Annotated in this window: 49 protein-coding genes and 1 pseudogene; 23 read left to right on the forward strand and 27 right to left on the reverse strand. The window is 61.6% G+C overall.

Annotation, left to right across the window (positions count from 1 at the left end):
• Positions 1-115 precede the first annotated feature (115 nt).
• A complete protein-coding gene (locus WH299_RS23600) occupies positions 116-6340 on the reverse strand; it encodes an amino acid adenylation domain-containing protein (RefSeq protein WP_339551434.1) in 6225 nt (2074 codons plus the stop codon).
• Positions 6341-6830: 490 nt separating this feature from the next.
• Here WH299_RS23600 and WH299_RS23605 point away from each other — a divergent pair, with 490 nt between their 5' ends.
• Both WH299_RS23605 and adeC read left to right on the forward strand, forming a co-directional pair.
• Complete coding sequence (locus WH299_RS23605) at positions 6831-7622, forward strand: helix-turn-helix transcriptional regulator (RefSeq protein ID WP_123476084.1); 792 nt, start codon at positions 6831-6833, stop codon at positions 7620-7622.
• Entirely contained in the window at positions 7622-9073 is a 1452-nt protein-coding gene (gene adeC, locus WH299_RS23610) for an AdeC/AdeK/OprM family multidrug efflux complex outer membrane factor (RefSeq protein WP_339551436.1), read from the forward strand. The genes WH299_RS23605 and adeC overlap by 1 nt, the downstream gene beginning before the upstream one ends.
• Here the strand turns inward: adeC and hpaA are convergent.
• Positions 9000-9860: a 4-hydroxyphenylacetate catabolism regulatory protein HpaA gene (hpaA, locus tag WH299_RS23615; protein WP_123476086.1), complete on the reverse strand. Its 861-nt coding sequence runs from the start codon at positions 9858-9860 to the stop codon at positions 9000-9002. The two genes, adeC and hpaA, sit on opposite strands and share 74 nt — an antisense overlap.
• A 127-nt stretch (positions 9861-9987) precedes the next feature.
• Between hpaA and WH299_RS23620 the strand changes: the two genes are divergently transcribed.
• The 8 genes from WH299_RS23620 (at position 9988) to hpaI (ending at position 17289) form a co-directional block, all read left to right on the forward strand.
• A complete protein-coding gene (locus WH299_RS23620; protein ID WP_339551437.1) occupies positions 9988-10653 on the forward strand; it encodes a fumarylacetoacetate hydrolase family protein in 666 nt (221 codons plus the stop codon).
• A complete protein-coding gene (locus WH299_RS23625; RefSeq protein WP_122727755.1) occupies positions 10650-11420 on the forward strand; it encodes a fumarylacetoacetate hydrolase family protein in 771 nt (256 codons plus the stop codon). The genes WH299_RS23620 and WH299_RS23625 overlap by 4 nt, the downstream gene beginning before the upstream one ends.
• A 5-nt stretch (positions 11421-11425) precedes the next feature.
• A complete protein-coding gene (gene hpaE, locus WH299_RS23630) occupies positions 11426-12886 on the forward strand; it encodes a 5-carboxymethyl-2-hydroxymuconate semialdehyde dehydrogenase (protein WP_028617028.1) in 1461 nt (486 codons plus the stop codon).
• 154 nt (positions 12887-13040) lie between these two features.
• Positions 13041-13898, forward strand: a complete 858-nt coding sequence (gene hpaD, locus WH299_RS23635; protein WP_028617029.1) for a 3,4-dihydroxyphenylacetate 2,3-dioxygenase — start codon at positions 13041-13043, stop codon at positions 13896-13898.
• A 15-nt stretch (positions 13899-13913) separates the two neighbouring features.
• A complete protein-coding gene (locus tag WH299_RS23640; RefSeq protein WP_028617030.1) occupies positions 13914-14306 on the forward strand; it encodes a 5-carboxymethyl-2-hydroxymuconate Delta-isomerase in 393 nt (130 codons plus the stop codon).
• Positions 14307-14352: 46 nt separating this feature from the next.
• Positions 14353-15657, forward strand: a complete 1305-nt coding sequence (locus tag WH299_RS23645) for an MFS transporter (protein ID WP_123476090.1) — start codon at positions 14353-14355, stop codon at positions 15655-15657.
• A gap of 11 nt (positions 15658-15668) precedes the next feature.
• Positions 15669-16472 carry a 2-oxo-hept-4-ene-1,7-dioate hydratase gene (gene hpaH / locus WH299_RS23650; protein ID WP_122727749.1) on the forward strand — a complete coding sequence of 268 codons (804 nt, stop codon included), beginning with the start codon at positions 15669-15671 and terminating at the stop codon, positions 16470-16472.
• A 16-nt stretch (positions 16473-16488) separates the two neighbouring features.
• The gene (gene hpaI, locus WH299_RS23655; RefSeq protein ID WP_339551439.1) at positions 16489-17289 is read left to right on the forward strand and encodes a 4-hydroxy-2-oxoheptanedioate aldolase; all 801 of its coding nucleotides are present in this window, start codon (positions 16489-16491) and stop codon (positions 17287-17289) included.
• 124 nt (positions 17290-17413) lie between these two features.
• Here the strand turns inward: hpaI and hpaR are convergent, their stop codons facing one another.
• Positions 17414-17842, reverse strand: a complete 429-nt coding sequence (gene hpaR / locus WH299_RS23660) for a homoprotocatechuate degradation operon regulator HpaR (RefSeq protein ID WP_123476094.1) — start codon at positions 17840-17842, stop codon at positions 17414-17416.
• A 206-nt stretch (positions 17843-18048) separates the two neighbouring features.
• On the opposite strand from hpaR, the gene WH299_RS23665 reads away from it, so the two are divergent.
• The 5 genes from WH299_RS23665 to WH299_RS23685 are packed head-to-tail and all read left to right on the forward strand — an operon-like array spanning position 18049 to position 22116.
• Positions 18049-19347, forward strand: coding sequence for an NAD(P)/FAD-dependent oxidoreductase (locus tag WH299_RS23665; RefSeq protein WP_339551440.1), 1299 nt, complete (start codon positions 18049-18051; stop codon positions 19345-19347).
• A 30-nt stretch (positions 19348-19377) separates the two neighbouring features.
• Positions 19378-19743 carry a cupin domain-containing protein gene (locus WH299_RS23670; RefSeq protein WP_028617036.1) on the forward strand — a complete coding sequence of 122 codons (366 nt, stop codon included), beginning with the start codon at positions 19378-19380 and terminating at the stop codon, positions 19741-19743.
• A 13-nt stretch (positions 19744-19756) separates the two neighbouring features.
• Entirely contained in the window at positions 19757-20578 is an 822-nt protein-coding gene (locus WH299_RS23675; RefSeq protein ID WP_028617037.1) for a molybdenum cofactor biosynthesis F family protein, read from the forward strand.
• Positions 20571-21371 carry an SDR family NAD(P)-dependent oxidoreductase gene (locus tag WH299_RS23680; RefSeq protein WP_339551443.1) on the forward strand — a complete coding sequence of 267 codons (801 nt, stop codon included), beginning with the start codon at positions 20571-20573 and terminating at the stop codon, positions 21369-21371. Before WH299_RS23675 ends, WH299_RS23680 begins: the two co-directional genes overlap by 8 nt.
• A complete protein-coding gene (locus WH299_RS23685; protein ID WP_445262721.1) occupies positions 21364-22116 on the forward strand; it encodes an SDR family oxidoreductase in 753 nt (250 codons plus the stop codon). The genes WH299_RS23680 and WH299_RS23685 overlap by 8 nt, the downstream gene beginning before the upstream one ends.
• Positions 22117-22190: 74 nt before the next feature.
• Here WH299_RS23685 and feaR read toward each other — a convergent pair whose 3' ends face one another.
• The 3 genes from feaR to WH299_RS23700 all read right to left on the reverse strand — a co-directional run bounded on the left by feaR (position 22191) and on the right by WH299_RS23700 (position 25274).
• Positions 22191-23132 (reverse strand): transcriptional regulator FeaR, encoded by a 942-nt coding sequence (gene feaR, locus WH299_RS23690; RefSeq protein ID WP_028617040.1) that lies wholly within the window; start codon positions 23130-23132, stop codon positions 22191-22193.
• 113 nt (positions 23133-23245) lie between these two features.
• Positions 23246-23812 carry a DUF3156 family protein gene (locus tag WH299_RS23695; protein ID WP_123476102.1) on the reverse strand — a complete coding sequence of 189 codons (567 nt, stop codon included), beginning with the start codon at positions 23810-23812 and terminating at the stop codon, positions 23246-23248.
• Positions 23775-25274, reverse strand: a complete 1500-nt coding sequence (locus WH299_RS23700) for an APC family permease (protein ID WP_339500120.1) — start codon at positions 25272-25274, stop codon at positions 23775-23777. Before WH299_RS23700 ends, WH299_RS23695 begins: the two co-directional genes overlap by 38 nt.
• A gap of 217 nt (positions 25275-25491) precedes the next feature.
• On the opposite strand from WH299_RS23700, the gene WH299_RS23705 reads away from it, so the two are divergent.
• Positions 25492-26814, forward strand: coding sequence for a hypothetical protein (locus tag WH299_RS23705; RefSeq protein ID WP_323625286.1), 1323 nt, complete (start codon positions 25492-25494; stop codon positions 26812-26814).
• Between the two features lie 32 nt (positions 26815-26846).
• Here the strand turns inward: WH299_RS23705 and WH299_RS23710 are convergent.
• Both WH299_RS23710 and WH299_RS23715 read right to left on the reverse strand, forming a co-directional pair.
• Positions 26847-27326: pseudogene (locus tag WH299_RS23710) on the reverse strand (flavin reductase family protein); the annotation flags it as partial.
• A gap of 58 nt (positions 27327-27384) precedes the next feature.
• A complete protein-coding gene (locus WH299_RS23715) occupies positions 27385-28554 on the reverse strand; it encodes a p-hydroxyphenylacetate 3-hydroxylase oxygenase component (protein ID WP_123476108.1) in 1170 nt (389 codons plus the stop codon).
• Between the two features lie 236 nt (positions 28555-28790).
• On the opposite strand from WH299_RS23715, the gene WH299_RS23720 reads away from it, so the two are divergent.
• Positions 28791-30278: an aldehyde dehydrogenase family protein gene (locus tag WH299_RS23720; protein ID WP_339551447.1), complete on the forward strand. Its 1488-nt coding sequence runs from the start codon at positions 28791-28793 to the stop codon at positions 30276-30278.
• Here the strand turns inward: WH299_RS23720 and WH299_RS23725 are convergent.
• The 6 genes from WH299_RS23725 to WH299_RS23750 form a co-directional block, all read right to left on the reverse strand.
• Complete coding sequence (locus WH299_RS23725) at positions 30253-30675, reverse strand: RidA family protein (protein ID WP_123476112.1); 423 nt, start codon at positions 30673-30675, stop codon at positions 30253-30255. The two genes, WH299_RS23720 and WH299_RS23725, sit on opposite strands and share 26 nt — an antisense overlap.
• Before the next feature lie 87 nt (positions 30676-30762).
• Positions 30763-32103: a PQQ-dependent sugar dehydrogenase gene (locus WH299_RS23730; protein WP_339551448.1), complete on the reverse strand. Its 1341-nt coding sequence runs from the start codon at positions 32101-32103 to the stop codon at positions 30763-30765.
• A gap of 348 nt (positions 32104-32451) precedes the next feature.
• Positions 32452-33384, reverse strand: coding sequence for a pyridoxamine 5'-phosphate oxidase family protein (locus WH299_RS23735; protein WP_339551450.1), 933 nt, complete (start codon positions 33382-33384; stop codon positions 32452-32454).
• Between the two features lie 79 nt (positions 33385-33463).
• A complete protein-coding gene (locus WH299_RS23740) occupies positions 33464-34348 on the reverse strand; it encodes a LysR family transcriptional regulator (RefSeq protein WP_339551451.1) in 885 nt (294 codons plus the stop codon).
• A complete protein-coding gene (locus WH299_RS23745; protein WP_339551453.1) occupies positions 34348-35268 on the reverse strand; it encodes a LysR family transcriptional regulator in 921 nt (306 codons plus the stop codon). Before WH299_RS23745 ends, WH299_RS23740 begins: the two co-directional genes overlap by 1 nt.
• 18 nt (positions 35269-35286) lie before the next feature.
• On the reverse strand, positions 35287-35907 hold the full coding sequence (locus WH299_RS23750; protein WP_123476122.1) for a glutathione S-transferase family protein: 621 nt from the start codon (positions 35905-35907) through the stop codon (positions 35287-35289).
• Positions 35908-36163: 256 nt separating this feature from the next.
• Here WH299_RS23750 and WH299_RS23755 point away from each other — a divergent pair, with 256 nt between their 5' ends.
• The gene (locus WH299_RS23755; RefSeq protein WP_339551455.1) at positions 36164-37378 is read left to right on the forward strand and encodes a DUF2599 domain-containing protein; all 1215 of its coding nucleotides are present in this window, start codon (positions 36164-36166) and stop codon (positions 37376-37378) included.
• A 33-nt stretch (positions 37379-37411) separates the two neighbouring features.
• Here WH299_RS23755 and WH299_RS23760 read toward each other — a convergent pair whose 3' ends face one another.
• From WH299_RS23760 to WH299_RS23775, 4 genes are all read right to left on the reverse strand, one after another.
• Positions 37412-38335, reverse strand: coding sequence for a hypothetical protein (locus WH299_RS23760; RefSeq protein ID WP_339551458.1), 924 nt, complete (start codon positions 38333-38335; stop codon positions 37412-37414).
• Entirely contained in the window at positions 38328-40442 is a 2115-nt protein-coding gene (locus WH299_RS23765) for an AAA family ATPase (RefSeq protein WP_339551459.1), read from the reverse strand. The genes WH299_RS23760 and WH299_RS23765 overlap by 8 nt, the downstream gene beginning before the upstream one ends.
• Positions 40443-40529: 87 nt before the next feature.
• Positions 40530-41324, reverse strand: coding sequence for an ABC transporter permease (locus tag WH299_RS23770; RefSeq protein ID WP_339551461.1), 795 nt, complete (start codon positions 41322-41324; stop codon positions 40530-40532).
• Entirely contained in the window at positions 41321-41998 is a 678-nt protein-coding gene (locus WH299_RS23775) for an ABC transporter ATP-binding protein (protein ID WP_339551463.1), read from the reverse strand. Before WH299_RS23775 ends, WH299_RS23770 begins: the two co-directional genes overlap by 4 nt.
• Before the next feature lie 163 nt (positions 41999-42161).
• Between WH299_RS23775 and WH299_RS23780 the strand changes: the two genes are divergently transcribed.
• From WH299_RS23780 to WH299_RS23790, 3 genes are all read left to right on the forward strand, one after another.
• Positions 42162-42875: a hypothetical protein gene (locus tag WH299_RS23780; RefSeq protein ID WP_339551465.1), complete on the forward strand. Its 714-nt coding sequence runs from the start codon at positions 42162-42164 to the stop codon at positions 42873-42875.
• Between the two features lie 170 nt (positions 42876-43045).
• Positions 43046-44242, forward strand: a complete 1197-nt coding sequence (locus WH299_RS23785) for a DUF1835 domain-containing protein (RefSeq protein WP_126571382.1) — start codon at positions 43046-43048, stop codon at positions 44240-44242.
• Positions 44243-44287: 45 nt separating this feature from the next.
• Entirely contained in the window at positions 44288-45112 is an 825-nt protein-coding gene (locus tag WH299_RS23790) for a 5'-nucleotidase, lipoprotein e(P4) family (protein ID WP_339551466.1), read from the forward strand.
• 16 nt (positions 45113-45128) lie between these two features.
• Here WH299_RS23790 and WH299_RS23795 read toward each other — a convergent pair whose 3' ends face one another.
• Entirely contained in the window at positions 45129-45413 is a 285-nt protein-coding gene (locus WH299_RS23795; RefSeq protein ID WP_305381805.1) for a hypothetical protein, read from the reverse strand.
• 19 nt (positions 45414-45432) lie between these two features.
• Positions 45433-45921 carry an Hcp family type VI secretion system effector gene (locus WH299_RS23800; RefSeq protein ID WP_339551467.1) on the reverse strand — a complete coding sequence of 163 codons (489 nt, stop codon included), beginning with the start codon at positions 45919-45921 and terminating at the stop codon, positions 45433-45435.
• A 184-nt stretch (positions 45922-46105) separates the two neighbouring features.
• Between WH299_RS23800 and WH299_RS23805 the strand changes: the two genes are divergently transcribed.
• Complete coding sequence (locus WH299_RS23805) at positions 46106-47020, forward strand: NAD synthetase (protein WP_339551468.1); 915 nt, start codon at positions 46106-46108, stop codon at positions 47018-47020.
• A gap of 79 nt (positions 47021-47099) precedes the next feature.
• Here WH299_RS23805 and WH299_RS23810 read toward each other — a convergent pair whose 3' ends face one another.
• Complete coding sequence (locus tag WH299_RS23810) at positions 47100-48434, reverse strand: LLM class flavin-dependent oxidoreductase (protein ID WP_339551469.1); 1335 nt, start codon at positions 48432-48434, stop codon at positions 47100-47102.
• A 298-nt stretch (positions 48435-48732) separates the two neighbouring features.
• On the opposite strand from WH299_RS23810, the gene WH299_RS23815 reads away from it, so the two are divergent.
• Positions 48733-49110 carry a c-type cytochrome gene (locus WH299_RS23815; protein WP_028617059.1) on the forward strand — a complete coding sequence of 126 codons (378 nt, stop codon included), beginning with the start codon at positions 48733-48735 and terminating at the stop codon, positions 49108-49110.
• Positions 49111-49113: 3 nt separating this feature from the next.
• On the opposite strand, the gene WH299_RS23820 is transcribed toward WH299_RS23815, so the two are convergent.
• Genes WH299_RS23820 through WH299_RS23845 form a run of 6 tightly spaced genes read right to left on the reverse strand, consistent with a single transcriptional unit; the run spans position 49114 to position 56239 of the window.
• The gene (locus WH299_RS23820; protein WP_028617060.1) at positions 49114-49548 is read right to left on the reverse strand and encodes a RidA family protein; all 435 of its coding nucleotides are present in this window, start codon (positions 49546-49548) and stop codon (positions 49114-49116) included.
• An 11-nt stretch (positions 49549-49559) separates the two neighbouring features.
• Positions 49560-51143, reverse strand: a complete 1584-nt coding sequence (locus tag WH299_RS23825) for a flavin monoamine oxidase family protein (RefSeq protein ID WP_339551471.1) — start codon at positions 51141-51143, stop codon at positions 49560-49562.
• A 12-nt stretch (positions 51144-51155) separates the two neighbouring features.
• Complete coding sequence (locus WH299_RS23830) at positions 51156-52079, reverse strand: transporter substrate-binding domain-containing protein (RefSeq protein ID WP_122726341.1); 924 nt, start codon at positions 52077-52079, stop codon at positions 51156-51158.
• Between the two features lie 18 nt (positions 52080-52097).
• Entirely contained in the window at positions 52098-52871 is a 774-nt protein-coding gene (locus WH299_RS23835) for an amino acid ABC transporter ATP-binding protein (protein WP_016978457.1), read from the reverse strand.
• Positions 52864-53829 carry an amino acid ABC transporter permease gene (locus tag WH299_RS23840; protein WP_028617063.1) on the reverse strand — a complete coding sequence of 322 codons (966 nt, stop codon included), beginning with the start codon at positions 53827-53829 and terminating at the stop codon, positions 52864-52866. The genes WH299_RS23835 and WH299_RS23840 overlap by 8 nt, the downstream gene beginning before the upstream one ends.
• A 16-nt stretch (positions 53830-53845) precedes the next feature.
• The gene (locus WH299_RS23845) at positions 53846-56239 is read right to left on the reverse strand and encodes a TonB-dependent receptor plug domain-containing protein (RefSeq protein ID WP_339551472.1); all 2394 of its coding nucleotides are present in this window, start codon (positions 56237-56239) and stop codon (positions 53846-53848) included.
• Between the last annotated feature and the right edge of the window lie 412 nt (positions 56240-56651).

The following is a 56651-nucleotide window of genomic DNA, read 5'->3' on the forward strand; positions in this document are numbered from 1 at the left end:
AATACCCGCCATCACCCAAATAACGGATATGTACTCCGCCTGATCCAAAATCCAGGTCGGCTGTCAGGCCGCCTTCGCAGGCAAGCCTGCTCCCACAGGGTCCGCATTACCAATCTTAGATTCTGCGCCGCCGGTTGAGCTGAGGAATGGCCGTCTGAGGAACCTCCACCCGCTCCACCTGCGTCGCCGTCTGCGCCGCCAATTGCGCCAACGTCGGATGACTGAACAACGTCCGCGCATCCACCTCCAACCCCGCCTTGCGCATCCGCGCCACCAGGTTCACCGCCAGCAACGAATGCCCACCCAACTCAAAGAAATGGTCATGCCGCCCTACCCGCGCAAGCTTCAACACCTCAGCCCAAATCCCAGCCATCAGCATCTCCACTTCCCCCACCGGCGCTTCATAAGCCCGACTCACCACCGACTCCAACCCCGGTTCCGGCAACGCCTTACGATCAAGTTTTCCCGCGGGATTGAGCGGCAATTCATCCAACTGCACAAACGCCGCCGGCACCATGTACTCCGGCAACTGCTCCAGCACATACGCGCGCAGGGCTTCCAGGCTCGGCGCCTCCACACGCACAGAGAAATAGGCGACTAATCGCTCATCCCGAATCAACACCGCCACTTCCCGCAACGCCGGATGCGCCATCAACCGTGATTCAATTTCCCCCAGCTCCAAGCGCACGCCGCGCAGTTTGACCTGGAAGTCATTACGCCCAAGGAACTCAAGGTTGCCGTCCGGCAGGTAACGCACCAGGTCGCCAGTCCGGTACAGCCGGTCGCCGTCAACAAACGGGCTGTCGATAAAACGTTCGGCGGTCATCTGCTCCAGCCCCAGGTAACCACGGGCCACGCCGACCCCGCCGATATGCAATTGGCCACTGACCCCCATGGGCGTCGGCCTGTCATGTTCGTCCAGCACATACAGACGCGTGTTGTTGATCGCCCGGCCAATCGGCAGTTGCAGCGCAGGCACCGGCGCGTCGGGCTCCAGGGTCCAGGCGCTGCTGTCCACCGTGGCTTCGGTAGGCCCGTAGACGTTATGCAGGCGCACCTTGGGCAAGCGCGCCTGCACGCCACGGGCCAGGGCTTCGGTGAGTTCGCCGCCGCCACACAGCACGTCGGTAAGGCTGGTGCACAGGGCCGACTCTTCCAGTTCAAGAAACTGCTGGAGCATGGCCGGCACGAACTTGATCACGCTGATCTGCTGCTCGCGAATCACCTGCGCCAAGTACGCTGGCTCACGGTGACCATCAGGCCGGGCGAGCACCAACCGCATGCCGTTGGTGAGCGGCCAGAACAGCTCCCACACCGAGCCGTCGAAGCTGAAGGGCGCCCGTTGCAACAGGGCGCCGCCCTCGGCGTTGGGGCACAACTGCGAGCCCCAGTGCATCAGGTTACCGAGGCCCCGATGCTCGATCATCACGCCTTTGGGCGTGCCGGTGGAGCCCGAGGTGTACATCACGTAGGCCAGGTTGGCGACGCTCAAGCCCGGCACCAACGGATTGCCGATAGGTGCCTGGCTCCAGGCGCAGTGGTCGAAGTCGATCACCGGGATCGACACATCACCCGGCAAGTCGCGGGTCGCCGCGTGCACCAGCAACGCAACCGGTTGGCTGTCGTGGAGCATGTAGGCCAGGCGCTCGCGCGGGTAGCCAGGGTCCAGCGGCACATAGGCGCCGCCGGCCTTTAGGATCGCCAGCAAGCCCACCACCAGGTCCAGCCCGCGCTCGACGCACAGCGCCACGCGGGAATCCGGTTGCACCCCGCGTTCGCGCAGGTGGAAGGCCAGTTGATTGGCGCGCTCGTTAAGCTCGCGGTAGGTCAGTTGTCGCTCGCCGGCCTGCACCGCCACGGCGTGGGGAATGTGCCGCGCGTGGGCTTCGAACAGCGCCTGCACGGTGAGGGTTTCGGGGTATGCGGTTTCAGTGGCGTTGAAGTCCACCAGCAAGGTGTTCAACTCGCGGGCGGGCAGAACCTGAATTTCACACAGTGGCGTTTGCGGTGCCTGCTCCAGCGTGTCCGCCAGGTTGACCAGCACGGTTTCGAGGTAATCCAACAAGCGCTCGGCGCCGACCTGGCGCGGGGCCTTGGCCTTGATCCGAAAGCCGCTGCCGATGTCGTCCACGGTCAGCATCAGCGGGTAACTGAGGATGTCTTCACTGCTGAGCAAGGCGATGCCCGGCACCAGGATCAGGTCACGACCGGCGTCGGTGTGGCGGTAGTTGAGCAGGCTGTTGAAGAGTGGCGATGCACTGCTGCAACGCTGGGCCAACGCCAGCGAGGCCTGCTCATGGGCGAGCAAGGCGCTGAGCCGAGCGTGGGTATCGATCAGGGCATCGGCGACGTTTTTCCCGGCCAGGCGCACTCGCAGCGGCAAGGTGTTGATGAACATGCCCAAGGCCCGGTCAGCGCCCTCGCCCGCCTGCAAACGGCCGAGCAAAACCGTGCCGAACACCACGTCATCGCGACCCGCTACGCGGCTGAGCACCTGGGCCCAGGCCAGATGGAACAGGCTGGCCGCGCTCACGCCCAACCCGCGCGCCTGGGCACGCAGGCGCTGATTGAGCCGGTCACTCGGTGCGCGTTCGGCTTCACCGGTGTGCGCCCGGTCCGCCTGGCGTTCCTGAAGCCCGAAGGCCAGTGTTGGCTCGTCGATATCACCCAGTTGCTCGCGAAAGAACGCCTCATGCCCTGCCTGACGTGCCGGCGAACGGGCTTGCGTCACCACATTGCGATACGGCACCGGCACCGGCAGTTGTGCCTGCTGGCCGAGCAAATGGGCGCGGAGTTCCTGCATCAGGATCGTGGTGGACGTGGCATCGTTGACCAGGTGATGGAAGCGCAGACGAGCGATCCAGCGTTGGTGCTGCGGTTCTTCGGCATAGTCCAGGGCCATGAGTGGCGCCTGGCGCAAATCCAGCGGTAAATAGCCCTCGCGCAACGGTTCAACACGTAACAGCGCCTCGCGCCACACCACTTGCATCGGCTGCTCCAGGGCATCCCATACCAGGCTGGTGCGCAGGATATCGTGGCGATTGATCACCTGTTGCAGGGCCTGGGCAAACGCGTCCAACTGCTCGCGCCGGGCAAAACTGAACAGCGCTTGTTGCTGGTACGGATCGCGCTCGTCGGTGATGTGGTGGTAGAGCAAGCCCTCCTGCAACGGCGCCAGCGGGTAGACGTCCTGCACGTTGGCAGCGCCGCCAGGAATGCTCGCGACGATGCGCGCCAGGCTCGCAGGATCCAGTTCGGCCAGGTGAGGTTCGTCCACCTCGCCGTATTCACTGGCCGCCGCCAAGGCCGCCAGGGTCGGCTGGCCGAACAGCACCTGCACATCGGCACGCAGCCCGACCTGGCGCATGCGCTGCACCAATTGCACGGCCAGCAACGAATGCCCGCCGAGTTCGAAAAAGTGGTCGTGACGCCCGATCTGTTGCACCTGCAACAGCTCGGCCCAGAGTTGCGCCAACAGGGATTCCACCCCGGCGTGCGGGGCTTCATACAGGCGCGTGACGAAGGCATCCTGGGTCGGCACCGGCAACGCCTTGCGGTCGAGTTTGCCGTTGGCGGTCAGGGGCAGCGCGTCCAGTTGCGTGTAGGCGGCGGGCAGCATGTAATCGGGCAGCGAGGCCTGCAGGTGGGTGCGCAGGGCTTCGATCTGCACCGCTTCGCGGGGGACGAACCAGGCGAGCAATTGCCCATCGCGTGACTGCACCACCGCCTCCTGCACGTGCGGATGAGTGGCCAGGGCGGATTCGATTTCGCCCAGTTCAATGCGCATGCCACGGATTTTCACTTGATCGTCGTTGCGCCCCAGGTATTCAAGGTTACCCTCCGGCAGCCAGCGCGCGAGGTCGCCGGTGCGGTACATGCGGCCTTCGATAAACGGGTCGTCGAGGAAGCGTTCGGCACTGAGCTCGGGACGGTTGAGGTAGCCCCGTGCGACACCTTTGCCACCGACGTACAACTCCCCCGGTACACCGATGGGCACCGGGCGTTGCTGTTCATCCAGCAAATACACTGTCGCATTGGCGATGGGCGCGCCGATGTGCAACGGCTGGCCCACTTCCATGGGACCGGAGGTGGCGACCACCGTGGCTTCGGTGGGGCCGTAGTTGTTGATCACCGCAAAGGACTGCGCCTGGGTAAAAGACCGCAAACGGTCGCCGCCGATCAGCAGGGTGCGCAGGGTCGGGTGGTGCAGGCCTTGGCTGAAAGCGTACTCGGCCACGGGCGTCGGCAGGAAGCCTACTTGCAGCGGCTGCGCTCGCCACCAGCTGAGCAGCGCGTCGATATCTTCGGCGCCGTCATGAGCCGGCGGCAGGTGCACGGTGGCGCCCACGCACAGCGCAGGCCAGATTTCCCAGGCCATCGCGTCAAACCCGAAGCCGGCGACACTGGCGGTGTGGCTGCCGGCGTGGAGGTCAAAGGCCTGGCAATGCCAGTCCACCAGGTTCGAGACGGTGTGATGCTCGACCATCACGCCCTTGGGCAGGCCGGTGGAGCCTGAGGTGTAGATCACATAGGCGAGGTGGGCGGCGCTGACCGGCACGCGGGGGTTGGTGCCCAGGTGGAAGGTCGGGCGATCCAGCTGGATCACTGGCACCTCCAGCGCAGGCAAACGCGGCAGCAGATCGTGCTGGGTGAGCACCACCACCGGATCGCTGTCTTGCAGCAAATAGCTCAGGCGCTCGGCGGGATGGGCCGGGTCTACGGGTACGTAGCAGGCGCCGGATTTCAGGGTCGCCAGCAACCCCACCAGCGTCTCCAACCCGCGCCGCGCCAGGATCACCACGCGGTCGTCCGGCTGTACACCACGCTCCAGCAGTTGATGGGCCAGCGCATTGGCCTGCTGGTTGAGCTGGGCGTAGCTCAACTGCCGGCCTTGGTACACCGCCGCCACGGCGTCCGGCGTGCGTGCGGCCTGGGCTTCGACGCGGCCGTGCAGGGTTTGCAGGGGCGCGTTGGCCTGGGTGGTGTTGGCCTGGGCGGTGGCGTTCCAGAGTTGCAGCTGGGCCTGTTCGGCGGGCGTCACCAGGGAGAAGTCACTGATCTTCAGCGCGACGTCCTCCAACCCTTGCTCCAGCAGCCAGGTAAAGCGCTGCGCCAAGGCGAGTACTTCATCGTGCTGGAAGTACGCTTCGTTGTAGACGCAATGCAGGCACGCGGTGTCCTGGTAACGGTTGCTGCGCAGGTGGATCGCCAGCGGCAACGGCTCATGATGGTTGGACACCTTGACCGCACGGGCCTCAGTGGTGCCGTAGCGCAGTTCATGATCGTCCTGTTCGAAGGACACCGACAGGTCGAACAACTGACCGCGATCAGTGCGGCGCAAGCCCAGCTCACGGTTCATCTCGCTCAGGGGAAAACGCTGGTGGCGGAAGTCCTGCTTCAGTTGGTCGCGAACCCCACGGACTAAAGCGCTGAACGGCAACTGCTCATCGAACTGCAAACGCACGGCGCTGACCTGGGTGAACAGCCCGACGGTGGAACGAAAACGCGCATTGGAGCGGTTAAGAATCGGCAGCCCCACCACCCATTCCGGGCGCTGGGCGGTGCGGGTGAAATACACATACATCGCCGCCAGCAGTACATGAAATGCCGAGGACTGGTAACGGTTCGCCACTTGTTCCATGCGGTTGAGCAGCGCCACCGGAAACGCTTGGGCCAGGGTATTGCTGGACGCCTTGGCATTATTGCGCGGCGTCAGCAATGGTTCCGGCAGCACCTGGTATTTGCCCAGCCAATACCCACGGTCGCGGGCATAGCGGGCCGAGGCGTGATAGCGCTCATCCGCGTCAATAAAGTCGATGTAGGACGGCGCAAGGAGCTCCGGTTGCCGAGCTTGTTGCAGGTCGGTGTACAGCCGGGCCAGGGATTGCAGCATCTGGCCGAAGCCCCAGCCGTCGAGGATCAGGTGGTGGGCCTGGGTGCCGAGGCGGTAGTGGTCGTCGTCGAGCTTGACCAGAAAGAAGCGAAACAGCGGCGCGCCCTGCAGGGTGAATGGCCAGGCCATTTGCGCCTGCATCAGCGCCTGGCTGGCGGCCTTTGGATCAGGCTCGCCAGAAACATCATGCAGGGCCATGTCGACAGGCAACGTGGTAGCGAAGGTCTGCCGAGGCAAACCGTTGGCGTCGGTGTGCAGTTGCGTGCGTAACGCATCGTGCTTGAGCACCAGCAACTCGATGGCGCGCTGCATCAGGTCTTGCGCGATGGGGCCGGCAAAATCCACATAGCCGCCGATGTTGTACAGCGGCGAATCGCCCACGCGCAGTTGGTCGAGCCAGATGTCCTGTTGGGCGGCGGTGAGGGGGAAGCTGGAGGAATGCTTCATAAGATCCTTCTCATGGGGTTCAGGCACTGGCCGCGCAGGGAGGCCCATTACGACGAATAGGCCGGATTGGAGCATGAGGGATCGAGGCTGTCTGACACCCTAAACCCGGACATCCAAATGGATAGATTGAGCTTGGCTGAAGGTTCACTGCTGAAACGATTAAAGCCGTGTAGGAAATTGGCTACACCTGACCGCTGTAAGTATTCATTGATAGTTTTTAAAAATAATTATTTTTAGTTATTTATCAAATAGTTAAATAAAAATAAAAGTCTCTTCTGATTTATTTTGGCCGGAATTGCCTCTCAGAAACGTCGAATTAATGACGTGGTTTTTATGGCAGGTTGTGTCCCTCGTTTCCGCTACATACGTAGGACGAATCCCCTGGCTAAATACAATCTCGACTACCGACTCTGGTGTGTGAGCAACGGATCGCCCCCGCAGTGGCCCAGAGAGTTTGTTGAAGGTTTTCGATTTCAAGGATGAGATGGCTATGAGTTTGACCAGCAGTATTGCCAACCCGCAAAGCCCGAATTTCTATGCCGAAATGGGCGAGTTAATTGCCAGTAGTGGCCAAACGGATTTCGCCGCACACATGCTGCACCTGGTGGACAAGTGGGTGCCGATCCACCTGGTGGACCTCAGCGAATGGACCCTCGACGAGCTGCGCGACCGCGTACTCGATATCAAGCTGCTTGGCAGCGCCGGCCAGACCCAGGACCTCCCGCCGCTGGTGTTGAACTCCATGGACGACCACCCGTTGCTGCGGGAAATGCTTGGCATGCAGGACCCGCTGTTGGTCCAGTTGAAGGCCAAGGCCAAGAGCGTGTTCCCGCGAGGCACCTCACACCAGTGCAACCTGGTGTCGCGCCAGGGCAACCGGCGCTGCGTGATTTCGTTTTATCGCCCACCTAACCATCGCGGGTTTTCCCTGGCCGAGTTGTCGTTTCTCAAGTGCCTGTCGGACACCCTGCTGCCACTGATCGAATGCCACGCCCAGAGCCTGCGCCAGGCGCCCCATCCCGAGGCCGAACCGGCCCACACTTTGCTGGAGCAATCCCAATTGCAGCGTGAGTTCTACAAGCGCTTGTCCCTCGGTGAAATCACTCTGTCGGCACGCGAACAAGAGGTGTGCCTGGGCCTGCTGACCGGTGGCACCGTGCCGCAGATGGCGGAAAAACTCAGCGTGAAGAACAGCTCCATCGAAACCTACCTCAAGCGCGCCGCCGCCAAGTTGGGCGTGAGTGGCCGACATGGCCTGGCCAAATGGATGGTTGGCGCCTGATGAATAAATTGAGCGCATTCGCGATGGCAGGGCTGCTTGGCGGCTGCTCGTTGATACCGGATTATCACCGGCCTGAGGCGCCCGTGCCGGCGCAGTATCCCCAGGAAGGGGTGTACGCGCTGGCGCAATCCGGCACGTCGGACTGGCGGCAGTTGTTTCATGACCCGGCGTTGCAACGGTTGATTGGCGAGGCCTTGGTCAACAACCGCGACCTGCGGGTGGCGGCGCTGAACGTCGAGGCGTTCCAGGCGCAATACCGCATCCAGCGTGCGGACCTGTTTCCGGCCGTTTCTGCCACCGGGGCCGGGCAACGTCGGCGTTTGCCGGGGGATGTGACCGGCACGGGCAAATCTGCCATTACGTCGAGCTATTCCGCGACCCTGGGCATCAGCGCCTATGAACTGGATCTGTTCGGCCGCATCCGCAGTCTCAGCGAACAGGCGATGCTCACCTACCTCGGCACCGAAGAGGCCCGGCGCAGCGCGCAGTTGAGCCTGGTGGCCAACGTCGCCAATGCCTACCTGACCTGGCGCGCCGACCAGGAACTACTGGCCCTGGCCCGACAAACGCTGGTGGCCAACGAGCACAGCCTGCGCCTCACCAGCCGCAGTAAAACCGCCGGCAAGGCGTCGGCACTGGATGTGGTGCAAGCCAGTACCAGCGTCGAAAGCACCCGCGCCAGCGTGGCCCGTTATGAGCGCCAGGTCGCCCAGGACCTCAACAGCCTGGCTCTATTGGTGGGTGGCCCGGTGGACGAACAACTGCCGTCGCGCCCACTGGCAGATGACTTAGTCGCAAGGGTGCCGGCCGGCCTGCCTTCGGACCTGCTGCAACGCCGTCCGGATATCCTCCAGGCCGAGTACCAACTGCGCGCCGCCAATGCCAATATCGGCGCCGCACGCGCTGCGTTTTTCCCTTCCGTGAGCCTCACCGCCAATGCGGGCAGCACCAGTACAGAGCTGTCGGGACTGTTCAAGGGCGGCTCCGGCAGTTGGACGTTCCAGCCGCAGATCAACCTGCCGATCTTCAACGCCGGCAGCCTGCGCGCCAGCCTCGACTACGCCAAGCTGCAAAAGGACATCACGGTGGCGCAGTACGAAAAATCCATCCAGACCGCCTTCCAGGAAGTCGCCGATGGCCTCGCGGCCCGGCAGACCTATACCGACCAGCTGGAGGCACAACGGGATTTCGTCGCGGCCAACCAGCAGTATTACAACCTGGCCGAACACCGCTACCGCAGCGGCGTGGACAGCAACCTCACCTTCCTGGATGCGCAACGTACGCTGTTCAGCTCGCAACAGGCGCTGATCGTCGACCGCCTGGCGCAGTTGGTGGCCGAGGTGAAGTTGTACACGGCGCTGGGCGGTGCGTGGCAGGTCAGCGCAAGCCCGACTGCCGCAGCCGATACTCCCCCGGCGTCACCTGCGCATACCGAAGGAAAAACCGGCTGAAATACGCCGGGTCCTTGAAGCCGAGCTGGTAGCAGATTTCATTGGCGGAACTGCCGGTGAACAGCAGCAGGCGCTTGGCTTCCTGCATCACGCGCTCAAGAATCAGGCGCTTGGACGGCAGGTCGGCCAGGCGCCGGCATACCTCATTCAGGCGTGCCTCGGTCACGCCAATCCCCTCGGCATAGCGCGCCAGCGGCCAGTGTTCCAAGTAGTGCGCCTCGATCAACTCGTTGAAGCGATGGAAGATGCGCAGGTCTTCGTGGCGGGTCGGGCGCGCGGGTAACGAGTGGGCGCACAGCCGCAGCAGGCGAATCATGATCAGCCGCGTCAGGCTATCCAGTGCCGCCGCGCGCCCTGCCCGCTCGGCGTTGATCTCATCGTTCAACTCTTCGAACAATCGATCCAGGCCTTGATCACCCGCCGTCAGCGCCACGCAGGCGGCGCCGGACGCCAGGCTGGGGTCGGCGTCGATCAATCCCCACACCAACTGCTGACGCACGGTCAGCACATGCCCATCGGCATCCGCCTCGGTGACAAAGGCGTGGGGCACCGTGGGCGGCGTGAGGAAGAACATCGGCCCGGACTCCAGGTACTGACGATCATCCAAGTACACCCGCACCGCGCCGCTTTTCACGTAATGCACCTGGAAAAACCGGTCATGCCGATGCACGGGCATGTTGCGCCCGAAAAAGCCCGCCAGGTTGCCGAGCTTGTCGTAGTGCACCTCGGCATCGCTGTAACGCTGGTCGTAGACCTGCCCGATATTGATATTGGGAATCGGCTGCACGCTGCCCCCTTGTTGTTATTTGAATGCCAGGGATTTTGCCACGCTTGACGGTAGTTAACATATTAATTATAACGTTAACAACTTAACGAACTGCCTATGCAGCAGTCGCCACCGTCAGGAGAAACGCATGAGCCGTACCCTGCATGATGTTGCCAGCGGCACCCTGTTCGGCGTTGCGCTGAACTACCAGGGCCTGCTGGACCAGCATCTCACCGCCTTCCAGCAAGCGCCCTACCAGAAGCCGCCGACCAAGCCGGTGCTGTTTATCAAGACCCCGAATACGCGCAATCAGCACGATGCGGTGGTGCTTCACCCACAGGGCGAACGCCTGCAACCCGGCCCGGCATTGGGCGTGGTGATCGGCCAGCGCGCCAGCCGCGTCAGCCTGGACAATGCCATGGCCCACGTGGCCGGTTATGCGGTGGTCAACGAGTTCAGCCTGCCGGAAGACAGCTACTACCGCCCCGCCGTCAAAGCCAAATGCCGCGATGGGTTCTGCGCGCTGGGGCCGGCGTTCGTGCCACGGGACCAGGTGGGCAACCCCAACCAACTGAGCCTCAAGCTGTGGGTCAACGGCGAACTGCGCCAGGAAAACTCCACCGCGAACTGGGTGCGGGACATCCCGCAATTGATCGCAGAGATCAGCGAGTTCATGACCCTGTACCCCGGCGACGTGCTGATCACCGGCACGCCCGAAGGCCGTGTGGATGTGGTGCCGGGCGACACCGTTGAAGTAGAGATCAGTGGCGTGGGCCGCCTGACCAGCCATATCCAGGCGGAGACCCCAGCATGAAACACGCCCGCATCCGCTATGAAGATAAAATCCACGCGGTAACGGTCGAAGCCGACAATGCCGTGCGCCTGAACGACGGTCGCCTGCTCGCCGAAGATCAGGTCGAGTGGCTGCCCCCGGCCACCGGCAACATGTTCGCCCTCGGCTTGAACTACGCTGACCACGCCGCTGAACTGGCCTTCACGCCGCCGACCGAACCGCTGGCGTTCATCAAGTCCGTCGGCACCTACACCGGCCACCGCCAGGTCACCTGGCGCCCGGATAACGTCGCCTACATGCACTACGAGTGCGAGCTGGTGGCGGTCATCGGCAAGGCCGCGCGCAACGTCAAACGTGCCGACGCCCTGGACTACCTGGCCGGCTACACGGTGTGCAACGACTACGCGATCCGCGACTACCTGGAAAACTACTACCGCCCCAACCTGCGCGTGAAAAACCGCGACGCCACCACCCCGGTCGGCCCGTGGATCGTCGACGTGGCTGAAGTGCCCGACCCAGGCAACCTGACCCTGCGTACCTGGATCAACGGTGAACTGCGCCAGGAGGGCAGCACCCGCGACATGATTTTCGACATCCCCTATCTCATCGAATACCTGTCTAGCTTCATGACCTTGCAACCGGGCGACATGATCGCCACCGGCACGCCCGAGGGCCTGGCCGATGTGGTGCCTGGCGATGAAGTGGTGGTGGAAGTCGAAGGCGTGGGCCGCCTGGTCAACCGAATTGTCAGCGAGGCGGAGTTCTTCTCTGCCCGGAAAGAGGCGTAAGCAGCATGATCAAACACTGGATCAACGGCCGCGAGGTCGAAAGCAAAGACACCTTTATCAACTACAACCCGGCCACCGGCGAGGCGATTGGTGAGGTTGCCAGCGGCGGTGCCGAGGAAGTCGCGTTGGCCGTGGCGGCAGCCAAGGAAGCCTTCCCCAAGTGGGCTAATACTCCGGCCAAGGAGCGCGCACGCCTGATGCGCAAGCTCGGTGAATTGATCGAACAGAACGTGCCGCACCTGGCCGAGCTGGAAACCCTCGACACCGGCCTGCCCATCCACCAGACCAAGAACGTGTTGATCCCACGGGCTTCGCACAACTTCGACTTCTTCGCCGAAGTCTGCACGCGCATGGACGGCCACAGCTACCCGGTGGACGACCAAATGCTCAACTACACCCTCTACCAACCGGTAGGCGTGTGCGGATTGGTGTCGCCGTGGAACGTGCCGTTCATGACCGCCACTTGGAAGACCGCGCCGTGCCTGGCACTGGGTAATACGGCGGTACTGAAGATGTCGGAACTGTCGCCGCTGACCGCCAATGAACTGGGGCGCCTGGCGGTGGAAGCCGGCATCCCCAACGGCGTGCTCAATGTGATCCAGGGCTATGGCGCCACGGCCGGTGATGCGCTGGTGCGCCACCCGGACGTGCGGGCGATTTCCTTTACCGGCGGCACCGCCACCGGTAAGAAGATCATGCAGACCGCCGGCCTGAAGAAGTACTCCATGGAGCTGGGCGGCAAGTCGCCGGTGCTGATCTTCGAGGACGCCGACCTGGAGCGCGCCCTCGACGCGGCGCTGTTTACCATCTTCTCCCTGAACGGCGAGCGCTGCACCGCCGGCAGCCGGATCTTTATCCAGGAAAGCGTGTACCCGCAGTTCGTCGCCGAATTTGCAGCGCGCGCCAAACGCCTGATCGTCGGTGACCCACAGGATCCGAAGACCCAAGTCGGTTCGATGATCACCCAGGCGCATTACGACAAGGTCACCGGCTACATCAGGATTGGTCTCGAGGAAGGCGCCACCTTGCTCGCCGGCGGCCTGGAACGCCCGGCCAACCTGCCGGCGCATTTAAGCAAAGGCCAGTTCATCCAGCCGACCGTATTTGCCGATGTGAACAACAAGATGCGCATCGCCCAGGAAGAAATCTTCGGCCCGGTGGTGTGCCTGATCCCGTTCAAGGACGAAGCCGAGGCCCTGCAATTGGCCAACGACACCGAGTACGGCCTGGCCTCCTACATCTGGACCCAGGACATCGGCAAAGCCCATCGCCTGGCGCGCGGGATTGAAGCCGGCATGGTATTTATCAACAGCCAGAACGTGCGCGACCTGCGCCAGCCGTTCGGCGGGGTCAAGGGCTCCGGCACCGGGCGTGAAGGCGGCCAGTACAGCTTTGAAGTGTTTGCCGAGATCAAGAACGTGTGCATTTCCATGGGCAGCCATCACATCCCGCGTTGGGGTGTGTAGTTCGCACATGTTTGCTTTCCTGTGGGAGCCGGGCTTGCCCGCGATGCAATCGACTCGGTACACCTGAGACACCGCGTCGCCTGCATCGCGGGCAAGCCCGGCTCCCACAAGGATCTCGCTGGCCTTACAACAATAACTATTCAGGAGAATCATCATGGGCGAAGTGGTCCTGGCGGCGAAGATCTGCCACGTACCGTCGATGTACCTGTCGGAACTGCCCGGCAAGCATCACGGCTGTCGCGAAGCGGCGATTGCCGGGCATAAGGAAATCGGCCGTCGCGCCCGCGAACTGGGCGCCGACACGGCGGTAGTGTTCGACGTGCACTGGCTGGTCAACAGCGGTTACCACGTCAACTGCGGCGAGCAGTTCCAGGGCACCTACACCAGCAACGAGCTGCCACACTTCATCAAGAACATGGACTACGCCTACCCCGGTTGCCCCGAGCTGGGCGAATTGATCGCCGCCGAGGCCAACGCGGCCGGCGTGCGCAGCATGGCCCACAACATCCCGAGCCTGGAGCTGGAATACGGCACGCTGGTGCCCATGCGCTACATGCACATGGGGGTGCCGGAGGATGAGACATTCAAGGTCATTTCCATCGCCGCCTGGTGCGCCTGGCATCGCCTGGAAGACAGCTTTGCCTTTGGCGCCGCCGTGCGCCGGGCCATCGAGAAGAGCGACCGCAAGGTGCTGGTGCTGGCCTCCGGCTCACTGTCCCATCGCTTCTCGGATGACCGCCAAGCCGAAGCGAATATCCACAACTGGACCCGCGAGTTCGACAAGCAGATGGACCTGCATGTGGTGGAGATGTGGAAGCAAGGCCGCTTCAAGGAGTTCTGCGCGATGCTGCCGGACTACGCCGAACACTGCTTCGGCGAAGGCAAGATGCACGACACCGCCATGCTCCTGGGGCTGCTCGGTGGGCCGGACTATGCCAAGGCGGCGGAGATCATTACGCCGCCGTTCGGCAGCTCGGGCACCGGCCAGATCAACGCGATTTTCCCGCTGTAAACCTGGGAGAAACCCATGCCGCACTTTATCGCCGAGTACACCGACAACATCGAACAACAGGCCGACCTGCCCGGCCTGTTTGAACAGGTCCACCGCGTGCTGGGAGACAGTGGCGTATTCCCCCTCGGCGGTATCCGCAGCCGTGGCGTGCGCCTGGACACCTGGCGCATGGCCGACGGCAAGCACGACTACGCCTTTGTGCACATGACCCTCAAGGTCGGCCACGGTCGCGACCTGGCCACGCGCCAAGCGGTAGCCGAGGCGTTGTTTGCGGTGATCACCACACACTTCGCCGAGCTGCAGGCGCAACGTTTGCTGGCGCTGTCGTTCGAGATGGTCGAGCTGCACCCGCAGCTGAATTTCAAGCAGAACAATGTGCATGCGTTCCTGAACAATCCGACGGGGTAGATCCCGTCGCTCCCCTCACGGCCTCTCAGACAAAAAGTACAACATCATGAGCACAGCCCAATCGACTGCCAGCCGCGTGCTGGCCGAGCATGACCGCACCCATCGTTCAGTGACCTGGCGCCTGATGCCGCTGTTGCTGGTGTGTTACCTGTTCGCCCATCTGGACCGCATCAACATCGGCTTCGCCAAGATGCAGATGAGCAGCGACCTGCAGTTCAGCGACACGGTGTACGGCTTCGGCGCCGGGTTATTCTTTATCGCCTACGCGTTGTTTGGCGTGCCGAGCAACATGGCGCTGGACCGCGTCGGCCCCCGGCGCTGGATCGCCAGCCTGATGGTGGTGTGGGGCCTGCTGTCCACCGGCATGCTGTGGGTAGAAAGTGCCAAGGGCTTCTACGTGCTGCGCTTTCTGCTGGGGGTCGCCGAGGCCGGCTTTTTCCCAGGCATCCTGGTGTTTCTCAACCGCTGGTACCCGGCACGCCGCCGCGCCCAGGTCACCGCGTTGTTTGCCATCGCCGTGCCCATGGCCGGCGTGTTGGGCGGGCCGTTGTCCGGGGCGATCCTTGAACATTTCCATGATGTAGGCGGCCTGCGCGGCTGGCAGTGGATGTTCCTGATCGAGGGCCTGCCGGTGGTGCTGCTGGGGCTGGTGGTGCTCAAGTGGTTGCCGGACGGTTTCGACTCGGTGCACTGGTTGACGGCCGAGCAAAAACTTCAGCTGCACACCCAACTGCGTAGCGAAGAACAGCGCAAGACCATCACCTCGTTCGGCGGCATCCTGCGCGACCCGCAGGTGTGGTTGCTGGTGGCGGTGTATTTCGCGGTGATGCTGGCGGTGAACACCCTGGCGTTCTGGATGCCCACGCTGATCCACGGCGCCGGTATCGGCCGCGACAGCCAGGTCGGCCTGCTGAGTGCCGTGCCGTACCTGGCCGGGTGTTTCTTCATGATCGGCTGCGGGCGCTCGTCCGATCGCCACCGCGAACGTCGCTGGCACCTGTGCGTGCCGCTGCTGATGGCTGCCGTCGGCATCGCCGTGGCGGGCCTGGCGCCGGGCAACCCGCTGCTGGTGATGGGCGGGTTGGTGGTCGCTGGCATGGGTGCCAGCGCGGCCTTGCCGATGTTCTGGCAACTGCCGCCAGCGTTTCTCTCCAACACCACCCAGGCGGCCGGCATCGCCATGATCAGCTCGTTCGGCAGCGTCGCCGCGTTCCTCGCGCCCTACCTGATCGGCTGGATGCGCGACGCCACCCAGAGCGCCAGCCTGGCGCTGTACGTACTCGCTGCATTTATCGCCCTCGGCGGCCTGCTGGTGCTGCGCACCCACGCCGCCATCGTCAATCCCCGTTAAGGACCGTTGCCATGCTCGACTCCCAGCAAATTCTTGCCGCCGCTGCCCACCTGGACCGCGCCGAACGCAGCCGCGAACAAGTGCGCCAGTTTTCCCTCGACTACCCAGGCATCACCATTGAGGATGCCTACGCGATCCAACGCGCCTGGGTCGCGCAGAAGATTCAAGACGGTCGCACGCTGAAGGGCCACAAGATCGGCCTCACCTCGCGGGCCATGCAGGTTTCGTCAAACATCACCGAACCGGACTACGGCGCCCTGCTCGATGACATGTTCTTCGACGAAGGCAGCGACATTCCCTTCGAACGCTTCATCGTGCCGCGGGTGGAAGTGGAGCTGGCGTTTATCCTCGGCAAACCCCTCAAGGGCCCGAACTGCACGGTGTTCGATGTGCTCGACGCCACCGAATGGGTGATCCCGGCGCTGGAGATCATCGACGCACGTATCCAGCAGGTCGACCCGCACACCAACGCGACGCGCAAGGTCTTCGACACCATCTCCGACAACGCCGCGAATGCCGGCGTGGTGCTGGGCGGCCGTGCCGTGCGCCCCACCGAAATCGACCTGCGCAAAGTGCCGGCGGTGCTGTACCGCAACGGCGTGATCGAGGAATCCGGCGTTTCCGCCGCCGTGCTCAACCACCCGGCCAAAGGCGTGGCCTGGCTGGCGAACAAACTGGCACCGTATGACGTGACCCTGCTGCCGGGGCAGATCATCCTCGGCGGCTCGTTTACGCGCCCGGTCGCGGCTCGCCCTGGCGACACCTTCCACGTCGACTACGACCTGCTCGGCTCGATAGCCTGCCGCTTCGTCTGAACCCTGGAGGATTGCCATGGACATGCCCGTCAACCGCTTCAAACAACGCCTGCGCAACGGCGACGTACAGATCGGCCTGTGGCTCGGCCTGGCCGACGCCTATTGCGCGGAACTGGCCGCCAATGCCGGTTTCGACTGGCTGCTGATCGACGGCGAACATGCGCCCAACCACCTGCAAGGCATGCTCGCCCAGTTGCAGGCCGTGGCACCCTACCCCAGCCAGGCGCTGATCCGCCCGGTGATCGGAGACAGCGCATTGATCAAGCAACTGCTGGATATCGGCGCCCAGACCCTGCTGGTACCTATGGTCGAAAGTGCCACCCAGGCCCGCGAACTGGTGCGCGCGATGCGTTATCCACCCCAAGGGATCCGGGGTGTGGGCAGTGCACTAGCGCGAGCTTCACGTTGGAACAGCATCCCTGGCTACCTCGACCAGGCGGATGAACAGATGTGCCTGCTGGTGCAAATCGAAAACCTTGAAGGCCTGGCTAACCTGGATGAGATTGCTGCCGTCGAGGGCGTAGACGGTGTGTTTATAGGCCCGGCGGATTTGAGTGCGTCGATGGGGCATCGCGGCAATCCTGGGCATCCCGAGGTGCAAGCGGCGATTGAAGACGCCATCGGGCGCATCGTGAAGTCGGGCAAGGCGGCTGGGATTCTGAGTGCCGATGAAAACCTGGCGCGGCGCTATATCGAATTGGGTGCGACGTTTGTGGCGGTCGGCGTGGACACCACAGTGTTGATGCGCGGATTGCAGGCGCTGGCCGGCAAGTTCAAAGGCGTTCCCGACGCCACCCCCGTCGGAGGAGTCTACTGACATCTCCTGTGGGAGCTGGCTTGCCTGCGATGGCGGTGGTCCAGTAACAAATGAGCTGGCTGACCCACTGCCATCGCAGGCAAGCCAGCGCCCACCTTTGAACGGCGGTGATCCAGGTATTGATTCAACGCTTGATATTGATGTTCTTCAAGTCATCCAGCAGACCCAACAGGGTCTGCAACTTCTCTTCGCCCAACTGATCCTGCAAACGCTGGTAGTTGGCCTCCATGCATTGGCTCATGGACTCGAAACTGGCCTTGCCCTTGTCGGCCAATGTCACCAGCACCCGGCGCTGGTCCTGCTCGGCTTTGCGCCGGTGCACCATGCCGGCGGCTTCCATGCGCACCAGCACGCCGGTCATGCTCGGCTTGAGGATGCAGGCCAGTTCGGCCAGTTGGTAGATCTCCAACTCACCGTACTGTTCAAGGATGCGGATGATCCGCCATTGCTGTTCGGTCAGGCCGTGTTCGTTCAAGGACGGGCGGAAGAAACTCATCGCGGCTTCGCGGGCTTGCAGCAGGGTCAAGGTCAGGGACTGGCGAGGTTTGAGCATAGGATCAGGGTCACGACGGATTTAGTTAATAATTTAACGAAACTCTAGCATTCCCAGTCCAGGAGCGCGCTATAACTTGTCTATCGCACCGCCCATGGCGCGCAGAATCAAAAGCCTGGGCACGCAGGATCAAGACTTCCACCCCGCCAGGGCCCCTAATGGAGGCATCCGCTTTAGAGCCTTCCTTCACCTTTTCAGGCTGCGCCATGATCAACATCGAAACCCCCACGTATTACACCGCCACCAAGAAATACAACCTCAGCTTCCCGACCCTGGAACAGGACATCGACGCCGATGTGGTGGTGATCGGCGGCGGTTTCTCCGGCATCAACACGGCCCTGGAACTGGCGGAAAAAGGCATCACCAATATCGTCGTGCTTGAGGCACGTTACCTGGGCTTTGGCGGCACCGGCCGCAATGGCGGGCAGATCATGGCGGGGATCGGCCATGACCTGGAGAAAATCAAGAAGGACGTCGGCGAAGACGGCCTGCGCCAGGTGTTCGAGATCAGCGACCTGGGCGCCGACATCATCAAGAGCCGCATCGCCAAGTACAACATCGACGCGGACTTCTGCCACGGCTACGGCTACATGGGTTTCAACGCCCGCCAGGAAAAAACCCTGCGCGCCTGGGAAAAGGACTTCAAGTCGATCAACAGCCAGCACGAGGTCCGCTTTCTCGGCGGTTCCGACGTGCAGCAGATCATTGGTTCCAAGGCCTACAGCAGCGCCTTGCTGCACATGGGCGGCGGGCACGTGCATTCACTGAACCTGTTGCTGGGCGAAGCCACCGCGCTGGCCAGCCATGGCGTGCGGATTTTCGAGAACAGCCCGGCGTTGGAGGTCAGCTACGGCGAGCGCATCACCGTGCGCACCGGACGCGGCTCGGTGCGCGCCAGCAAATTGCTGTGGGCCTGTGACAGTTTTCTCAACAAGCTGGAGCCTGAGCTGCACCGCTCGACCATCAACACCTACGCATTCCAAATGATGACCGAGCCGTTGTCCGAGGAACTGATCCAGCGCATCAGCCCGATTCGCGGGGCCTACAGCGACATCCGCCCGGTCATCGACTATTACCGCGTCACCAATGAAAACCGCCTGCTGTTCGGTGCCGCCACACCGCTGGTGGAGCACATTCCCGGCGACCTCAAGGCGTGGAACCGCAACCTGATGCTGAAGATCTTCCCCTACCTCAAGGACGTGAAGATCGACCTGGCCTGGGGCGGCCCGATGGCGTGCAGCCCCAACCTGTTCCCGCAGATCGGCACCTTGCCAGGGCGCAGCAACGCGTTTTTTGTGCAGGGCTATTCCGGCTTCGGCGTGACCCCCAGCCACATCATCTGCAAGGTCCTGGCCGAAGGCATGAGCGAAGGCTCGGCGCGCTATGACCTGGTCAGCTCGATTCATCGCCCGACCATCCTCGGCAAGGACGCGATCCGGCCCATGCTGCTGACGGCGGGCAAATCCTGGCACCAACTGTCCGGTTATTGGAACGGGCGCCGCTAACCCCCTTTTTTCTCATCAGGAGCAACTGCCATGACCCTCACTACGCTCAAACACAACATCCAGCTGTCGGAACTCGACCCCTGGGGCACCGTGGCCGACCTCGGTTCGCAGATTCTCGAAGGTGAAGTGCGTGCCTTTGGCAAGATGACCTTCGGCGCGCCCACCGACCCGGTCAGCAGCGCCTATTTCGGCACCACCCAGGGCAAGTTCCGCATGGTCTACCCGTTTGCCGAACAGGCCACGGTGGTCACCGGTGAAGTGCTGCTCACCGACGAGTCCACTGGCCAAACCACGCGCTACAAAAGCGGTGATAGCTGGTTCGTGACCAAGGGCACGCCGGTGCTGTGGGAAGTGCTCAGCGAAAGCTTCGTCAAACACTACTTTGCCGTCGTGTAAGGGAGGCGTTGCCATGACGAGTTCTTCTGACTGGATCACCGTCGGCGCGCTGGCCGACGGTTTCGCCCCGGACGCGTTCATCCTGCCCAACCTCGCCGAATTGGCGGGCCAGACCTTCACCCTGCACTTCGCCAACGGCTGGCAGATCGAACACCGCTTCGAGCAGGAGCGCCTGGCCTGGCATGCTGCCGACGGCCACTCCAGCGGGAGTGCGGCGTACCGCGCCACTTCGATCCGCCCAGGCCTGTACCTGGTGGATTTCATCAAGCATGAGGCCGGGCACAGTTGGTCGATCAGCCTGGTACTGGACACGCCGAACGCCTCATTCACTGCGGTGATCGGGCGCCTGCCGGACCAGGCCGAGACCCACGAAGGTCTTTATCACCGCGCCCTCGCCGGTAAACCGCTGACCTCGGTCGAAGTCGACTTCCTCCACGGCAGCCTCGACCGCCCATGGCAGGCCGGCCACTGCCTGCATGCACCGACCGACGAACTGGTCGGCCTGCGTAACCAGTACCGCTACAGCCCCAGCGAAGTCTACGAACACATCTACCTCAACGAGCGCTTCTACGCCTGGCAATGCTTGAAGGGCGTAGAGCAAGGCCTGTGCGACACCGACCGCTGCCATTACTACAAGATCGCCGAGCAGCTGTACCTGTTCGTGTGGCAGGAGAAGATCGTGCCGACTCTCGGCCTGGTGCTGATCGACCTGCAGCAGCACCGCAGCGACGGCAAGATCTTCGGTTATGCGGGCGCGTCCTTCGATGCGCTGTCGAACTTCCCCATCAGCTCGTATTGCCAGGTGCTCAACCGCACGGAGTATCCCGATGACTGAGCCGCGCACGGTGGTAATCACCGGCGCCGGCACAGGGATCGGCACCGCGTGTGCCCGGTTGTATGCCCAGGAGGGTGCACGCCTGGTGTTGATCGGGCGGCGCCGTGAGCCATTGGAACAGGTCGCGCAGGACACTGGCGGCCTGATCCTGGTGGGCGATGCCGCCTGCCCGCAGACCTGGGACGGGTTTATCCAACAGATCAGCGAGCACTATGGACGCCTCGATGTGCTGCTGGCCTGTGCCGGCGGGCATGGCCTGGGCAGCGCGACCCAAACCAGCCCCGTCACCTGGGAAAGCGCCCTGCGCAGCAACCTGGACAGCGCGTTCTATAGCGCCCGCGCCTGCTTGCCGCTGTTGCAGGAAAGCGCGGGGACTATCGTGCTGATCGGCTCCATCGCCTCTTTGGCGGCGGGGCCCGAGGTGTGCGGCTACACCACGGCCAAACATGCCCTGCTTGGGCTTAATCGCTCGCTGGCGCGGGACTACGGACCGCACGGTGTGCGAGTGAATGCGGTGTGTCCCGGCTGGGTGCGCACGCCCATGGCCGACGCGGAAATGCAGCCGTTGATGGACGCCTATGGCGACACCTTGCAGCAAGCCTATGACCGGGTCTGCGCCGACGTGCCGCTACGCCGTGCGGCCAGTGCCGAAGAGATCGCCACGGTATGTCGTTTCCTGGCCTCCGATGATGCGTCGATCATTACCGGGGCGACGTTGGTAGCAGACGGCGGTTCAAGCATTGTCGATGTACCCACACTGGCGTTCGCTCACTTGGAGAATGCCCATGCGTGACCTGGATTTCAGCGGGCAAGTGGTGCTGGTCACGGGCGGCGCCCAGGGCATTGGCCGAGGCATCGTCGAGGCGTTTGCCCTGCGTGGCGCGCAGGTGGTGATTGCTGATCGGCAGTTGGAACAGGCTCAGGCCGTGGCGACCGAGTTATGCGCGCAGGGCTATCGGGTTGAAGCAGTAGGCGTCGACCTGGCCGAATCACAGGCGGTGTTCGAGTGCGTTCAAGGGTTGCCACAACTGGATATCCTGGTACACAACGCCGGGTATTTTCCGCTGACGGCCTTTGAAGACATCACTCCGGACATCCTGCAACGCACCCTGGCGGTCAACCTGTCGGCGCTGTTCTGGCTGACCCAGGCGGCCTTGCCGGCGTTTCGCGAACAGGGCCGGGGCTGCGTGCTGGTGACCTCCTCGGTGACCGGCAACCGCGTCGGTTATCCGGGCCTCAGCCATTACGCGGCGTCCAAGGCCGGGGTCAACGGGTTTATCCGCAATGCCGCGCTGGAACTGGCGCCGTTGAAGGTGCGGGTCAATGGCGTGGAGCCGGGCATGATCGCTACGCCGGCAATGGGCAACCTGGGTGATGCCGCGCTGAATGACACTATCGCCAGCCGTGTGCCTCTTGGGCGTTTGGGTGCGGCGGTGGATATCGCCGGAGCCATGTTGTTCCTGGCCTCCGATCTCGCCAGCTACATCACCGGGCAAACCCTGGTGGTGGACGGTGGCTCCACCCTCCCCGAAGTCTGAACCTCGACTCGGTCCAAATGTGGGAGGGGGCTTGCCCCCTCCCACATTAGATCTTGTTTGTTCTGAAACCCTGTTCATGCCCCCACAGCCTGCATCCGGCTCGAGCGGAAATCCTTGGGCGACACCTCGAATTGCTTCTTGAACGACCGGCTGAAATGCGCCGAATCGGTAAAACCCCATTTGTAGGCAATCGAGGTGATCGACTCGCTGCGCAGGAACGGGTTGGTCAAGTCATCCGCACTGCGTTTGAGCCGCGCGCGCTGGATGTAGCGGCAGACGCTGTCGTCCTGCTCTTCGAACAAGCGGTACAGGTGGCGAACCGAGATATTCAGCCGATTGGCCAGCCCGATCGGGCTGAGGCCAGGCTGGCTCAGGGACTCATCGATGACCTTCTGCACGTAGCTGCGCAGGTTGTTGCCCTGCAACAGCGCCAGGCCCTCGCGACATTCGTCGCCCTGCTCCAGGGCCGAGCCCAGCAGCGACACGAAAGCGCTTTGCAGCGCCTCCACTTCACCTGCGCCGTCTTCGGTGTCGTCCTTGCAGAGTTGGTCCATCAGCACATGCAGCATGCGCCCGCAGGCCTTGGTCGAGGAGATCTTGCCGAAGGCGCGTGCGTCGCCGCCCAGGTGCTTGCACACCTGCGGGCGTGACAGTGACAGGGAGGCGTGTTCGATGAGGCCGAAGGGGGTGATTTCGATGGAGCCTACCGAGTCCATCAGCAGCATCTCGCCGGGGGCCAGTTGCAGGGTCTGGCCGTTCTGTACGATCTGCGAATAGCCGCTGCGCTGGCTGACCAGGAAGCAATCCTGGTCGTTGTCGTGGTCGGCATGGTGCGCCGGGCGTTTGATCAGCCCGGCATTGGTGCGCAGGATCGCGACGCCACGTGGCAGGTCTTTGATCTCGCCGATGAACAGTGAGCGGTTGAATGCCAGTTCGGTGTCGAAGTAACCGCACGCGGCGCGTAGGTCGCGGTTCCAGGTGTCCAGCCCGTCGTGTGCATGCTGTGGGATGCTCATGGGGTGTCTCCGCAAAGGATTCTTTTTGTTGTTCTGGCGCAATAGTTAACATGTTATCTATATGCGCGCAACAACAACCTGTTTGCCCTTTGCAGAAGCACTAATGATGCCAATCAGAGGTTCGACAACACGCGATTCAATCCGACCAGCGCCGCGAGCAAGTGACTGCGTTGCGCAGGACTCAAGGCGATGTAGCGTCGAAAGGCCGGTAAACGATTGACCACTTCACTGCCGCCCATGTGCTCCAGGCGCACGCACCATTGCTGACCTTGCAGCTCGATGCGCAGGCGCTTGAAATCCAGTGGCATTAGCGCTTGGAACAATGGGGTGTCAGCCAGTAATCGTGCCTGTATTTCACGGCACAGGGCCTGGTTACCGGAGCGGCGCCGTACACGGATGCCAGTGCGTCGAATCGCGCCGCCATGGTGCACGTCGAAGCTCGCTGTGCCTCCTGTCGCAGCAGGCACACGCAGAACAAACTCAGTCAACACCAGGTGCATCAACAACTGCGACTCGGTGCGTTCGACAATCTCGAACGCCACGCCGTCCACTTCAAGTGTCGCCAACCCGAGGTTGCGCCGCAGGTGCGCCAGGGTCACTCCCGGTCGATAGCCTGCCGGCGCGCGCTCGGCGCGAAACAGTTCAAACAGTCTTTGCCGCAAAGTCGCCAAAACGCTCATCGGCCAGCTCCGGTTGATGACTGAATTCCTTTGCCAACACATCCTCCACGGAGGCCGGCTTGAAGGGATTGACCTTCTGCACCCCCAGGGTCCAGAACAGCGCGTACGCGGCGGTGCCGCCCAACATCACACCGAACGGCACGTAGATGTCCGCCGGGTTCATGCCCGGTGGCGTGATGAACCACATGCCCAGCAGGATGCCGATGCTCGACACGATCTGTGGCAGCGGGAACCACGGCGAGCGATACGCCCGTGGCAGGTCGGGCCGACGGATGCGCAGGCTCACCACCGAGATCGTCACCAGCAGGTAGGCAAAGCTCCACGCGCACACCGCCGCCAGCACCAGGTGCATGATGTTGTCGGTGTTGCCGCCCAGGTACAGCGCGTGCAGGCAAGGAATCAGCATCGCCACCAGGATGCACAACAGCGGCGTCTTGAAGCGTGGGTGCAGGTAGGTGAAGACGTTGGGCAACGCCCCATCCACCGCCATGCCGTAGAGAATGCGTGGCACGCCGGCCATCAAGGTGTTGATGGTGGCCGCGCCGGCAAACAGGAAGCCGATGCCCAGCCACAGTGGGCCGATGTGGCCCATCACCTGCTCGGCGAATTTGGGGATGGCCATGGGTGTGTCCAGCAGGTGCACGCCGGAGGCGGCATCGAGTACCACGTTTTCTACTTGGCGTTTCATTGCAGCGCCGTAGATGAACATGCACGTGGCCACACCCATCAGCCCCAACATCATGGCGCGCGGCATCACCTTGGCCGATTGGCGCAGGTCTGGCGCCAGCGGTGTGACGAATTCGCAGCCGACAAACATGAACATCGCCATGCCCACCAACGACAGCACGGTGATCAGGTCGGTGCCCACCAGCGACTCACCGAACCAGCCGTCCAACTGCACAGCGGGCGCGGCGATCAGGCCCAGCACGCCGAACACCATCAAGGTGGTCCACATGCCAAAGGTGAGGATGATTTCCGCACGACCAAACGCGCTGACACCAAACGCGTTCAGCACACCAAAGACGATCACGAAACCGACGCCCAGCAACCACGAACCACCGGCCGATTCCGCCAAGGTGTTGAGGTGCTCGAAGTTCACCAGGGCCATGACCCCGGACAGGATGGTTTCGGCGGTGCCGGCGAACACATGCACGATCAGGTAGGCCGACAAGGTGCCGGTGATCGCGAAAAACCGCCCCATGCCGCAGTTGATGTAGTCGTACACCGAGCCGGTGGTGGGCAGGATCGAGGCGGCCTCGGCGAAGGTGGTGGCCTGGGCCAGCATCATCACCACGGCGATCAGCATCGCCAAGGCAAACGCACTGCCGCCGATGCCAAAGCCCATGGTGGCGGTGAGAATCACCGGGCTGGCCATGATCAGGCCAATGGTGCTGGCCAAGGCGGTGGGGAAACCTACCGTGCCTCGGTTGAGGTGCGCGGTGAGTCGGTCGTTGATCGACATGATGGGGTCCTCGAAAGCGGTTTTTTTTAATGTGTCAGCACTCTGCGCCCCACTCGAGTTGATCGTCTTGCCCCTGTCTGCCGCCGGTTTTGTTGCTCCCTGCCACAGCATAGGGCGTGGCGTCCCGGGTCAATTCCCTGGCACGCAGAGAAAAGACTTCGCCCCCCGCGCTCGCCCTAATGCGCCCTCACTCTTAACCAAGATGGGGACAATAACAATGGAGCACACACTGAAAAATCGCCGCCTGCGCCAGGCGGTCGGCCTGGGTATTGCGCTGCTGATGGGCCAGGCCCAGGCCATCGAGTTGTATGCCGATGCCGACACCAGGGTCACCGGCAACTTCCTCGCCGTATATGGGATGTTCAACAGCCCGAAGAACTACGACGGGCGCAGCGGCGGTTCCACCTGGCGCGAGGCCTTTATCAAGTACGGCCTGAGCGTGGACCAGAGCCTGGGCGCCTTTGGCGGCGTGTATGGCACGGCCAACCTGGTGAGTTCCGGCACTTGGGGCGATGGCGATGCATCCGGGGTGACCACGGGCAAGGAGCGCACCACCAAGTTTGACGAAGCCTTTGCCGGCTGGCGCTCCGGCGATCTGTTCCCAGCGTTGGGCAAGGACGGCGTGGACCTGTCGTTCGGCCGCCAAATCATCATGCTGGGCGACGGTTTCCTGATCAATGATGACGGCCCCAACCTCGGCAAGGGCGTGGGCGATGGGGAATTCAACCGTGGCGGCGCCTACTACATCGCCGCACGCCATGCCTTCGACAAGACCGCCGTGATCCGCCTGGGCGGCAAGGATGGCGTGCATGGCAGCCTGATGTGGATCAAGTCCGACAACCCCGCCCAGGCCATGACCGAAATGGCCGCCGGCACCCTGGAATACAGCGCCGCACCGGGCACCCTGGGCCTTACCTACATTCATGGGATCGACGTGGATGAACGCTTCGCCAGCGAGGTGCAGCGCCAACGCAAGGGCATGAACCTCTATAGCCTGCGCGGCGCGGGCAATGCCGGCATCGACAACGCGCACTTCGCCTTTGAACTGGCCCGCCAGGACCGCCGCGACAGCCAGCAGAATGCCGGTTACGCCGAAGCCGGCTACACCTTCAGCGACCTGCCCTGGTCACCCGACCTGACCTACCGCTACGCGCGTTATTCAAAGAACTGGGACGCAATGTTCTCCGGTTTCAACCGGGGCTACGGCACCTGGGTGCAGGGTGAAGTGGCGGGCAACTACTCGGGCCCCTACAACACCAATACGTCAGTGCAACACGTGGCGCTCAAGGTCAAGCCGCTGGAGAACCTCACCCTCGGCGCGCTGTTCTTCGACTACACCACCGTCAGCACCCGCGGCCAACTCAACCTGGATGGCCGCGAGCTGGACCTGTACGCCGAGTGGACGGTGAACGAGCACCTGATCATCACGCCGCTGCTGGGCCTGTATAAACCCAACAAGGATGCCGTGACCGGCGGCAATCAGGTCGGTGGCAACGGCACCAACGTCTACAGTCAGTTGGTGGTCGCCGTACCGTTCTGAACCGTCTCGGGCGCGCACGGACGCAGCGCCTGGACCTCGGCATAAGCGCCTTGGTGATACAACAGCGGCGCACGCCCGAAGTCATCAAACGCAACCACCTTGCCGATCATGATCCAGTGGTCGCCGCCGTCCACTTGCTGGTACTTCTCGCAGTGGAACCGCGCCGAGCAATCGGCGAATACCGGCGAGCCACCCTCCCCCGGTTCGTACTCGATCAGGGCGAAGCGATCCTCACGCGGGCGTGCAAAATTGTTGGACAGGTGCACCTGGTCGGCCGCCAGTACGTTCACCGCAAAATGGCTGGCTTCCTCAAATACCTCGTGGCTGTTGGAGCGCTTGTCGATGCTCCACAGCACCAGCGGCGGATCGAGGGATACCGAGTTGAAACTGTTGGCGGTCACGCCCACCTTGCGCCCGGATGCGGTGGCGGCGGTGACCACGGTTACGCCGGTGGCGAAGTTGCCCAGTGCACGGCGAAAGGCGCGTGGATCGAAAAGGCTGCTGTCGGACATGCAAGACTCCCGGGCGCCATCGGATGGGCGCCCTGATTGTTGTGAGGGGAAGAACGCGCTACACCATGCTCGGGTCCGGCTCCAGGCCCATCAGCTCACGGCCGAGGATCTGCGCGCAGACGTCGTAGTCGGTGTAGGCATGGGCGCCGGTCATGTGGGAATCGCGGAACAGGCGCTGCATTTCGTTGTGTTCGAACCAGGCATTGCCGCCGGCGGCGGCGAACAGCCGGTCCACGGCTTCGATGCACATTTTCGTTGCATAGGCCTGGTTGGTGCGCCAGAACGCCAGGGTTTCGCGGCTCGGGTAGCGGTGCGCGGCGCTATGTTCGGCGTGGTCCTGCCAGGTCTTTTCGAGGAATGCGCGGGCGGCAGCCACTTGGTGGGTGGATTCGGCCAGGCGCATCAAGGCGGGCGTGGCCGCACCGACGACGGCACCGGTGTAGGCACGCACGCGGTTTTTGGTTTTTTCGCGGAACACCTCCAGCATGCGCTCGGCGACACCGAGGCTGACGGTGGAAAACCCGCTGGCAAAATACGGGCGGTACGGCGCGTAAAAAATCTGGCTGTCGGGGTAAAGGCCGAAACCTGCGGACTTGCCTTCCATCATATCCTTGGCTTTCTGGATGCGATGCTCGGGCACCCAGGCGTTGTCGATGACCAGGGTCTTGGTGCCACTGCCCTTCATGCCGGCGGCGAACCAATCGTCACGGATCTGGTAGTCACTGCGCGGCAGCACGGCGAAGCAGTAATCCTGGCCGCCTTCGGCGTTCTGCCGTCGGCAGCCGACAATCGCCCACTCGCCATGGTCACAGCCGCTGCTCCAGCCCATTTCACCGCTGAAGTGCACACCGCCCTCGCCCTCCACCACCCGGCCAAACGGCGCAATACTGCTGCTGGCGGTGGCGTGCGGGTTTTCGCCCCAGATCTCCTGCTGCAACTGCGCCGAAAACAGCGCCAGTTGGTGGCTGTGGGTGCACAACAAGCTCATGGCCCAGGCGGTGCTGGCGCAACTGCCGGCAAGCAAGGCGATGCAGTCGGCGAACTCGGGCAGCGACAGTTCCAGCCCGCCAAAGGCCTTGGGTTGAAAGGCGCGGTGCAGGCCGATGCTTTTGAGCAAGGCGATGTTTTCATCCGGCACCTGACGCTGCTGTTCGGCCCGCGTGGCATTCGCGGCAATCAGCGGCAGGAGGGGCTTGAGGTCTTCAAGGAGCGGGTTTGGCTTTTTCATGGACGGCCCTGCTTATTATTGGAAGTCCGGCGGGCGCTCCGGGTTGAGGAACGGCGCCTGATGCAGGGCCAGTATCGATGGGGGCGCGCAGGTGGAAAATGCACGTTCCACAGGCAAGGTTGTACTTTTCATAGGCGTGGCAGCCACAGACATCTCGCGCGGCAGGCAGAGTCAAGCCATGGGCCGCAGGCTTGGCTACCCTCGGGCTTTCCTTTGTGAACTGCCAGGAACCCGCCATGAGTGATATCACGCTACTGCCCCAAGTCGAAGCCTTTCTGCGTCGGCGCCATGGGCTGTTTATCGACGGCGTCAACGTGCGCAGCCATTCCAGCCAGACCCTGGCCGTGACCAACCCGGCCACCGGTGACGTGATCGCCCAGGTGGCCGATGCGGACCTGGCGGATATCGACGCAGCGGTGGACTCCGCCAACCGTGGCTTCCAGCTCTGGTCCCAGGCGTTACCCGCGACACGCGGCAACGTACTGCTCAAGCTCGCGGACTTGCTGGAACGCAACCGCGAAGAGCTGGCGCAGATTGAAACCTGCCAGTCCGGCAAGATCATCCAGATTGCCCGCGCGTTCGAAGTCGACCAGGCCGCGCACTTCCTGCGTTACTACGCGGGCTGGGCGACCAAGCTCAGCGGCCAGACCCTTACCCCGTCGCTGCCCTCGTTCAACGGCGAGCGTTACACCGCGTTCACCCTGCGTGAACCGGTGGGCGTGGTGGTGGGCATCGTGCCGTGGAATTTCTCCACCATGATCGCCATCTGGAAACTCGCCTCGGCGCTGGTGACCGGCTGCAGCATCATCATCAAGCCCAGCGAATTCACGCCGCTGACCCTTCTGCGCATCGCCGAACTGGCCGTCGAAGCCGGATTGCCACCTGGCGTGCTCAATGTATTGACGGGCGGCGGCCATGTCGGCAAAAGCCTGGTAGAACACCCTGGCACCCACAAAGTGTCCTTCACCGGCTCCGTGCCGACGGGCATCGCTGTCGGCCGCAGCGCCATGGGCGCCGGCCTCACCCGTGCGACCCTGGAACTGGGCGGCAAGAATGCCGCCGGTTTCCTGCGCGATGTAGACGTGGACAAAGCGGTGGACGGCATCATCGAAGCGGGCTTTTTGCACTCCGGGCAAATCTGCGCGGCGGCCGAGCGTTTCTTCGTGCATCGTTCGCAAATGGACGCTGTGTTGGACACGCTCAGCCAGCGCCTCAGTCGCCTCACCATCGGTTCGCCATTGGATGAACGCACCGAATTCGGCCCGGTCACCCACCACCAGCACCAACTCAAATTGCTCGGTTACTTCAGCCAGGCCCGCGCCGAAAACAACACGATCATCCATGGTGGCACGCTGATTGACCGTCCCGGCTGCTACGTCGAACCCACGGTGATCCTGGCCAACAGCATCAACGACACCCTGCTCAACGAAGAAACCTTCGGCCCCATCGCCACCTTCCTGCCCTACGACAACGAAGACGAACTGCTTGCACTGATGAACAACGGCCCCTACGGCCTCAGCGCCAGCCTGTGGACCAACGACCTGGGCAAGGCCCTGCGCATGGTGCCGGCAATCCAGGCCGGCACCGTGTGGGTGAACATGCACACGCTGCTCGATCCGGCGGTGCCGTTCGGAGGCAGCCGGTCTTCCGGGGTTGGGCGCGAGTTCGGCAGCGCGTTCATCGAGGATTACACCGAGCTCAAGTCGGTGATGATTCGGTACTGAACGGAACAACCGCCTCCGCCTCGATCTCGATCAACCACTCCGGCAACGACAACCCGCTGACGATAATCCACGAAGACGGCGGCGGGTTGTGCGGGAAGCGCTGCCGCAGCGCCTGTGCGATGGGTTCCTGCTGGTCGCGGGCGGAATCGGCGATATACAGCCGCAGCATGATCACATGGGACAGATCACCGCCGACTTCGGCCAGCACCTTGTCGATATTGTCGAGCGCAGCGGCGGTCTGCTCGGCAATGCCTGGGCCGACCGTGCGCTCGTCCGCATCCACCCCCACCTGGCCGGACAGCATGATGCGCCGCCCCTGTGGCACCTCAAGGGCCTGGCTGAAGCCGTATTGCAGGGAGTTGAATACCGTCGTGGGATTGATGACCTTTCGTTGCATGACGCTTCCTTGTTGTCGGTAGGAAAACAAGGCTAACCCAAAGGCATCGCTCAATCTGACGGTTCAACATCCCGCAACATATCGGGGTCAGGGCTTGCTTTGTGTCACCCGCCACACCGTGTTCCCCACATCATCCGCCACCAGCAATGCACCCTGCCCGTCCAGGGTCACACCCACCGGCCGGCCTTGCGCTTCGCCTTCGGCATTGAGAAAACCGGTAAGGAAGTCGACCGGCGCACCCGACGGCCTGCCCTCCTTGAACGGGATAAATACCACCTTGTAGCCCGCTTGCGGGTTACGGTTCCAGGAGCCGTGCTCACCGACAAACACCCCATCGGCAAAGGCAGCCGGCATGCCGCGCGCATCGGAAAAGGTCAGGCCCAGCGGCGCGACGTGCGTACCCAGGGCGTAGTCCGGCGCGATAGCCTGGGCGACCTTGTCCGGGCGTGGCGGTTGGACGCGCACATCGACGTGGCTGCCGTAATAGCTCCACGGCCAACCGTAGAATGCACCGTCCTGCACTGAAGTGAGGTAGTCGGGCACCAAGTCGCTGCCGATTTCGTCGCGTTCGTTGACCACCGTCCACAGTTGGGTAGAACCCGGTTTCCACGCCAGGCCGTTGGGGTTGCGCAAACCGCTGGCGAACAGGCGTTTCTCGCCGCTGGCCACGTCCAGTTCCCAGATCGCGGCACGCCCCTCTTCAGCGTCGAGGCCGTTTTCGCCGACGTTGCTGTTGGACCCCACCGTCACATACAGCCGGGTGCCTTCGGGGTTGGCCAGCAGGTTTTTGGTCCAATGATGGTTGATGCCGGCCGGCAGGTCGGTGACCTTGACCGGAGTGGCGTCGATATGGGTCTGGCCTGGGGTGTAAGGCACCTTGACCACCGCGTCGGCATTGGCGATATACAAGTCGTTGCCCACCAGCGCCATACCGAACGGCGACATCAGGCCGCTCAAGAACTCGGTCCGTACTTCGGCATGCCCGTCGTGATCGGCATCGCGCAGCAAGGTGATGCGATTGGCGCTCGGTGTATCCGCGCCGACACGCCCCATTACCACACCCATCGCCGTGCGCCGTGCCCAGGCGATCACACCCGTGCCGCCGTCGGTGGCGCCTTCGGGCATGGGCGGGTGATTACTTTCAGCGACCAGTACATCACCGTTGGGCAGGGTGTAGACCCAGCGCGGGTGATCGAGGTTATCGGCCAGGGCCGTGACGGTGAAGCCTTGGGGGGCGGTGGGTTGCACACCGTCAGACCAGCCGACGGCCTTGGAGACCTTGAGCGTAGGGATCAAAGAAGTGCTGGGCTCGGGCAGTTGCGGCGCAGGCCCGACTCCGGCTTGGAACGGTATTTTGGACGCTTCGCCACAGGCACTGAGAACAGCGGCGGCGGCAATCAGGAGCGCAAGGCGGCTCGGTACATTCATGGTGGAAACCTCGGGGCAGAAACCTGAGGGAGTATTGCCCTATAACGCGCGGGTAGCCACCGGGCGTGGCGCAATTAACTGTTAACCGGGGGGCACGAATGGCATAGAAGGCCCTTTTTATGGGCCTGAGCCGGCGGTGGTGCAGATGGTCGAGATTGCGCAGTTGTTGGTCGATGAGGCGCCGAACCGGGAATGCCCGGTGGCCTGATCACACACGTCATTCCATCAGACAACGCAGTCCCTTGTGGGAGCCGGGCTTGCCCGCGATAGCGGTGTATCAGTCACAGCAACGCCACCTGACACTCCGCTATCGCAGGCAAGCCAGCTCCCACATTTGGGCGTCGTCGCCTACCAACTCCCCATTGCCAGACTGAACGGCGAAAACTCCGCGAACTGCCACCGCAACGCCAACGCCGCCGGGCGGCGCACCACCTGTTCCACCGTCACCGTCCACAGCCGTTGCGCACCCTCGAACAGCGCCACTTCCGGGCCGTCGAGGATCAACGTGGTACGCCCGGCCACTTGCAGCACATCCCCCGATTCAAAGTCGATGAACAACAGCCCGGCCACCGGGTTGGCTTGCAGGTTGCCCAGGGTGGCGAAAAACAGGTTGCCGGCAAAGTCGGGGATGGTCAGCACGTTACCTTCGACCCGCACAAAACCCGTGTTGCCACCTCTATGAGAAACGTCCACCGAGCGTTGAGCGTCCACCTCGACGTAGCTGGCGACGAACAGCGTGTCGGCGTTGCGGATCAGGCTTTGGGCGGCAGCGTCCAGGTCGTTGAAGCGCTCGACTGCCGTGCCGGGTTTACGGGCGATGCCATCGACCGGGCGCAGTTGGATGTACTTGGGGCAATTGCCGAAGGTGTGCACCACGTCGACCGAAAAGCCGTCGTGATCGAGTGCGCCGACACGGCCGTTCATGCGATTGCGACGCCGAGTATTGAGGTCGATGCCCAACAGGCCGACGGCTGCCCCCTCACGCAGGGCGTTGCGGGCCGGGTCGATCGCGGACGGCAGGCTGTCGATCTGCAGGGTCTGCGGGTCCGGCGAGTGGGCAAAACCGGGAGCGCCTTCGATCATCGTCGCCCAAGGGATGCCCTGCTCGTCCACCGCGCCCAGCACCAGGTAAGGCAACAAAGGGTAGAAATCCCGGTGCTGTTCCGGCAGGTGATCGCGGATCACCTTCGGCCCGACCACGGCCATGCGGTCGGCCACGCCCACCGCCTCTTGTATGTGCCGTTCGCCGGCATGCCAGGGAGATTGTTCGATCAGGTTCATGGCAAGCACCTCAGGTTGGATGTGTCGATGCTGCGCCCTGCCAGCCGGCGTGAGAATCACCACGCCAGGCAATCCACTATTACGCCAGCTGAAATGCCGGGTGTTCGCGCAGCGCCATTACGCAGTGGTCGACAAAGCTGCGCACGCGCATCGGTGCGTTGCGACCTTCGCGGTACACCACCTGCACTGGCAGTGGCGGCAGTTCAAAATCCGGCAATACGCGATGCAGTTGCCCGCTCAGCAGGTGTTCGTGCACCGGATAGCTCAGGCAGCGAATCAACCCCGCGCCCTGCACCGCCGCATTAATCGCACCCTGTACCGTGGCGCAGCCCAGACGGGCACGGGCCTTGAGTTGATAGCCCTGGAAATCCCAATGCACCTGATCGGCGCTGGCGATCAGCCGGTGCTGCTTGAGATCGTCCGGGCGTTGAGGCTCGCCGTGAACAGCCAGATAGGAGGGGCTGGCGCAGAGAATATGCCGCACCTGCCCCAGCGGCCGGGCGATCAATGACGAGTCGGGCAGTTCACCGACGAGGATGGCGACGTCGAGCCCTTCTTCGTGCAGGTTCGGGTAATAGTCGTGGTAGCTGACGACCAGGTTCACCTCGGGATAGCGGTCCAAGTAGTCGGCCAGGACCGGCGCCATCACATAACGGCTGAACAGGAACGGCAAAAACACCCGCAGATTGCCCTGGGCCTGCACATGCAGCCCCTTGGCCGAGGCTTCGGCGGCGTCCACCGCAGCGAGCAGGCTCACGCAGTCCGCCAGGTAGGCGCTGCCGGCGTCGGTAAGGCTCACGCCACGTGTGCTGCGCGCCAGCAACGGCACGCGCAAACGCGCCTCCAGGCGGGCGATCGCGCGTACCAGGGTCGGGCCGGAGACCTGTGCGTCACGCGCCGCCGACGCCAGGCTCGGCTGCCCGGCCAGCGCGGCGAACAACTGCATATCGCGATAACGCTCCATCAGCTGCGCCGTTTCATCGCCGGGTTCAGGGCGGTGTCCTGGCCCAGGCGATGGGTAAGAAAGTCGACAAAGGTGTTGATCTTGGCCGGCACCCGGCCGCGCTTCTGGAACACCACCTGGATCGGTAACGGCGCCGACTCATAGGCTTCGAGGATAATTTCCAACTCTCCCGCCGCCACCGCGGCTGCGACCTGATAGGACAACACCCGCGTCATGCCCCAGCCCAGGCGCGCCAGGTTGATGGCCGCATTGTTCGCCGTGACCACCAGACGTGGCTCGATGGTCACAGTCAAGGGTTGGCCGCCGTCCACAAATTCCCAGCCACTCACCAATGAACTGGACGACGACGTGGCGATCTTGGCCTCACGCAACTGCGACGGATGCGTAGGCCGCCCGTGCTGTTCGAGGTACACCGGCGATGCGCAGACCACCCGGCGCACTTCGCCGACCTTGATCGCCTGCTGCCCCGGTTCATGCAAGTGACCGATACGCACCGCCACGTCCACACCTTCGTCGGTCATGTTGACCACGCGATCGACCAGTAAGGCGTTGATGTTCACCAAGGGGAACCGGTCCAGGTACTCCCCCAGCACGGGTGCCACATACAGCTCGCCAAACAGTACCGGCGCAGTCACGGTCAGGTGACCACAAGGGATGGAATAACTGCCTGCCGCCGCTTCCTCGGCTTCATCGAGCTCCGCCAGGATGCGCCGGCAATCTTCCAGGTAACGCTGGCCGGCTTCGGTGAGGTGCAAGCTGCGGGTGGTACGCGCCAGCAATTGGGTGCCGATGCGTTCCTCCATGGCGGCGATGGCGCGGGTCACGCTGGGTGGCGAGGTTTTCAGGCGGCGCGCGGCAGCGGCAAAGCCCTCCTCCTCGGCCACGGCCAGGAATACCTGCATTTCATGAAATCGGTCCATCGGCGCGCCTCTAGAAAGTTATTGCGACTGCAAGCCTACCGCCGTGCGCGGCATGCCCACGAACCCCGGCAATGCCTCGATGCTGGCGAGCCAGGCGCGCACATGAGGGTAGTCGGTCAGCGCAACATTGCCTTCCGGCGCGTGAGCGGTGTAGGTGTAGAAGGCCACATCGGCAATGGTGGGTTGCTCGCCGGCCAGGAAGCGGCTCTGGCTCAGTTGCGCTTCCACCAGTTTCAGCAAGGCGTGGGAACGGGCAATGGCGGCGACGGTGTCAACGTCGGCACCAAAGACTGTGGCCAGTCGCGCAGCCGCAGGCCCCGCGTGCAGTTGGCCGGCAGCGGTCGACAGCCAACGCTGCACGCGGGCCTGACCCACCGGGTCGCTCGGCAACCATTGGCCGTTGCCATAGGTGTTCGCCAGATAGATCAGGATCGCATTCGAGTCCGCCAGTACCACACCGTTGTCATCGATGGCTGGCACCTGGCCGAAAGGGTTGATGGCAGCCATGAACTCGGGCGCTTTGTGGGCGGCTTGCTTGAGGTCCACCAACACATAGTCCGTGGGCAAGCCGAGCAGCGACAGCATCAGCTCGACACGGTGGCTGTGGCCGGACAACGGGAAACCGTAAAGTTTGATCATGATGGGCTCCAATAAAGTGGGGTATCAACGCCCCGCATGTTCCGCCGCTGCACCGGCCGTTGGAATCACCAGGATTTACAATCCAGCATTTCACCCTATGAAACAATCACCCGACAGGCAAAAGGGGGACAGGTTCTCGCCGGGATCATCAAGCACCCCGCAGCGACTGGAGCGCAGGCAAGAGTCTGTCTACGCTCTGCACCGAGTGGAGCAAGGAATCGTTCCAGTCGCTCCACGTATTCAAGGAGCAATACCCATGAAAGGATCACGCACGCCCATCGCCCTGGCCCTCGCGGCGCTGGCATTCACCGCCCACGCCGATCAAGGCACCGACACCGTCGCCCGGCTCAACCAACTCTACAATGACACCCGCCAGGACTGCGGCGGGCCGTCCAAGCCAGCCTTCCTGTGTTCCGGCGTGCTGTTCCGCGCCACGTGGCCTTCCACCGACTATCAGTTCTACAGTGTCAGCCCGAAAAGCCAGGCCAGCGGCGGCGTATCGGCCTCCTACCTGCGCAAGGATTCCAAGTACCGCAAGCTGGCGTACGGCCTCAAAAGCGGCTTCATTTTCGACACCATTTTCGGCAACCCCAAGGATCATCAGGACTACGCCGTGCTGTGTTCCTTCCCCATCGACGCCGCCACCGACGATCGCAACCAGCAAGGCTGCACCGACTCGCGTCGAACGCCAGGCGTCGTCGAAAAGTACTGCCATGAACAAGGCATCACCACCGCCGAGCAATGGGGCGTCAACTACAAGCAGAACCGGGGCGATCACTCGCGCCAATGCTCCTTTGATGTGCGCGACGAACGCAACACCGCCGCAGGCCCGGCGTTCTATCAGAGCATTCGGGCAATGGCGACGATTGCCGACGAATCCTTCACCACCCAGAACGAACTGCGCCTGGCCAAGTGGGAGGAAAATCCGCCGAAATCACCGTCGATCCTCGCCCTGTTCTACACCGAAGACGCCGGCCTGGAAGGTGCACGTTTGAACCAGTTGCAGTGGTACAAAGCCGTGGGCAACTACCTGCCGGTGATCAACATGAAATTGCCGCAGGCCCGCCAGCAGGAGGCGTCGTTCGCCTACGACAGCAAGAAGCAGGTCATCCAGCCCATCACCGAAAAGAACAGCTGCGAGCGTTACGTGCAAAGCGCAACCTGGGTGGAGCGCGACGACCCAGGCTTTGGCCGCAAGATCATGACCTTGGAAGTGACACCGACCGACTGCGGCCGCCAGGTCAAAGACGGCCAGACCAACAACTTCTTCAACGAACTGGCCAGCGACCACTACCTGGATGCCGGCTGGAAGGACAACCCGGACAACCGCGACAGCAACGTCGGCAGCATGCGCCGCCAACTGGTCTGCCACTTCAATATCGCCCGTAACAAGCCGGAGTGGAACCTGGAGCCGTCTCGGCCGTATACCTCCAATGAGGATTCGATTGCCAAGGGTTGCAACAACACTTGAGGAACGAGCTAATGCGCCTTCAACGAAGGCGCATTACGCAAGTACCTGTGCCGGTTGCGCCAGTATCGTTTCTGGCAGCAGACCATGGGATTTCAGCCAAACCTTGATGTACGAGCAGCAAGCCTGCGAATAAGGACACTCCGGCGCAACGTACAACGTCAAGAGTTCATGAAATGTGGCCCGAGCCTTCTTAGCGTGCTTTTCTCTAGCTTGGGCATTATCAATATCCTGAAGCACTTCAAGCTGTGCCCCCCAATTGTTCAACGAGAACTCCAATAACTTCATTCTCTTTGTGCGAGCGTCTACTAATAACCGACGATTCAGACCGTAGCCATCGATGGATGTCTCAGCCTTGCTATATCCCCCTGCGTCTCCCACCGGACACGGGATGGCCCGGACAACGGACTCGGGACGTCCTAGTTTTCCTTCCATTGAAAACTTTAGGTAGCGATGTGGGTAATCCTTAGTAGGGTCAATCAGCAAGGGGTCCTCATTGACCAGCAAAGCCATTGATGGGGCGCAGGACTGCCCGGCACGCAGAGGAAAATAATTACCCTTGCCAAGCATTTTTGAAGAGCCATCAGGCATCGTATGGTAAGCGGCGATATTGCAGTCGCTGCAGGTCGGCAGCAGATTCGTCCAGTCAGATGCGAGCCACCAGTACCCAATGTTCCATGGGCCTTGACGCTCAAGATAGACCCTTCCCTTGGGGCGATAATGCTCGACCTGCACTTTATGATTCACAAATGATGATTCGCAATATGCACATTTGTTTTGGAACAATTGGCCCAATGCCTTCCTGACCTCTTCATCGCCATAGATCACAAAACGGTCGAAGTTCGGTCGCGGGTCAACAGTGTCACGATAGTAATCTTCAGCTCTTTGCCGTTCACTGAGCGCCTTGCTTCCCGATAAGACGGCAGGCGGAGCAACTGCATTCCGGGGGCGTCTAACCATTATTCAGTCCCTGGTAATTTTTATCCTTGCTCAGTACATCCAGGATCATCTCAAGGGTTTGATCAGACCATTGCGTATCACCACGCTTTTTCTCTGATTCTGCAATTTGCCTGTCGATCACCCTGAATAGCATCCGTTCCCTGGGCGTGGTTCCCATCTCCCCCTTGTCACTCAACACAACCTCCAGCTCATCGCGTTCAAGCTTCTGATCAACCGAAAGTCGATCATCAGGTTTCGCCAGCAAATCGTAGTACCTGACAAACTGGCCATCGAGTTCTTCGCTCAAGGTGGTATGCAAGCCAAATAACCGTGATGTCAGCAATTGGTCGACAAACAAGCCTTCGACGTTCTCACTGACGGCCGCCGCACTGATTTCACCCCCGTCGCTTTCGGACAACACCGCAATTTCCTCACTGTTGACACCCCGTAGCGTCAGTGGGTCATGGGTGGTATAGAAAAAGCTGGTCATAGGAAACGCAGCCCGCAACCGCTCAACGACACGTAAGCGCCAGGCCGGGTGCAAGTGAGCATCCAGTTCATCGATCAACACAATCGCCTGGCCCGAAAGCGCACTGTCACGTGCCTCATACAAGACGTCCAGAATGTCAGTCGCCAACGAAAAAACGTTCTGCATCCCCGAACTCATAGAACCGATAGGATGTACTCGCCCCCCCACCGAAACCTGGATTCTTGAGCCAATGAGTGCAACCTTGGCCTGGTCTGACAGAAGTAACTGCTGGATGGTATCGGCGGCGTCATTCAGGCGCTGGCCACTCAGCTTGTTAAACCAGCCATGATGACCGTTAATTTTGGTGTGTTCATCAAACAACGTGTGGAGACGGCAGTGTTTATCGCGTTTTTCTTTTGAAAGCGTTTTTCGGGCCAGCACTCTGTATGCACCATAGCCAAGAAGCACAGGCCGAAAGGCGGCGTAACCGGAGAAATACTGCGAATAAGCGTCGAACTCGATTACGTTTCGACCATCCTCGTACCAAAATTCAACGCTTATTTTCCCAGCATCAGGTCCAGGCCCTAAGACCGAACGAGCATCTCGCACAAAGCTTGAAGCACGAGTGGCACCGGATAAACCTAACGCAAGCGCTTGAAGAATCGTGGTTTTCCCCACACCGTTAACACCCACAATGGCAGCCCATTGCGCCCCTGTTTCTCTCGGTGCTGGAAAATCGATATCCGCCTCAAGAACACCTTTAAAATTACGAATCGATAGACGCTTGATCGCAGGTACGCGTTGATCAGAAGCCGGTACAAAATTCGAGGGCACCCGCGAAATGCGTCCAACTTGATCTATCCATTGGAGATCCCCAAAGCTACGTATTAGCTCAATAGATATTGGCCGAGCCATGAAGTGAAGGGAATCGAACCGGCCTGCGAGGCGAGACTGACTGAACAAATACAGGTACAAAAAACCACTGAACTCAGCATCGGGAGTCAATAGATCGTGAATTCTCGCATCAAGAGTACTAGACCGACTCATCTCCCACGATAAGTGAAGTTCATTCACTAAAAGGGCACGTCGCCTGACCAACTCTGGGCGATTGAGAGCCAATAGATCTATCGTATAACACCCTCGCTCAGACAGGCCTTCCAACATGCCATTCGATAGAGCTCCCAACGCCTGTTCGATGTCGTCATACCCAGGGTCGATCAGCTTTGGCTTTTCATTCTGTCGCAACTCATGAAGCGGTGCCCCAAGTTTGGACGTACCCTCAATTGGAAAAGCGTTTTTCTTTTTAAAATTGCAGACGGGACAAATCAGGTAGATGTTTTCCCACTCCAGCCCTAACCAGCAATAGTGCGAGCGCTCTACCTTGCCGTTACCGCGATCTGCTCCGCGGATGGGTCGAAAATGGTCAAGGTCCAACGGACCTGATACTTGCCTGGTCTCACAATATGCGCATTTACCATAAGTTACCGACCCCATGGCATAGCGTATTTCTTCAATCGCAGCCCGAGAAAAACGCAACTCCGGAGGCCTGGAAAATCCCGGATTGCTCAAGTAATCATTAACGTTACTCAGGTAAATCTGCGCCTTGTTATCCAACAGACAATCAGGCTGATCCGATTGTGTTTTTCTTAGTGCTCGCATACCGCTCCCTGGGCGAGGAATTTGCTGGATTGAAACAGTAGCGGAGTGCCACCACCACGTCTACCTGCTCTGTTCTCTTCCGCGCTGTTACGACCGCTCTTCAAGCCTATCCCGCAAGAACCGATGGCTCACGGAAAACAATCGCCGGTAGGTGAGCAGCACCGCACCTACCGTGCCCAGCGCCGACGCTGCGGCAATCAGAAACATGATCACGATCTGATACCGCACCGCATCCACCGGGCTCTCCCCCGCCAGCACCTGCCCGGTCATCATGCCGGGCAGGCTCACGATGCCCACCACGGTCATCTGGTTCAACGTCGGGATCATCCCGGCGCGCACGGCCTGGCGGATGGCTTCCTGCGCCGCTTCCCAGCGCGAGCCGCCGAGGGCCAGGATCATTTCGATGGCGTTGCGGCCCGAGGTCAGCTCCTGGGTCATGCGTTCGATCCCCAGGGACACGCCGGTCAGGGTGTTACCCAGGATCATGCCGAGGATCGGAATTGCATACTGCGGCTCGTACCACGGGTGGATGCGAATCACCGCAAACAAGCCCACCGCCGTCACCAGCCACGAACTGCCCCACACCGACAGGATGCTGTCCACACGCTGCCCCCGGTAAGTGCGCCGCCCGCGCCCCGCCGCCGAGATGCCGGCGATCAAGGTCATGGCGCACATCAACGGCAGCACCACGTACCAATAAGCAAATTCGAACACCCAGCCCAGCAGGTAACCGATGGCCAGCAGTTGCACCACGGTGCGCACCGCCGCCCACAACAACTGGCGCTCCAGGCCCAGGCGCAGCAGCAGGGAAAGCGCGCCGTTGATCAGGATCAGCGAGGCGGCGATGCCCATGTCCAGTACGGTGAGATTTTGATAGTTCATGGCTGGGCCACCGCGCTCAATACACCGGCGCTCATCTGCAAATGGATGTCGCTCATGCGCCGCGCCTGTTCCAGGTCGTGGGAGACCCAGATACAGGCGCGGGAGGGATCCCCGGCAAACCAGGCGTCGATCAACGCTTCCACTTCGCGGGATGAGGTGGGGTCGAGGGCGGCGGTGGGCTCGTCCAGCAACAGCACTTCGGGATTGAGTTGCAGAGTGCGGATCAACGAAATCACCTGGGACTCACCGCCCGACAGGTCGGCGGCGCGCTTGGCCAGAAAGTCAGGATTCTTGCCGGCGTGGCCCAGCAGTGTGGTCACCGTCGTAAGGTCAAAGCGGCGTTTGCGCGACGTCTTGAGGCTGAAGGGGAAACGCAGGTTGTCTTCCACCGTGCCGTCGAGCAGCGCCGGACGTTGCGACAGGTAGCTGATGTGGCAGCGGTAGTGGGGAATCTGCGCGTTGTTAATCGGCTGGCCATTCCACAGGATCTGCCCGGAACTGGGCGCATCCAGCAGGGCGAGTGCGCGCAGGAACACGCTTTTGCCGGAGCCGGATGAGCCGGTGATCGACACGCGATCGGCGGCATTCAAGGTGAAATCGGTGGGCTGGAGCAAGGCCACGTGGCGGCGCTCGTCCATGCGCGTGAGGGCGCGGGTTTCGATCAGTGCGCTCATGGACGCGGTGTTCCTCTCAATCTGGACGGTGCAATGGTGATGCACACTGGCCGGGATTTCATTCAAAAAATTCAAACTTATGTGCATGACCCGATGCGCGCAGACGGCCTGGGCAAAGCACATCCTGCTCGCTAGACTCGCGCTCCTATAAAAAGGAGCCCTCATGGACGAACAGAAAGCATCCGATGCCCCCGTTTCCCGCTTGAGCGCAGCGTGGTTGTGGCGACTGATAAAGCGTCAAAGCCTGCCGATCATGCTGCTGTTGTTCGCGCTGTTTTACTCAAACGGCTACGCCTATCTGGAAACGTATAACAACGAGCTCGGCGTGCCCGTTAACCGTCTCGGCTACGACACTTATCACTACGTGGTGTACGGCGGAAACGACATTCTGGTCAAACTGGCTGCCTTGCTTATCTTCACCGCAGCGGTCCTGGTTTTCGCCTGCCTGATGTACTTCACCGAAAACCCTGACCGTGTTTTACCCACTCGGGAATTGGGCACCCACACACGTCGCTATCGAATGCTGCGCAGGCTGGAGAAGAGCTACAGAAAAGCCACGACGCCGATATCCGGCGCACTGCTGATCAGTCTTCTGGCATTTTTCGCCTGGATCATCTGGTCGCTGGCGTACGCGCAGTCGATGGCACATGGCAAGCTGAGGGCCTACGAAGAGATTCAGGATTGCACGCCATCAATCCTCCAGCTCAACAACCTCGATGTGGTCACGGCCTGTATCGTCGGCGAAAGCGACGATATGTTGTATCTGGTGGAAAAACACAGGGAGGGCGGCGAAATCCAGTTTCAGAAACGCCGAGTTCCCAAAGACCGTATTCATTCGACCACAGGACCCACTACGCTGCTGAAAAAGCCCGACTGACCCCTGTGGGAGCCGGACATTTGCAATCGGGCGCAGCACTGCCTATATTTCCCGCCTGGCGCTCTCTACGCCACCTTCCGCGGAAAGGGCTGCGCCCAAGACACTGCAACACCCTCTTTTTTCTACGACTCCCCACCTTGAAGCGGAAAAGGTTTGTGCAAGGAGATCGTATGTCCCGTCACTTCAATTCCGATGGCCGCCTCAACCTTGAACAGCAGCGCAAGCGTGCCAAGGAACTGCTGCCACGCCTCAAAGCCCAAGACCCGAACGCGACCTTGTCCCTGGCCCAATGGGAAATCGCCAAGCAGCTGGGTTTCAGCAGTTGGCCAAAGCTCAAGGCGCATATCGATGCTATCGACTTCGCCGCCCGCCACCCCGACTTTACCGCTAGCGACGAAGCCCGCACCACCCATTGGCGCTGCGGCAATGACATTGCCCACAGCCTTCAGCTGGCGGGGTTCAAGGGACAGTTTCGGATGCTCACCGACCCGCTGTGCATGGGCCCGGTCCGCGATTTGCCCAGCCAAGCCTTCCGCGCCATGCGCAGCGCTTTTATCAGCCAGGCCTTTGCCATCGATGAAGCTGATGCGGCACGTCGTGTCGACGCTGAATACGACCACCTCGAAGCCTTGGCCAGCGCCGATCACAGTGTGCTGTGGTGCGAAGCGGATGCCTATGACCAACTGTTCCTGGTTCGCGCACTGGCGGGTCTTGAGCAAGCACCGCGCAAGCTGGAACTGATCGAGGTCGACCGCATTCCCGGCGTGCAGCGTTTTATCGGCATCGGCCAACTGGCACCGGATGTGTTGGCGTGGCTGTGGCCGCAACGGCGCTTGATCGATGATGACGCCGTGCAACTCGCCAAAGAGGCCTGGTCGGCGTATTGCGACAGCTCGCCAGTCAAGTGGGCGCAATTGGCCCATGGCAGCCATCCCGCCTTGCCGTTGCTGGCCCCGGCGCTGTTGCGTCAGTTGCAGGAGTTGCCCGGTCTGCGCGATGGGCTGTCGCTGACCGAACGCCTGGCCCTGACGTACCTCGCCGAGGCTGGGCCAACGCCATTCGGCCGGGTCTTTGCAGAGTTGATGGCCAAGCGTGAACCGCTACCGTTTCTGGGGGACATGATGTTTCACGCGCTGCTGCGGCCGCTGATCGATGGCGACAACCCTTTGCTGACGGCCACCGAGACGCACCTGGAGTGGCCACGCCAGGTGCTGGCGTTGACTGCGCTGGGGCAAACCGTGCTGAACGGTCATGCCCACTGGCGGGATCATGCCTGTCATGCGCGATGGGTGGGGGGTGTATGCCTGCGACCTGGCCAGCCTCATTGGGCGATTGATGAAAACATCCTGCCTGTATGGCGCCCGTGATTAGGCTAATGTGCGCCCATCCAACTTTCATCTGCGAGACTGTCCATGCGTAACCTGATCTTCGCCAGCCTCTGCCTGCTGGCGGGCTGCCAACAAACGCCACCCGCCAACGACCAACTCGACGCCGTGCTCTGGACACAGACCTCCATCGAGCATGAACTGATCTACCGTCAGCTCTTCGCCAATGCCACCCGCCAACTCGACGTGGCGCTGGCTGATCCGACCTGGGACGCCCTGCCCTTCCCCCCGCGCAACCTCAAAGGGTTGCCGCCGGCGATCGTGGTCGATATCGACGAAACCCTGCTGGACAACGTGCCGCTCAACGCCCGCGATGTGGTCAACAACCAGGTTTATTCCTACGACCGCTGGAACACCTGGGTCGACCAGGCCAAGGCCCAGGCATTGCCCGGCGCAGTCGCCTTCGTGCAAGCGGCCCAGCAGAAAGGTATCGCGGTCTACTACCTGACCAACCGTGAACACAGCCAGGTCGCCGCCACCGTGAAAAACCTGCGCCTGCGCGGTTTCCCGGTGGAAAGCGACGTACGTGTCCTCGCCGCCAGCACGCCCACCGGCCATTGCGAAAGCGCCGGCTACGGCAAGAACTGCCGCCGCCAATGGGTCGCCGCCCATGCCCGCGTGTTGTTGATGGCCGGTGATTCCCTGGGGGATTTCGTCCAGGCCGAGCACAACACCGTCGCGGATCAACGCAAGGCCGTGGCGCCTTATGTGAACTGGCTGGGGCAGCGCTGGTTTCTGTTGCCCAACCCGACGTATGGCAACTGGTACAGCGCGCCGTATGGGGATGATGAGAAGTTGCCGTTTGAGCAAAAGCGCATGCTCAAGCAACAGGCGTTGCAGTTGCAGGAGTAGCGAAGGAGCCTGGATATCAACGTTTTTTAGGGCGCTCGTTTTTAGACATCTCCCTGGCGGCCCAAGCCATACCAAGGGTCAGAGTAATGAATACGGCTTCACATACTACGTTCCAGATAATCGTGAACCAGAACAGCTTCGGCTGCCCTACAAGCGTGTAGGTGATGGAAGGCCCCACGCGACTGTAAGAAATCGCCACACCGCGAATTAACCCGTCGACAATGAGATAGCCATGAAGCCCTACAACAAAGATGAGAGCGGCTGTGATACACCAAAGCGATCGGCTGTCCGATAGCCTCATAGCATTTCTCCTAGAAGCCTCAGACCTTGACGTTCTGCCGGATATTCCAGCCGAACTTCACTGGGCCACCGTCCTTGGCACCATCGGCTTTCTGTGGCTGGTAGCTGACGTCGACGGTGGCAAAATTCAGCGCAACTCTGTCGTAAAGCACATAATCCTTATTTCCGGCACTCGTGCCGTAGGACACCACCATCACTTCCTTCAAGGTGATCACCAGATACTCCACAGGGCTGGAACCACCCGCCTTGCGCACCACAAGCCGTGCTTCGGGGTAATGCTTGCCGCTAGCGCAGGCCATCATTAGGTTTGGGCTGGATTTATCCAGCGGCTTGGTCAGATTGAGGTTGGCAAAATCGGCCTTGCCGGCGCCGCCACCTGTCCCGGAGTGCATCGATCCTGTCTGAGACACTCCCCACGCCCACTCGGTGATATCGATCTCGTCGAGATGGGCCTGGTCCCGTGATTCACCCTTGATATCGCCCAGTTTCAAAAACATATCGACGGCCATATTGGCTCCTTGTCCTCGTCAGCATCGGAAGTGACGCGGGGCGAACTGTTGCTTATTCGACAAAGGGCCGACAAGGTTGAAAACCGGTATTGGGAAGCGCCTGTCTCGAAAAGACGAAACGTCCGACATTAATTTGCGCAACCGCGTCTTTACTCTCTCGACTCCCAAAACTAGGAGTTAAGGAATGACGGCCTCACTGCTCAAGGATGGATTTCCCTCGGCCCATCGCACCACACGGCAACGTATTGAAAGCAGCATTGATCTGCCTCGATTGTTCTCAGCCATCGACGTCGACCCGGCAGTGATTGGTGCTGGCGTGGTGTATATCGATGCGGAGTTCAATGTCGTGGTCCTGCGTGAGTTTCAGGCGATTTGCAGGGTGCAGCCGATCAAAATAGTACTGCGGGAGGCGCCAAGGTACGTGGGGCCAGTGGAGTTCAAGCGGATGCTGGAACATGAGCCGCGGGAGTCCAGGTTGGTCGCGGAGGCGACCAACACCGCAGCGACTTGTGCAGGGGCATTATTGAGTTGGGTGGTAGTCTGGAGCGGGATTGCGTTCATGCCCTTCACTGCGGGAGCAAGTGCAGTGATTTCCTTTGTAGGAAAGGCTGCTGCAGTAGCGAGTACAGTTCAATGCATCGCTGGCACTGTTCGAACGGCATTTGAGGTTTACAGCCCTCAATCTAACGATAATCTGGACAATGAAGCTTGGTATCAAGCGGCAATGGTGGTGTTGGATAGCATTGCGCTGCTAGGTGTAGTTACTTCAACACTCGTGACAATTAGGGCGGTTAGCACTGCTACGCGAGTGACAGGAAAATCACTGCGCCAAGTCCTGCGAGGTCTTTCACGACCAGAGCGAGCACAACTGAACAACGAGTTACTCAGAATCCGTGACCCTCGACTCACAACGAAACTGCTCAAATTGGAACAGGCAGCAGGCCGGCTGCCCAAACGCATCAGTGCTACAGAAATGCATCAGACCACCCTTCACCACCTAACGGATAGCTTGGCAGCAACTCTGAGCTTTACCAGTAGCGCTATGTCCGGAAACGTCAAAACACTTGCGATCGGCCTTTACGAAGAGTTGATCGATTGAACAAGCAGAAAAAAACAAGAGGTATGAAAAACCTAAGCGACCCCGAAAAAACTGGGTCGCTGGAAGTGGTGGTAACCCGTCATGCCGCGACGTCACGTGCCGCCGTATGCCGATTCACCGGCACCGGCAGCCCCAAGTGCCCGCGCAACGTGCTGTGACTGTACTCACTGCGAAACAACCCGCGCTCGCGCAACAGCGGCAACACCTGATCGGTAAACCGCGCAAAGTCCTCCGGCGCGCCCACATGGATGTTGAACCCATCCACCGCGCCCTCCACAAACCAGCGCTCGATCTCATTCGCCACGGTCTTGGGCGAGCCGACGAAACTGGAAAACGGCTTGGCAAACCGCAGCGCCGCCTGACGCAACGTCAGACCCTGTTCACGGGAGACTTGCTTGATGTTCTCCGCATGCCCGCGATAGCCATTGCTGCCCAAGTCACCCAATTCCGGAAACGGCTCATCCAACGGATATTGGCTGAAGTCGTGGTAATTGAATGGCCGGCCTAACTGCACCAACGCTTTGTGCAGATCCAGCTCGCCATTGCGCTCGCGGTCGATGGCCTGGGCCTGCTCATCGGTATCCGCAATGATTGGCGAAATACCCGGCAGGATGGTTACGTGGTCAGGGTTACGTCCAGCGGCGGCGGTACGTTTTTTGATGTCGCTGTAGTACGCCTGGGCATCTTCGAAATTGCCCACGCCGGCAAAAATCCCCTCGGCATAGTTCGCCGCCAGGCTGCGCCCGGATTCGGAGATTCCCGCCTGGAAAATCACCGGTTGGCCTTGGGCTGAACGGGCTATATTCAGCGGCCCGGTGACCGAGAAAAACTCGCCGTGGTGATCGAGGCGGTGTTGGCGCTGCGGGTCGAGGAACACCTTGGTTTGCTTGTCACGCACAAAGGCGTCGTCTTCATAGGAGTCCCACAAGCCCTGCACCACCTCCAGGTGTTCGGCTGCGCGGCGATAGCGCTCGGTGTGGTCGATGTGTTGCTCGCGGCCAAAGTTACCGGCCGCGCCTTCCAAGCCGGTGGTGACCACGTTCCAGCCGGCGCGGCCGCCGCTGATGTGGTCCAGGGACGCAAACTGCCGCGCCACGTTGAAGGGTTCGGTATAGGAGGTCGTAAGGGTCGCCACCAGGCCGATTTTCGAGGTCGCCCCGGCGATGGCCGAGAGCAGCGTCAAGGGCTCCAGGCGGTTGAGGAAGTGCGGTGCGGAATCCGGGGTGATGTAGGGGCTGTCGACGATGAACACCAGGTCGAACTTGGCCGCTTCTGCCTGCTGGGCCTGGGCGCGGTACCAGTCGATATCCACACTGGCATCGCCGGGGATCTGCGGGTGCAGCCATTCGTTTTGTGCAGTGCCGACACCGGTGAGAATGGCGCCGAATTTGAGTTGCCGGGGTGAGGTGGGCATCAGGGTATTCCTCCGTGGATGGCCGCGGTGCTGGCCTGTGGAGATCGACCTTAATGCCCGCGAGCGGGGCTTGTGAAAGGCTTTGTAGATCTATGCTAATTATTAAAATTACTGATCTAAACCCAGCAAAAACCTCCGAAACAGGCATAACAAACAACAGCGCTGTCGCGGGCCGTTGAAGCGGCTTTGGACACGATCATGAGAAAACAAGGAGAATGGCGACCTTTCAAACTCAACGCGCTGGCATCAGGTTCTTCCCTCGATCCCAATCTGATTCAAGCCACAAGGTCATATGGATATGAAACGGGTACTTATCGCTTGGCTCGGCCTGTTATCGCTCACCCAACCCTCACTGTCCTTCGCGGATAACCTCAACGGGAAAACTCTCTTTTCCCAGCGGTGTGCGATGTGTCACGGCGCCGATATCAAAGGCACAGGCCCCTTGGCCAACAAGAGCAATCCCCCCACCCCCGACCTGACCACCGCCGCGTTCAAAAAACGCCTGAATGATTATCCAGGCGTTATTGTCTCGTCGATCATCCTTCGTCCCAATGGCGACTTGATCCCAAGAACCTTGCGAGAGAACGGCGTGAAGCTGGCACCGTTCGCTTGGAGGGTTAACGACTTCCGCGATTTGAACCAGTACATGAGCAGTGTGATTGCAAAAAGTCGATGAGTCTCACACCGCTCTTGCCGCGATCGCCTCCACTTCGACCAACGCACCGGGCAACGGCAATGCCACCACCTGCAACGCCGTGCGCGCCGGTTTATTCGGTTGCTCAGGCGTGCCAAAGAACTGCGTGTAGCCCGCCTGCAAGCCGGCGAAATCCAGCTTGCCGCCTGTCTCTTCGGCTCCTACCAGAAACACCCGCAACTGCACGATGTCGCCCAGGTCCAGGTCTTGCTGGCGCAAGATCTTGCGCAGTTTGTTGAACACCGACACCGTCTGCACTTCGGTAGAGCCATAGGCGGCCGGCGTGCCCGCCGGGGCGTTTGCGTCGTGCAGATCAGGCAAGGTGCCGCTGACAAAAATCAGGCTGGCGGAAGCCGGTACGGTGACGGTCTGCGAGATTGGGAAATCGCCGACGCTGGTACGTTGAATGCTGTTGCTCAAGATGACTCTCCTTATGAAGCGGCAAGTGCCGCGCTGTGCCGTTGTTGGGTAACCCGTTCCGCCAGTTGCCCGACCACATGGCGCGCCGAATTGGCCGCCGATTCCTGCCAGATGCCCACGCCGCTTTGCACCAACCCATCACCGGCAAAGTACACACGGCCGTGGCCGGCTTCGAGCAAGGCGCTGGCGTCGGCCGGGAAGTGTTCGCGTTGCAGCCACGGGCCTTCGCTGTAGGGGATCTGTTCCCAGGACACCGCCAGCGGATTGCGCAAGTGTTTGGAATAGCCGGGGTGCAGCAGCTCCACAGCTTCTTTCGAGGTGGCGTACTGCTGGTCGAACGGTTGCGCACCAAATACGTCGGCGCCCTCCCCAGTCACATAGCCCGCCACCAGCAAGCCGTCGCGGGTATTGAGGTCGTTGCTCGGGTACCACAGCAGGCGCGCCGGGTGTTCGATCCACGACAGGCCGCCGTAGGTGCGGTAGTCGGTTTCCCAGAATCGCGGCGACTGCCACGCGACTTTGGTTGCCTGGTCGCTGCGGGTGCTGAGCAAGGCGGCCTTGATCGGGTCGCTGAAGTCAGTGTCGAGCTTGGCCAGCAGCGGCAACGGCAGGGTCGAGATCAGGTAATCGGCACGTACCACTTGTTCGCGACCGCTGAGCTTGTCGTGATAAGTAACGGCTACGCCGTCTTCCAATTGGCGGATCTGCCGCACCTGGGCGCCCAGTTGCACCTGGCCCCGGACGCGCTTGTAGAAGGCATCCGTGATGCGGTCCATACCGCCCACCGGCTGGAACATGGTGGCGGAGAACTCCGGGAATTCCGTGTGCAGCAACGCGCCCCACAGCTCCGGATGCAGCAGTTGATCGAGTGATAACGGGCTACGACTGGCGGGCAAGGCGCCGGGATGCGCAGGTGATTCCAGGTGCCCCGAACGGATCGTGCCCTCGAAGGCCAGCGCCTGTGACAGGTCGCCATACACCTGCAGGAACGCCAGCAATCGCCTGCGTTCCTCACCGCTCAATACATCATCGAGGGCATCACGCTGCACCGCCTTGGCCAGCAAGCCGGACACATGCCCCCGTGCATCGTTGATGGCCTGGCCCACCGTGAATGCCGGCTTGCTCACATCCGGCCGCACCTGGGCGCCATGGCTGCTGTTGACCAGCACCTCCAGCGGCACGCCCAACTCGCTGCAATAGTCGAGAATGGTGCGATGCTGGCTGGGAATCCGCGCCGGCCCGGCGTTGAAGTAGTGCCCTTGTTCGAACGTTGCGGTTTGCGTGCGGCCGTCCTTGTAATCCACGCGATCGCCGTTGCGGATCGTCCAGGTGCGGCCGCCCACGCGGTCACGCGCCTCCAGCACTTGCACCTCGAACCCGGCGCGGCTCAACTCCAGTGCCGTCACCAGCCCCGCGATCCCGGCGCCCAACACCAGCACGCGGGTGCCCTGCCCCAGGCCTTCCTTGAGTTTCAGCGGTTGCGGGCGACGGTGTGACGACGGCCCCAGGCCCAATACCGCCAGTGCCTCCTTGACTGCCTTTTCGCCGCCTACCGCAGCAATGCTCGACAGCGCTTCACGTCGTGTCAGTCCCATGTTCGATGCTCCTTAATCCGGTAGGCCCGGTGGGTTGATCAACGACTGGTCGACGCGCTCGATATCCAGGCCCCAGCGTTGCAGCACCTGTTCGTATTGGCCGCCGGCAATCGCGCCTTCCAGGGCGGTGTGGATCGGCTTGACCAGGCCGTTGTCCTTGCGCGTGGTCACCGCGATGTCGGCTTTTAAAGGCCAGCCACCATTGACCGTGCCGACAAGCTTGATACCTCCGGTGATTGCCGCCGAATAGGCGTACACCGAGTTAGGCCCGAACAGCGCATCGCTGCGCCCGGATTGCACCGCCAGTTGCGCGGCGGCCTGGTCGTCGAAGTACTGCAACAGCGCCGGTTTGAGGCCGGCTTTTTCATTATCGTCGTTCCAGGCCAACAGGACCTTTTCCTGGTTGGTGCCGGAGCCAACGATGATCTTCAGCCCGGCAATGTCTTCGGCCTGCTTGATCGCGCTGATCTTGCTGGTGCTCTTCACATAGAACCCGAGCACGTCCTGGCGATAAGTCGCGAAGTCGAAACGCTTCTTGCGCGCCTCGGTCACCGTGACGTTACTGATCACCGCGTCGTACTTGCCCGAGCTGACGCCCAGGGGCCAGTCTTCCCAGCTGGTCTGCACCACGTTGAGTTGTAGGCCCAGGCTGTCGGCGACCAGTTGCGCAGTGTCGGCCTCGCTGCCGATGGTGGTTTTGTCATCGCTGGCCAGCAGCGCCAGAGGCGGCCCGGCCACACCGGACACGGCCACGGTGAACTTGCCCGGCTGGGCGAACTTGAAGCCCGGCGGGATCTGCGCGATGGCCGCTTCGTTACGCGGTACATGAATGCGCGCACGGTCGGGGCTGAGGTCGACCTGTTGCACGGCGAACGCGCTTTGTGCGGTGCTGACGGCCAGCGTCAACAGGGCGATACGGGCGGTAGAGATAATCATGGGCAGTCACTCCTTGAACTAAAGCACCTTGCCGAGAAAAGCCACGGTGCGGGGATGTCGGGGTTGGCGGAAAATCTGCTCGGGCGGCCCTTCTTCGATCAACTGGCCGTCGCAGAGGAACACCACGTGATCGGCCACTTCACGGGCAAAGCCGATTTCGTGGGTGACGATCACCAGGGTCACGCCCAGTTGGGTCAGGCCCTTGATCACATCGAGCACTTCGCCCACCAGCTCCGGGTCGAGCGCCGAGGTGGGTTCATCGAACAGCAGCACTTTGGGGTCCAGCGCCAAGGCGCGGGCGATGGCGACACGCTGTTGCTGGCCGCCGGAGAGCTGGCGCGGGTAGGCATCGACCTTATCCGCCAGACCCACCTTGGCCAGCAGCTCGGCCGCCTTGGTTGGGGCCTCGGCCTTGTTCCAGCGCTTGTGGGCCAGGGGCGCCTCAGCGACGTTCTCCCAGGCGGTGAGGTGCGGGAACAGGTTGAAGTTCTGGAACACAAAGCCCACGTCGATGCGGCGCTTGAGAATTTCGCGCTCTTTGAGCTCGTAGAGCAGGTCACCCTTGCGGCGATAGCCGACGTATTCACCGTCGATGGTGATATGCCCGCTGTCGATCTTTTCCAGGTGGTTGATGGTGCGCAGCAAGGTGGACTTGCCCGAGCCGGATGGCCCGAGGATCACCGTGACCTTGCCCGGATCGATGGTCAGGTCGATGTCTTGCAACACCTGTTGGTTGCCAAAGCGCTTGCCCACGCCCTGGATCTGAATGCGCCCGGCGCGTGCTTCAGCCATGGGTTTTCTCCTTCAACCAACCGCGTAGGCGTTGCAACGGCGTGGGCGGCAGCACCCGTGCGGTGCCACGGGCGAAATGGCGCTCGACGTAGTACTGCGCGCTGGTCAGCACTGTGGTGATGATCAAGTACCAGACCGTCGCCACGATCAGCAGCGGGATCACCGCCTGGGTGCGGTTGTAGATGACCTGCACGGTGTAGAACAGCTCGGGCAAGGCCAGCACATAGACAATCGAGGTACCCTTGACCAGGCCGATAATTTCATTGAAACCCGACGGCAGGATCGAACGCAGCGCCTGGGGCAGAATAATCCGGAAGATACGGCGCGAGGCCGGTAGACCCAGGGCCGCAGCGGCTTCATGCTGGCCGGCGTCCACACCGATCAGCCCGCCGCGAATGATCTCCGCCGCGTATGCCGCCTGCATCAGGCTCAACCCCAACACCGCCACGGTGAACTGGCTGAGCACGTCCACGGTGGACCACTCGGCGAACACCACCGAGGTGAACGGCACGCCGAGCACGATGTGGTCGTACAGGTAGGCAAAGTTGTACAGGATGATCAGCACCAGCAACGCCGGCATCGAGCGGAAGAACCAGATATAGCCCCAGGCCAACGCCGCCAGCAGCGGCGAGCCCGACAGTCGCGCCAACGCCAGCGCCGTGCCGAGAATGATGCTGAACACCGTGCTCAACAGCGTCAGCAACAGCGTCTGCCCCAGCCCACGCAGCACCGACGGCGAGAAAAACCACTGGCCGAACACACCCCACTCCCAGCGCGGGTTGGTGGCCAGGGAATGCACGATGGCCAGCAGCACCAGCGCCGCGAAGATCGACCCGGCCCAGCGCCAGGGATGCCGCGCGGGCACCACTTGCAGGGCCTTGATCGGCGTAGAGACACGGGCCTGGCGCACCGGGCTGGGCGAGTCAATTAGGTCATAGGATTTGGCGACGATGGGCATGGTGTGTTCCTCGGCCTCAGAAGGCATAGGTCAAGCGGGTGTAGTAGTACCCGCCGGTAAAACCGTAGGGCGAATAGACGCCGTAGCTGCTGACCATGGTGCTGCTCGGCACCCCTTGTTTCTTGGGGTAGATATCGAACAGGTTCTTGGCGCCAACAGCGATGTTCAGGTCTTTGGTGAGGTTGTAGCCAAGGTCGAGATCGGTGATCCACTTGGCACTGTAGATACGGTCCAGGTCGCGATTGGCCGACGCGTTCACTTCTTTGTAGGAACCGTAGCGAGTCAGGGCCAGGTTGAGGTTGAAGCGATCGATGCTCCAGTCTCCGCCGAGGATCAGCTTGGTGCTGGGCTGCACGCCGGTGATCAGGTTGCGCGCCTCGCGGTTCATCAACTCGTAGGACGTGCCCAGGATATTGGTGGATTCCTTGTAGTTGAGGATCCGCGTCTGGTTCCAGTTGAACGCGGCGGTCCACTTCACCGCGCCGTACTGGCCGAGGTCCTGGCTGTAGTTGCTGACCAGATCCAGGCCTTTGGTGCGGGTGTCGGCGCCGTTGATGAAGTACTGGCCGCCGGAGGTGGAGTTGATGCCGTTGTTCTGCAATACCTGGGTGATCTCGGGGCCGAGCAAGGTGCCGGTGAGCGTGATGCGATCGCGCAGGTTGATCACATAGGCATCGGCGGTGAAGCTCAGGCGATCAGTGGGCGTGAGGGTGAAACCGAGGCTGAAGTTGGTTGAGCGCTCCGGCTTCAACTCCTGGGCGCCGAGGGCCTGGGCGGCAGCTGAGCCCACAGGCAACACGCCGTAGTTGATCGACTGGTACACGCCGTCAACCACGCCATACGTGGTGGAGCGCGCACTGAACAGGCTGTTGGCCAGGGACGGCGCGCGGAAGCCGTTGCTGACAGTGGCGCGCACGGCGAACTGCGGGGTGAAATCATAGCGGGTGGTCAGCTTGCCGCTGCGGGTGGCGCCGACGCCCTGGTTGTAGTGCTCGTAGCGGAATGCCGTGCCAACGTACCAATCCGGCACCGGGTTGAAGCCCACATCGACATAACTGGCCAGGCTGTTGCGTGACGCGCTGCTTTCTTCATCCGGCGAAATGCCGTTGGTGACCTGCGCGCCCGACGACGCACAGTTGCCCGGCGCCACGCAGTAGCCGCCGTTGGCGTAGGACTCATAATCGCCGGCCCGCACCTCGTAGGTGTCGCGCCGATGTTCAAAACCGTAGCTCACATCCAGCGGCTTTTGCAGGCCGATATCGAAGCCGCGCTTGAAGTCGAGATTGGTGGTCAGCTCGGTGGAAATCCAGGTGCCGGAGGTGAAGTGATTCGGCGTGGCCTCGCCCAACGACGGGTTCTGGTTGTGGGTGGTGCCCTGCTCCGCGGCGTTGCGCCCGTAGGTGGTGGACAGGTCCCAGTCCCACTCGCCTGCCGTGCCTTTGCCACCGAATGCTGCCTGGAAATCGTCTTCATCAATGAACCAAGTCGGCGTGTAGCCAGCGGGATAACCGTTCGGCCCGGTGGTGATGGTGTTGGTGATGGTCGGCAGGCGAAAGTTCTGGCCTTGCTCGGCCTTGCGGCGGGAATAGGTGGTGAAGGAGTACAGGCTGAAGCTGTCATCGATCGGCAGCTCGGCGTTGTAGCCCAGGGTCAGCAGGTTGGTCTTGGGTGTGCCGTAGCCACCATAAGTCGACCGCCCAGCTTGCTCGTAGGCTTGCGCGTAGGTGTAGCCATTGGCGCTGGCCTTGTTGTCGTCATTCTGGCTGCGGGCGTCCAGGGCCAGTTGGACAATGCCGCCGTTGCCGATCTCGAAACCCTTGTTGAGGCTTTGCTGCACGGTCTGTTTCTTGCCGTCATACCCCTGGCCCACGTTGGTCACCGAGGTGCCGCTGGTGTCGGCCTTGAGGATCACGTTGATCACCCCGGCGATGGCATCGGAACCGTATTGGGCGGCGGCGCCGTCGCGCAGGACTTCCACGTGGTCGATGGCACTGATGGGGATCAGGTCAAGGTCGGCCGGGGCTGCGCCGGTGTTGATGCCGTTGATGTTCAGGGTGGCAGCGGTATGACGGCGCTTGCCGTTGACCAGCACCAGCACTTCCGCGGCGCTCAGGCCACGCAGGTTGGGGGCGCGGGCGATGCCGCTGGCATCCCAACCGGTTTTTTCCGGCAGGGTCAGGGACGGGATCACGGCGCTCAGGGCTTCCATGAGGCCGGGCTTGCCGGTGTTCTGTAATTGCTTGGCGCTGACTACATCGATCGGCACCGGGCTGCTGGTGACGGTGCGTTGCTCGGCGCCGCGGTTGCCGGTGACCACTACGGTGGACAGGGTGCTGTCGTCCTGGGCTTGGGCGGTGTTGGCCAGGATGGCCAGGGCCAGTGCGGCGGTGGGTCGTAGGGCTCGCTTCATATGCATTCCTGCGTTTCCAAATCGCGAAGTCGGGCAGTCACGCGGGTGGGCGTGGTGCGCGGGTTTTTTCTGGGGTGTCAGGGCGATTTGGGGCTAGGTGTGGGGCGAGGTTTGAATTGGCAACATACGTTGAACTCCCTTCCAACGATTCTGCTGCGGGGTGGCAGCGCAGAATCCGAATCTAGATTGGTACCATCCGAGGTCAGGGGTAGGCTGTTGAGTTCAAACATAACGGAATGGATTTTAAAAATATAATGCTATTTGGGTATAAGCTAATATTCTTGTATTTCATTATTTGTTAGATATTTTATTCGTATTGGTAATGTTTTTTTGAAACTGGGCATGAGTACATATCCGTTGTTGCGGTAACGGCTGCTTATGGTTCCGCCCTTACGGCGGCTCACTTTTGAAC

It is taken from the genome of Pseudomonas sp. MYb541 (assembly GCF_037479595.1).
Taxonomy (GTDB): domain Bacteria; phylum Pseudomonadota; class Gammaproteobacteria; order Pseudomonadales; family Pseudomonadaceae; genus Aquipseudomonas; species Aquipseudomonas canadensis.

Excerpts from the sequence above, each read along its gene's own strand:
- WH299_RS23810 (WP_339551469.1), bottom strand. The coding sequence starts at position 48,434 with ATGCCCACCTCACCCCGGCAACTCAAATTCGGCGCCATTCTCACCGGT.
- hpaD (WP_028617029.1), top strand. The coding sequence starts at position 13,041 with ATGGGCGAAGTGGTCCTGGCGGCGAAGATCTGCCACGTACCGTCGATG.
- WH299_RS23670 (WP_028617036.1), top strand. The coding sequence starts at position 19,378 with ATGACCCTCACTACGCTCAAACACAACATCCAGCTGTCGGAACTCGAC.
- hpaI (WP_339551439.1), top strand. The coding sequence starts at position 16,489 with ATGGACATGCCCGTCAACCGCTTCAAACAACGCCTGCGCAACGGCGAC.
- WH299_RS23755 (WP_339551455.1), top strand. The coding sequence starts at position 36,164 with ATGAAAGGATCACGCACGCCCATCGCCCTGGCCCTCGCGGCGCTGGCA.
- WH299_RS23800 (WP_339551467.1), bottom strand. The coding sequence starts at position 45,921 with ATGGCCGTCGATATGTTTTTGAAACTGGGCGATATCAAGGGTGAATCA.
- WH299_RS23795 (WP_305381805.1), bottom strand. The coding sequence starts at position 45,413 with ATGAGGCTATCGGACAGCCGATCGCTTTGGTGTATCACAGCCGCTCTC.
- WH299_RS23675 (WP_028617037.1), top strand. The coding sequence starts at position 19,757 with ATGACGAGTTCTTCTGACTGGATCACCGTCGGCGCGCTGGCCGACGGT.
- WH299_RS23705 (WP_323625286.1), top strand. The coding sequence starts at position 25,492 with ATGGAGCACACACTGAAAAATCGCCGCCTGCGCCAGGCGGTCGGCCTG.
- WH299_RS23620 (WP_339551437.1), top strand. The coding sequence starts at position 9,988 with ATGAGCCGTACCCTGCATGATGTTGCCAGCGGCACCCTGTTCGGCGTT.
- WH299_RS23835 (WP_016978457.1), bottom strand. The coding sequence starts at position 52,871 with ATGGCTGAAGCACGCGCCGGGCGCATTCAGATCCAGGGCGTGGGCAAG.
- WH299_RS23685 (WP_445262721.1), top strand. The coding sequence starts at position 21,364 with ATGCGTGACCTGGATTTCAGCGGGCAAGTGGTGCTGGTCACGGGCGGC.
- WH299_RS23720 (WP_339551447.1), top strand. The coding sequence starts at position 28,791 with ATGAGTGATATCACGCTACTGCCCCAAGTCGAAGCCTTTCTGCGTCGG.
- adeC (WP_339551436.1), top strand. The coding sequence starts at position 7,622 with ATGAATAAATTGAGCGCATTCGCGATGGCAGGGCTGCTTGGCGGCTGC.
- WH299_RS23735 (WP_339551450.1), bottom strand. The coding sequence starts at position 33,384 with ATGAACCTGATCGAACAATCTCCCTGGCATGCCGGCGAACGGCACATA.
- WH299_RS23790 (WP_339551466.1), top strand. The coding sequence starts at position 44,288 with ATGCGTAACCTGATCTTCGCCAGCCTCTGCCTGCTGGCGGGCTGCCAA.
- WH299_RS23765 (WP_339551459.1), bottom strand. The coding sequence starts at position 40,442 with ATGCGAGCACTAAGAAAAACACAATCGGATCAGCCTGATTGTCTGTTG.
- WH299_RS23645 (WP_123476090.1), top strand. The coding sequence starts at position 14,353 with ATGAGCACAGCCCAATCGACTGCCAGCCGCGTGCTGGCCGAGCATGAC.
- WH299_RS23840 (WP_028617063.1), bottom strand. The coding sequence starts at position 53,829 with ATGCCCATCGTCGCCAAATCCTATGACCTAATTGACTCGCCCAGCCCG.
- hpaH (WP_122727749.1), top strand. The coding sequence starts at position 15,669 with ATGCTCGACTCCCAGCAAATTCTTGCCGCCGCTGCCCACCTGGACCGC.
- WH299_RS23740 (WP_339551451.1), bottom strand. The coding sequence starts at position 34,348 with ATGGAGCGTTATCGCGATATGCAGTTGTTCGCCGCGCTGGCCGGGCAG.
- WH299_RS23600 (WP_339551434.1), bottom strand. The coding sequence starts at position 6,340 with ATGAAGCATTCCTCCAGCTTCCCCCTCACCGCCGCCCAACAGGACATC.
- WH299_RS23750 (WP_123476122.1), bottom strand. The coding sequence starts at position 35,907 with ATGATCAAACTTTACGGTTTCCCGTTGTCCGGCCACAGCCACCGTGTC.
- WH299_RS23845 (WP_339551472.1), bottom strand. The coding sequence starts at position 56,239 with ATGAAGCGAGCCCTACGACCCACCGCCGCACTGGCCCTGGCCATCCTG.
- WH299_RS23760 (WP_339551458.1), bottom strand. The coding sequence starts at position 38,335 with ATGGTTAGACGCCCCCGGAATGCAGTTGCTCCGCCTGCCGTCTTATCG.
- WH299_RS23785 (WP_126571382.1), top strand. The coding sequence starts at position 43,046 with ATGTCCCGTCACTTCAATTCCGATGGCCGCCTCAACCTTGAACAGCAG.
- hpaE (WP_028617028.1), top strand. The coding sequence starts at position 11,426 with ATGATCAAACACTGGATCAACGGCCGCGAGGTCGAAAGCAAAGACACC.
- hpaR (WP_123476094.1), bottom strand. The coding sequence starts at position 17,842 with ATGCTCAAACCTCGCCAGTCCCTGACCTTGACCCTGCTGCAAGCCCGC.
- WH299_RS23830 (WP_122726341.1), bottom strand. The coding sequence starts at position 52,079 with ATGATTATCTCTACCGCCCGTATCGCCCTGTTGACGCTGGCCGTCAGC.
- WH299_RS23730 (WP_339551448.1), bottom strand. The coding sequence starts at position 32,103 with ATGAATGTACCGAGCCGCCTTGCGCTCCTGATTGCCGCCGCCGCTGTT.
- WH299_RS23780 (WP_339551465.1), top strand. The coding sequence starts at position 42,162 with ATGGACGAACAGAAAGCATCCGATGCCCCCGTTTCCCGCTTGAGCGCA.
- WH299_RS23625 (WP_122727755.1), top strand. The coding sequence starts at position 10,650 with ATGAAACACGCCCGCATCCGCTATGAAGATAAAATCCACGCGGTAACG.
- WH299_RS23815 (WP_028617059.1), top strand. The coding sequence starts at position 48,733 with ATGAAACGGGTACTTATCGCTTGGCTCGGCCTGTTATCGCTCACCCAA.
- feaR (WP_028617040.1), bottom strand. The coding sequence starts at position 23,132 with ATGAGCATCCCACAGCATGCACACGACGGGCTGGACACCTGGAACCGC.
- WH299_RS23665 (WP_339551440.1), top strand. The coding sequence starts at position 18,049 with ATGATCAACATCGAAACCCCCACGTATTACACCGCCACCAAGAAATAC.
- WH299_RS23695 (WP_123476102.1), bottom strand. The coding sequence starts at position 23,812 with ATGAGCGTTTTGGCGACTTTGCGGCAAAGACTGTTTGAACTGTTTCGC.
- WH299_RS23725 (WP_123476112.1), bottom strand. The coding sequence starts at position 30,675 with ATGCAACGAAAGGTCATCAATCCCACGACGGTATTCAACTCCCTGCAA.
- WH299_RS23770 (WP_339551461.1), bottom strand. The coding sequence starts at position 41,324 with ATGAACTATCAAAATCTCACCGTACTGGACATGGGCATCGCCGCCTCG.
- WH299_RS23680 (WP_339551443.1), top strand. The coding sequence starts at position 20,571 with ATGACTGAGCCGCGCACGGTGGTAATCACCGGCGCCGGCACAGGGATC.
- WH299_RS23775 (WP_339551463.1), bottom strand. The coding sequence starts at position 41,998 with ATGAGCGCACTGATCGAAACCCGCGCCCTCACGCGCATGGACGAGCGC.
- WH299_RS23715 (WP_123476108.1), bottom strand. The coding sequence starts at position 28,554 with ATGAAAAAGCCAAACCCGCTCCTTGAAGACCTCAAGCCCCTCCTGCCG.
- WH299_RS23700 (WP_339500120.1), bottom strand. The coding sequence starts at position 25,274 with ATGTCGATCAACGACCGACTCACCGCGCACCTCAACCGAGGCACGGTA.
- WH299_RS23640 (WP_028617030.1), top strand. The coding sequence starts at position 13,914 with ATGCCGCACTTTATCGCCGAGTACACCGACAACATCGAACAACAGGCC.
- WH299_RS23605 (WP_123476084.1), top strand. The coding sequence starts at position 6,831 with ATGAGTTTGACCAGCAGTATTGCCAACCCGCAAAGCCCGAATTTCTAT.
- WH299_RS23825 (WP_339551471.1), bottom strand. The coding sequence starts at position 51,143 with ATGGGACTGACACGACGTGAAGCGCTGTCGAGCATTGCTGCGGTAGGC.
- WH299_RS23805 (WP_339551468.1), top strand. The coding sequence starts at position 46,106 with ATGACGGCCTCACTGCTCAAGGATGGATTTCCCTCGGCCCATCGCACC.
- WH299_RS23745 (WP_339551453.1), bottom strand. The coding sequence starts at position 35,268 with ATGGACCGATTTCATGAAATGCAGGTATTCCTGGCCGTGGCCGAGGAG.